The following is a 57,671-nucleotide window of genomic DNA, read 5'->3' as shown; positions in this document are numbered from 1 at the left end:
AGGAAATTATTGAACGAGCGTATGACGCAGTGAAATACGCCAAAAGCTTTGTAGAAGATGTGGAATTTTATGCTGAAGATGCTGGCCGAACAGACAACGCCTATCTTGCTAAAGTTTGTGAAACTGCTATAAAAGCAGGTGCAACTGTGTTGAATATTCCTGATACAACAGGGTATTGCCTACCTTCAGAGTACGGTGCTAAAATAAAGTACCTAAAAGAAAATGTAAAAGGTATAGATAAAGCTGTTATTTCTTGTCATTGCCACAATGACCTGGGTCTGGCAACTGCCAATTCTATTGAAGCCATAATCAATGGTGCCAGACAAGTAGAATGTACCATCAACGGTATCGGAGAACGTGCCGGAAATACCGCCTTGGAGGAGGTGGTGATGATTTTGAAACAACATCCTTATCTGAATTTTGACACCAATATCAACACAAAACATCTGTTTGCTATCAGTCAATTGATTTCTCAACACATGGGAATTTATCCTCAACCCAATAAGGCTATAGTAGGAGCTAACGCTTTTGCTCATAGTTCTGGCATACATCAGGACGGGGTCATCAAAAGACGAGATACCTACGAAATTATTGACCCAGCAGATGTTGGCGTAACTGAATCGGCTATTGTACTTACGGCCAGAAGCGGACGTGCCGCACTGGCCTATAAAGCCAAGAATGTGGGTTATAATTTAACTAAACTACAATTGGATGAAGTGTATCTTAACTTCTTAAATTTTGCAGATCAGCGCAAAGAAGTAAACGACAACGACATTCATCAAATCATTGAAACCAGCAGAGTTTATCGAGAAATAAAATCAGCTTAAGCCAAAACACGTTTTATGAGTAAAACCTTATTTGATAAAGTTTGGGACGCCCATGTGGTTCATACCATAGAAAATGGTCCGCAAATCTTATATATAGACAAGCACCTGATACACGAGGTGACCAGTCCGCAGGCCTTTAAAGAACTGGAACTAAGAGAGGTTCCTCTCTTTAGACCTGAGCAGGTGGTGGCTACAGCAGATCATAATACCCCTACGAAAAATCAGCATCTGCCTATTAAAGATGAATTATCTCGAAAGCAACTGACCCAGCTTTCAGAAAATTGTGAGAAGAATGGGATTCAATTGTATGAATTGGGTCATAAATACAATGGTATCGTGCACGTCATGGCTCCAGAGCTAGGCATCACCCAGCCTGGAATGTCTATTGTTTGTGGCGATTCTCACACCTCTACCCATGGTGCTTTTGGAACCATTGCTTTTGGAATAGGCACAAGTCAGGTCGCGCAGGTGTTTGCAAGTCAGTGTTTACTGCTTACAAAGCCTAAAAGCATGAGAATTAGCGTCAATGGAAAATTAAGAAAAGGGGTGTTACCTAAAGACGTGATCTTATATATCATTTCAAAAATTGGCACCAATGCTGGAACAGGTTACTTCTGCGAGTATGCCGGGGATGTGTTTGAAAACATGTCCATGGAAGGACGAATGACCGTTTGCAATATGAGTATTGAAATGGGAGCTCGTGGCGGAATGATCGCACCAGACCAGACTACTTTTGATTATGTAAAAGGAAGAAAGTTTGCTCCTAAAGGTGATGAATGGGAATCTAAACTTGAGTACTGGAAGAGTTTAACAACCGATGCAACTGCTGAATTTGATAAAGAATACGTTTTTGAAGCTGACGATATTGAACCGATGATCACCTTTGGCACCAATCCAGGTATGGGTATAAAAGTGAGTGAATACATTCCCAATCGGGATGATGCTTCCTTTGAAAAATCATTGAAGTATATGGATTTTGAAAAAGGAGAATCCCTGATTCACAAACCGATAAATTACGTGTTTATAGGAAGCTGCACCAATTCCAGAATTGAAGACTTTAGAGTAGCAGCTGAATTTGTTAAAGGCAAGAAAAAAGCTGAAAACGTTATAGCCTGGCTGGTTCCAGGAAGCAAGCAGGTTGAACAACAAATTGAAGCTGAAGGCTTGAAAGCCATCTTTACGGAGGCCGGATTTGAATTACGCCAGCCCGGATGCAGTGCCTGCCTGGCCATGAATGACGATAAAATTCCAGCCGGAGAATACTGCGTATCGACCTCCAACAGAAATTTTGAGGGAAGACAGGGACAGGGTTCCAGAACATTACTGGCCAGTCCGCTTTTGGCAGCGGCGACAGCAATAGAGGGAAAGATAGTAGACATAACAAAACATTTGAACTAAGATGGAGAAATTTATAAGCCTGAGCTCAACAGCTGTGCCACTGCCACAGGAAAATATAGACACAGACCAGATTATTCCTGCGCGTTTTTTAAAAGCTACCAGTCGTGAGGGTTTTGGAGAGAACCTCTTTAGAGACTGGAGGTACCATAAAGACGGTAGATTGAATGAAGATTTTGTTTTAAATGATAATCGCTACGCCGGAGAGGTTTTGATTGCTGGCCACAACTTCGGATGTGGATCCAGTCGTGAACACGCCGCCTGGGCACTAAGCGATTATGGTTTTAAAGTGATTGTCTCGAGTTTTTTTGCTGATATTTTTAAAGGAAATGCCCTCAACAATGGTGTGTTACCAGTGCAAGTCAGTCCAGCATTTCTAGACACTTTACTGAACACGGTTCAAAAACAGCCTGAAACTAAAATTGAAGTCAACCTGGAAGACCAGTATATTAAAGTTGAATCTTCAGGTGATAAAGCACATTTTGAAATAGATAGTTACAAAAAAACCTGTCTTATGAATGGATACGATGACATTGATTTCTTATTGAGTAAAAGGGCTGAAATTAAACTGTTCGAAAAACAACAAGAATTAGCACGCGTTAGCGATTGAACGGTTTGTTTGAGCTCTTTTTTCTTCTTTTTCTGAAGAAAAAAAGCGAGTAGTGAAAGCGCGACCCCTCCCCATCCCCAAAGCTTTGGGGGTGGGGAGGGGTAACGCTCAAATAATAATTTAGATTTAATACATCTTTACATATGAAATTAAACATTGCAGTATTGCCCGGAGACGGGATTGGACCGGAAGTCACAGAACAAGCTATGAAGGCACTGAACGCAATAGCTTTTGAATTTGATCATCAATTTTCTTTCAAGCAGGCAGATGTTGGAGCCATTGCCATAGACAAAACAGGGTCTCCCCTGCCCGACGAGACGTTGGAACTTTGTAAAAGCAGTGATGCGATATTATTTGGCGCTATTGGCGATCCCAAATACGATAATGCGGAAGGCGATGTACGTCCCGAACAGGGCTTGCTAAAGCTGAGAAAAGAATTGAGCCTGTTTGCTAACATTAGACCTATAAGGGCTTTTGAAGCTTTACTGGATTTTTCACCCTTGAAAAGACCTATCATTAAAGGCGTAGATATAAGCATTTACAGAGAGCTGACTGGTGGAATTTATTTCGGAAAAAAGGAAACTGCCGAGGATGGCAGTTATGCTTCTGACCTTTGTGAGTATTCAACACCTGAAATTGAGCGCATTGCTCATCTGGCTTTTAAAGCGGCGATAGGAAGACGAAAAAAAGTGACCTTGATCGATAAGGCCAATGTGTTGGATACGTCTCGTTTATGGCGTAAAACCGTTACTGAATTGGCTAAGTCTTATCCTGAAGTCACTTTGGATTTTCTATATGTGGATAATGCCGCGATGCAAATGATCTTAAACCCTAAGCAATTTGATGTGATCCTGACCGAAAATATGTTTGGTGATATTATAAGTGATGAAGCCAGTGTAATTGGTGGCTCCATTGGCCTTTTGCCTTCAGCTTCGGTTGGAGCGAAACACGCCTTATTTGAGCCAATACATGGATCGTATCCCCAGGCGACGGGCAAAGGGATTGCCAATCCAATTGCTGCTATTCTTTCTGCAGCTATGCTCATGGAACATTTTGGATTATATGATGAAGCGGAAATGATTAAGGAAGGTGTTGAAAAATCGCTAAAACTCGGTATTACCACGCCAGATCTTGGTGTCAAACATGAACGTATTACCACCTCTAAAGTTGGTGATTTCGTCGCTGATTTTATAAGTAATCCATCAGATTCCAATCATAATTTTTCTAATATTCATATCGGGCAATCGACCATTATTTAGAACTTGATTTACATTTATTAACACAAAACACCAGCTTGAAACCTTCAAGTCTGGTGTTTTATTTTGGGAATTTTTCTCTGATCTTATCCAGGCATAAATTCCCCATACTGCCTTCGTGCGAATGGTTTTTGACACTCCCAGCTTCGTAGGTACCTTCGTTAATTTGCTTTCCTATTTGCTGATAAGCTTCCCTAAAACTAATGCCCTGCTCAACAAGTGTGTTGATTTTATCGACAGAATACATGAACTTATATTTTGGATCACCTACATCAACAGATTTGACCTTGATTTGAGTGATGGAATAATCGAAAATCTCTAAAACAGAAGTCATTGTTTCAATCCCTGAAATCATATTTTCCTTAAGCAGCTGATAATCCCGGTGGTAACCACTGGGCAAGTTGTTGGTTATCAAAATCATTTCGGAGGGCAAGGCCTGAATTCTGTTGCATTTTCCTCGAATCAACTCAAATACATCAGGATTTTTTTTATGTGGCATAATGCTGCTTCCGGTGGTGAGCTGATCTGGAAAGCCAATAAAATCAAAATTCTGACTGGAATACAAGCAAATGTCCATAGCAAAGCGCGATAAGGTATTGCTCAGACTTCCCAAAGCCATGGCTACAGTTCGCTCGCTTTTGCCTCGACTCATCTGGGCAGCCACCACGTTATATTTTAAGGTGGAGAAGCCAAGTGCTTGGGTAGTGAATTCTCTATCGATAGGGAACGAACTTCCATAGCCGGCAGCAGACCCTAACGGATTTTGATCCACCACTTTTAATGCGGCATCCAGAAGATAAACATCATCTATCAATTGTTCTGCGTATGCTGAAAACCACAACCCAAAGGAAGAGGGCATGGCCACCTGCAGGTGTGTATAGCCAGGTAAAACTTTGTCTTTATGCGTTTCTGCTAAGGAAAGTAAGGTGTCAAAAAACTGCCCGACTTTTGACCGTATGTCCTGAAGTCGCTCTTTATAATACAAATGCAGAGCGACCAGAACCTGGTCGTTCCTTGATCTGGCCGTATGAATCTTTTTTCCTACCTCACCCAGATTTTGAATAAGTTCGAATTCTATTTTGGAGTGCACGTCTTCAAACTGCGCGTCGATTTTAAACGCATCGTTCTCCAGTTGCTTTGTCATGATATCAAATTGTTCTTGAAGAAGTTTCAATTCATCAGAAGTAATCAAGCCTACCTTTTCAAGCATTTTTGCATGCGCCTGTGAGGCCAATACATCGTATTGAGCAATATGCCTATCGATTTCCCGATCATTACCAACTGTAAATTGTTCTATTTTTTGGTCGATATCTATTCCTTTGTCCCAGAGTTTCATAGTTGTTGTTTTGTGAAGGCAGATTTACCTACTGTTTTTAGTTTACCATTTATTGACTTAGGCATATATATGATAAGTTCATATAGTAAAAATAATTTATTATCAGCATTTTGCATATATCTTCACGCTAAGACCGCTAAGCTTTCCGCAAAGGAACGCAAAATTATAAATTGATGATTATCAATAATTTGCGTGGCTTTGCGTTTTTTCTTTGCGAACTTCGCGTGAAATAAAACTTTGATTTTCAATGTTTAAAATAGACTAATTAGTTACATTCTTTTAATTCTAATCCTTTATTCTATAAAACTTTTCCCAAAAGTTTTATGTAAGTTTCAATTCCTTTTTCCACCTCTTCTACATAGATATATTCATCTGCAGAATGTGAACGGAGGCTATCCCCCGGACCAAGTTTCAGGGATGGACAGGATAAACACGCCTGATCGGAAAGCGTTGGTGAACCATAAGTGGCCATCCCCATCGCTAAGCCTGCTTTCACTAAGTCATGTTCTACCGGAATACTAGACGGATTTAGTCTTGTACTTCTTGGTATCAGGTTGTCGCAAGGCGATTTCTTTTGAAGAATTTTCACAACTTCATCGTTGCTGTAGCATTCATTAACCCGAACATCAACGACCAACTTCACTTCTGAAGGAACAGCATTATGCTGAATACCTGCGTTGATTTGCGTTACCGTGACTTTAACAGGTCCCAGTACATCTGATACTTTTTCAAATTGAAAATCTTCAAACCATTTTAATACTGAAGCCGTTTTATAAATAGGATTATCAGTGTTGGGATGCGCCGCATGACTTGCCGTTCCTTTGACTATACCATCAAAAACCAATAATCCTTTTTCAGCCACAGCCATCTGCATCTGAGTAGGCTCACCTACAATGGCAACATCAATTTTCGGAATAACCGATAACATGCTATTAAGTCCGTTTGGACCGCTGCTCTCCTCTTCTGCAGATGCGACTAACACCAGATTGTAATTCAGATTTTCCTTGGCATAAAAATAAGTGAAGGTCGCTATCAAAGACACCAGACACCCCCCGGCATCGTTACTCCCCAGGCCAAATAATTTGCTATCTTCAACACTAGCTCTCAACGGTTCCTTTGTATAGCCCCGGTTAGGCTGTACCGTGTCATGGTGTGAATTGAGCAAGAGTGTTGGCTTGTTGTCATCGAAATATTTATTGACAGCCCAGACATTGTTGTTCTGACGTTTAACAGGGATATGCTGTTGCTTCAACCAATTTTCAATGTGTTTCGCCGTCTGGTCTTCTTCTGAAGAAAACGACTGCGTTTCTATCAGTACTTTCAGTAATGAAATGGCCTCTTTTTGAAGTTGATGTATCATTTTAAAATTTTTGTATGTGGTAATAAAGAATTTTTAATCATTTCAGGTTTACCAATACATACTTTGGAAACCTTCTGATGTATAGCTCTAAAACAATTGTCCAATTTAGGAATCATGCCTTCCACCACTTTGCCTTCTTTCAAAAGTTCCTGATAAGAGTCGTAATCCAATTCGTCAACAACTGAATTTTCATCAGTGACGTCTGTCAAAACACCGCTCTTTTCAAAACAGATATTCAATTCGGTTTGGTAGGTTTCAGAAAAGGCTATGGCCAGTTCTGAAGCCAGGGTATCCGCATTGGTATTCAGCAATTGTCCCTGCGTATCGTGAGTAATGGCACAAAACACAGGAGTTAACTTTTCTTTCACCAGTACATCCAGAACCTTTGTATTGACCTGAACGATATCGCCTGCAAATCCAAAATCAATTGGAAAAGTGTCTCTTTTTTTGGAGGTGACTGTGTTGGCATCTGCACCCGTTAATCCAAGTGCATTGCAGCTAAAGCTTTGAAGTTGCGCGACGATTTTTGTATTGATCAATCCCGCATACGTCATCAGAATCACATCTAAGGTGTCTGCATCGGTAACACGTCGGCCATCGATTTTATTGACTTCAATCCCAAGCCGCCGAGAAAATTTTGTAGCTTCCTGTCCTCCGCCGTGAATAAGTAGTTTTGGCCCTTTGATATCTGAAAAATCCTTGAGAAAACCACTTAAAGCCGTTTCATCATCTATGACTTGTCCGCCAATTTTAAAAATTTTGAGTGTTTGCATTTATTTTGATGTTAAGCCGTATAAAACCTCTTGAAGAATCGCCTGGGCTGCAAAGGTTCTGTTATTGGCTTGTTGAATGATCAGGGAATTTTCATGGTCAATGACTTCATCGGTCGCCACTACATTTCGCCTTATAGGTAAGCAATGCATAAACTTAGCATTGCCTAGCTTGGCTTTGGTCATCATCCAGGTTTCATCCTTATTTAAAATCTTTCCATAAGGCTCGTAGCTACTCCAGTTTTTGACATACACAAAATCTGCATGTTCCAGAGCTTCATCCTGATTATAATTGATTTTCGTATTCTTTGTGATGTTTGGGTTGAGTTCATAACCTTTGGGATGGGTAATGCTAAAATCAGCCTCCATGAGCTGCATCATTTCCACAAAAGAGTTTGGAACTGACTGCGGGAGTGCTTTGGAATGCGGCGCCCAGGACAAAACTACTTTTGGCTTTTTAGTTGATTTGTGTTCAGTAATCGTTAGGGCATCAGCCAGGGCCTGGAGAGGATGGCCGGTAGCGCTTTCCATGTTTATAATTGGTACAGTTGCATACTTGACAAAACTCTTCAACACCTGTTCAGACTCATCCAGTTGTTTGTCTTTTAAGCTCGGAAAGGCTCTTACAGCAAGGATGTCTGCATATAAAGAAAGAATTCGGGCAGCTTCTTTGATGTGTTCTGAGGTGTTCATATTCATTTTCGTCCCCTCTTCAAATTCCAGTTGCCAGGCTTCATTAACATTCAAGATACTCACATGCATTCCCAATTGCCGGGCAGCTTTTTCTGTACTCAGTCTTGTCCTCAAACTCGAATTGAAAAACAACATGACCATGGTTTTATCTCTTCCCAATTCTAAATTCTGAAGCGGATTCTGCTTCAAACGCATTGCGGATTGAATCATCTCCTCAAGATTTGAAAGTACTGAAATGCTGGTATAATTTTTCATAATAATAAATTTAAATGCTATCGTGTTTTATGTTTTCCAACTCTGTTTTAAGCCCTTTAAAAAACACCTCCCAGTGTTTATCCTGAATCGTTAAAGGAGGTAAAATTCTTATTAGGTTAGGATTTTTAGAATTTCCTGTGAACACGTGTTGCTTGTACAGCATGTTTTTTCTTAAGTCAGCCACAGGAAAATCAAACTCTAAACCAAGCATAAGTCCGCGTCCTTTCACTCTTTTTAATTCTGGAATAGATTCAGCATGCTTTAAAAAATCCTTATATCGGGCGTTTACATTTTGCATAAGCTGCTCTTTTTCTAAAACTTCAAGTACGGCCAAAGTAGCAGAACAGGCTAAATGATTCCCACCAAAAGTGGTTCCCAGCAGACCGTAAGAAGCTTTGATGCTGGGATGAATTAAAATCCCTCCCACAGGAAATCCATTTCCCATGCCCTTGGCTATGGAAATCACATCTGGAGTGATGCCGTGTTTTTGAAAGGCAAAAAAGTCACCAGATCGACCAAAACCAGATTGCACCTCATCGGCAATCAAAACCACATGATAGGTTTTACAAAGTGTTTCCAAACCCTGATAAAATTCAGTACTGCTCTGATCTAAGCCTCCAACACCCTGAATGCATTCTATGATGACTGCACAGGTTTCATTTTTGGCTAACATCCTTTCAACTCCTTCCAGGTCGCCTAGCTCAACAAAATCAACTTGCTGCTGAGCGTTTAAAGCTGAACAGATTTTAGGACTGTCAGTGGCAGCCACTGCCGCTGAGGTTCTCCCGTGAAATGAATTTTGAAAAGCTAAAATTCTAGATTTTTGATTATGAAACGACGCCAATTTCAATGCATTTTCATTGGCTTCGGCACCAGAGCTGCACAAAAACAACTGGTAGTCTTCACAGGATGACAGTTGACCCAGCTTAACGGCTAGTTTGACCTGCAAGGGGTTTTGAATCGCATTGCTGTAAAATCCTAACTTTTCAATTTGACTGGAAATCGCTTTGACGTATGTAGGATGCGAATGCCCTATGGAGATGACCGCATGTCCGCCATATAGGTCTAAATAGGCCGTTTCATTTTCATCGTACACATACATGTCATTGGCGTGTACTGGTGTAATATCGAATAACGGATATACCTCAAATAAACTCATACCTGTTCTTTTTTGATATTTTTAATTTTATTGAATGATGCCACCATGCCTTGAATTAAAGATGAACTCAAACCTTTGTGTTCCATCTCATTTAGTCCTTCAATCGTGCAGCCTTTTGGTGTTGTTACACGATCTATTTCCTGCTCCGGATGCTTACCATTGGTAATCAGTAAACTGGCAGCACCCTCGCAGGTGTACATCGCGAGCTCCTGTGCTTCTTTTGCATCAAAACCCAGCTGGATAGCAGCTTGTGTTGTCGCTCTCACCAGTCTCATCCAAAAAGCGATCCCACTGGCACAAACCACTGTTGCTGCCTGCATCTGAAATTCTGGAATAAGCATAGAATGCCCTAAACTATTGAATATGGATTTCGCATTTTCAATACTCTTTTTCCCTTCAGCATTACAACACAAGCAGGTCATAGATTTGCCTACTGCTATCGCTGTATTCGGCATAGCCCGAATAATTTGATGATGCTCCCCAATACAGTTTTCAATTTTTTCGATATCAAATCCTGTTATAGTTGAAATGATGACGTGTTTTTCATTCAAAGCAGGCTTGATTTTAGCTAAAATTGCTTCTAAATGCGAAGGCTGGACTGCAAAAATCAATATATCCGAGTTTTTAGTGGCTTCAAGATTGTCTGAAGTTAGCTTCACATTTTCGATGCCTTCAAATTCTTGAATGCTATCCAAATTTCGTTTAGTCAAATACAAAGCATTCAAAGTCTTAGTGCTTAATAAGCCTCTGGCGATTGACTTGCCTAGATTTCCAGTTCCTATAATGGCTATATTCATGTTGAAACGTTTTTGTTGAGTTAATTAAAACTAGAAATAATTGGCCTTAAGTTTAAGTCCTTCACTTTCATCAAGTCCAAACATCAAATTCATGTTATGAACAGCCTGACCCGAAGCTCCTTTCAGAAGGTTATCCAGAACACAGGTAATTAAGAGCTTGTTGTTGAATTTTGATAAATGAAGAAAACAATGATTGGTATTCACCACCTGCTTCAGATGTAATTCCTCTTCTGAAAGCAGGGTAAACAAGGACTCTGAGTAATAGTTCTCATATAAACGTTTAGCCTCTTCAATACTTCCATCAAATAAAGTGTAGGTTGATGCAAAAATACCTCGAGAGAAATTTCCTCTGTTTGGAATAAAATTAATCTCTTTCTCAAAATCGGTTTGAAGGCCTCGAAGGCTTTGAATAATTTCCTCCAAATGCTGGTGAGAAAAGACTTTATAAGATGAAAAGTTATTGTCCCTCCAGGCAAAATGAGTTGTACCAGAAGGTGAAGTTCCTGCACCTGTAGCACCCGTAACCGCATTGACGTGCACGTCCTCTTTTAAAAGGTTTTCTTTCGCCAATGGTAAAAGCGACAACTGAATCGCCGTGGCAAAACATCCCGGATTGGCAATGTGCTGAGCTGATTTGATAGCTTCCTTATTCAATTCTGGAAGTCCATAAACAAAATACTTATCCTGAAAATCTCGATCAGCCTTTAATCTGAAATCATTGCTTAGGTCAATGATTTTGGTTTGTTTAGAAAAATGATGCTTTTCCAGAAAAGCGGTTGAATTTCCATGCCCCAAACACAGGAACACCACATCCACTTCAGGGTTGATTTCAGATGCAAATTTAAGCTCGGTAGACCCTAGTAAATCCTTATGGACCTCACTCACATTTGCTCCTGCTTGTGAAGTGCTATAGACAAAATCAATTTGTGCGTTTGGATGATTCAGCAAAAGTCGAATCAATTCCCCGGCTGTATACCCAGCGCCTCCTATAATGCCTACGTTTATCATGAGTCTGAATGTGTTTGTTGATAAATCTTTTGAGAATTGGCTAGGATTTTAATAAAGCCTTTAGCTTCCTCTGAGGTCCAGCCTGAATTGAATTCGCCATAACTGCCAAACTTAGAATTCATCAAATCATTTTTAGATTCAATTCCTTCTAGTTCAAACCGATAAGGTTTCAAAGTAATGAACACATCCCCAGAAACCTTCTTCTGACTGCTTTCAAAAAAAGCCTCCATATCTCTCATTACAGGGTCTAGATATTGACCTTCATGCAGATGCATGCCGTAATAACTAGAAAGAAAATCTTTATGCTGAAGCTGCCATTTGGTTAAAGTATGTTTCTCAAGCAGGTGATGCGCTTTGATAAGAATCAAAGCGGCACTGGCTTCAAAACCAACTCTTCCCTTTAAGCCTACAACAGTATCGCCTACATGAATATCTCGGCCTATTGCATAAGCGGAAGCTAATTCAGTAACTTGTTTGATAAGGGCAACTGCATCATTTTTTCGCCCATTGACAGCAACCAATTCACCCATCTTAAAACTCAATGTTAGTTTTTCTTCTTTAGTGTTTTGAAGTTGAGAAGGGTAAGCTTCTTCAGGTAAAGCCAGATGAGACGTCAGGGTTTCATCACCACCGACACTTGTTCCCCAAAGCCCTTTGTTAACCGAGTATTTTGCTTTATCCCAAGACAAATCAATGCCATTGGACTTCAGATAGTCAATTTCTTGCTTTCGAGTCAGTTTTTGATCTCGAATGGGAGTTATGATTTTGATTTTAGGAGCCATAATCTGAAAAATCATATCAAACCTCACTTGGTCGTTTCCAGCGCCAGTACTTCCATGTGCGATAAATTCTGCATCGATTTCCTTAGCGTACTTAATCAGTTCTATAGCCTGAACAATCCGCTCGGCGCTCACCGATAAAGGATAAGTATTGTTTTTTAAAACGTTACCAAAAATGAGGTATTTGATTACTTTTTGATAATAGTTTACAGTGGCTTTTATCGCATGAAAAGAAGTAACCCCCATTTGATAGGCATTTTTTTCAATTTTAATCAGTTCATCCTTAGAAAATCCGCCAGTATCCACACATACAGCATGAACTTCGTATCCGGACTTTGATAAACTTGTAGCGCAGTAGGACGTGTCCAAACCACCACTATAGGCGAGTACTAACTTTTTCATTTGTTATTTTTTTTGAAAAAAAGAGAATGTTTTAATTTTTTTAATCGCTCCCAGTTCTTTGGATTAAAGGCTTGTTTTTTACGCGTGTGTTTAGCGTGAGGATCGTAAATCATTCCGGTGCAAAAACACATTTTACGGTTTTTGCTTTGCAAGACATCATAATTCTTACAGGACTGGCAACCATTCCAAAACGATTCATCATCTGTCAATTCTGAAAAGGTCACTGGATGATATCCTAACTCACTGTTCATTTTCATCACTGCCAAACCTGTAGTAATACTGAAAATCTTAGCCTCAGGATATTTCTTTCTGGAGTGAGCAAATACCTTGGCTTTTATTTTTTTTGCCAATCCCATAGACCTGTAATCCGGATGCACAATTAAGCCGGAGTTAGCTACAAATTTCTCGTGACTCCAAACTTCGATATAACAAAAACCAGCAAATTTTTCACCATCAAGTGCTATCACAGCATTCCCATTTTCGAGTTTAGAAATGATATAATTAGGATCCCGTTTAGCAATGCCGGTCCCTCTTATTTGTGAAGCTTCTTCAATGGTATTACAAATGATATTTGCATAGCCAGCATGTGATGAATCAGCAATTACAATTTCCATTGTATTGTATTTTTAGTTTGAAAAGAATATAAATTTTAATCTGGAAGTAGAACCGAACACATCTAAGTTCTGTAGTATAGAAAGCCCCTAGGGGCGACGGAAGATTGCCCTAATGATATGGTTATCAATCTGAAGATTGATAAAGTTTAAATTCTTGTAAAGTGAGCTTTGAGTTTTCAAAATAAAATAAAATTGTAGTTAAACCTTAGACTTTTAAGGGTAAAGACTAGCGACGGCGGAGTAACCCTAAGCCGGGTATCCCTAAAACAATTTTATTTAGAAGTATATTCATAATTCAAATATAAATTAATTTATTTCACAACCTGTTAAATTTCAAGCATTTATTTAGATGATTAGCTTTTAAACTAAAAATTGAAATAAATCTGGCTTGTTGTTTAAGTAATCTCCGTAAAAATTATTGTCCTTCATACGTTGGACCAGGGGTTCAAAATCCTCTTTGGATTTCAATTCTAACCCAACCACAGCGGCACCGTTTTCTCTGTTGGTTTTTTTGGTATACTGGAAATACGTAATGTCATCTTTGGGTCCTAAAATTTCAGCCACAAATTGTCTTAGCGCACCTGCACGCTGCGGAAACTTCACGATGAAATAGTGCTTCAAATCCGCATAAAGCATGGCTCTTTCTTTGATCTCTGCGGTTCTAGTGATGTCGTTATTGCTCCCACTGATGATGCAAACCGCTGTTTTCCCTTTGATTTCTTCAGCATAATGCTCAAGCGCAGCAATACTTAAGGCTGCTGCAGGCTCAGCAACGATAGCTTCTTTGTTATAAAGATCTAAAATCGTCTGACATATATGTCCCTCATCCACCGTAATCATATGGTGTAAATTTGCCTTAGCTATTGAGAAGGTCAGGTCCCCTACCCGCTTCACGGCTGCGCCATCCACAAAATTTTCAATTTTTCCAAGCTCAATGTTTCTATCGTTTTTGATAGAGTTAGACATGGAAGGTGCGCCTTTAGGCTCTACCCCTATGATTTTGGTTTTTGGAGATAAGATTTTAAACATTTGAGACAATCCAGATGCCAGCCCCCCTCCTCCCACGGGAAGAAACACATAATCAATAGAGTCGTCTCCTATTTGATCTAGTATTTCCAAACCAACAGTAGCCTGACCTTCGATGACTTTCGGGTCGTTGAAGGGGTGAATAAACGTCTTGTTTTCCTCCAGACACTGTTTCATCGCTGCAGAATAGGCATCATCAAAGCTATCGCCAACCAAAACAATATCGATATACTCTTCACCAAACATTTTTACCTGTTCAATTTTCTGATTTGGCGTAGGCGAAGGCATAAAAATGCTTCCCTTAATCTTCAATATTTTACACGAAATCGCAACGCCCTGAGCATGGTTTCCTGCACTGGCACAAACAATTCCCTTATTCGCTTCTTCTTGAGTAAGCGAAGACATTTTGTTATAAGCTCCCCGAATTTTATAGGACCTTACCTGCTGTAAATCTTCTCTTTTGAAATACACTTTAGAGTCATATTGCTTAGAATATCTCAAATTCAGACTTAATGGAGTTACGATGGAGACCCCTTTAAGTTTATCAGCAGCAGTTTTTACATTTTCAAGTTCTGGAACGTATGTTGTTTCTACCTTCATATTAGAGTGTTACCTTTTCATTCTCCTTAGACTTCACAGCTTTCATGGCGATCATGGCTGTTCTCAAACGTTTACCCACCTGCTCGATGGGATGATTTCTAATCTGTGCATTCACTTCGATAAGCTCAACATTATCCACCTGATTTCCTTCTGAATAAGCTTTTCCTATAACGGATGTATCTACTGTTGCCATAAAATCCTTGAGTAAAGGTTTGGCGGCGTGGTCAAATAGGTAGCAACCATATTCTGCTGTGTCAGAAATCACCCGGTTCATTTCATACAATTTCTTCCTGGCAATGGTATTCGCAATTAAAGGAAGCTCATGCAAAGATTCGTAGTAAGCAGAATCTTCTATAATCCCAGCACTTATCATGGTTTCAAAAGCCAGTTCAACCCCAGACTTAACGAAAGCAACTAGAAGTACAGCATGATCAAAATACTCCTGTTCGCTAATGTCTTCTGAAGTTAATTCCGTTTTCTCAAAAGCGGTTTCTCCGGTCTGCTCACGCCATTTATGTAAATCGGCATCATCATTTGACCAGTCTTTCATCATGGTTTCAGAAAAATGACCGGAAATAATATCGTCCATATGCTTCTCGAACAAAGGACGCATAATGGATTTCAAGTCTTCAGAAAGCTGATGAGCTTTAATTTTTGACGGGTTTGACAATCTATCCATCATATTGGTAATACCACCGTGTTTCAAAGCTTCTGTAATGGTTTCCCAGCCGTACTGTATCAATTTTGCGGCATAAGCTGGCTCGATATCTTCGTCTACCATTTTATCAAAAGATAAAATGGCTCCTGTCTGTAACAAGCCACAAAGTATGGTTTGCTCGCCCATCAAATCACTTTTCACCTCAGCCACAAAGGAAGACTCCAGGACTCCTGCTCTGTGTCCGCCTGTTGCCACAGCATAGGCTTTGGCCTGCTCCAGACCTTTACCTTCCGGATCGTTTTCCGGATGAACCGCGATAAGTGTTGGCACACCGAAGCCCCTTTTATATTCCTCGCGCACTTCGGTACCTGGACATTTCGGAGCTACCATAATGACAGTGATATCTTCCCGAATTTTCATGCCTTCTTCCACAATATTAAAGCCATGAGAATAACTTAAGGTCGATCCTGTTTTCATATGTGGCATCACAGAATTGATTACGTTAGAATGTTGCTTATCGGGGGTTAAATTCAGAACTAAATCTGCCGTTGGAACTAATTCCTGATAGGTACCTACTTCGAAATGATTCCCTTTAGCGTTTTTATAAGACTCTCTTTTTTCATCAATTGCTGCCTGACGTAAAGCATAGGAAATATCCAAACCAGAATCTCTCATGTTTAAGCCCTGATTGAGTCCCTGAGCACCACAACCAATAATGACTATTTTTTTACCTTCTAAGGCTTTTACCCCCTCTTCAAATTCTGAAGAGTGCATAAATCTGCATTTACCCAATTGCTCTAATTGTTGTCTTAAGGAAAGTGTGTTAAAATAATTTGACATGATATAATTGTTTAATTTGAAAATGCTTCTAGCATTTTACTTATTTTCATTTCATCTTTAGAGACGGCGATACGACCCGATCTTGTAAATTGCATTATACCAAATGGTTTTAACTCTCTGTATAAGAGTGTTATTTCTTCGCTTCTCCCTGATTTCTCAAGGACAAAAAACTCTTTGTTGACCGTTACAATATTGGCATTGCTTTCTTTTATTATGTTCTGAATCTGACGCTCTTCAAAAAGCAATTCTGATTTAATTTTGAACAGACATGACTCCTGATAGATAATTTCATCTTCTTTGTGATAGTAAGCCTTAATAACTTCTACCTGCTTTTCAATCTGACCGATAATTTTCTTCATACGATCTTCCGTCAACTGAACCACAATGGTCCATTTTGAAATATTTTCAATTTCAGACACCGATGAATTTATGCTTTCAATATTGATGTGTCTGCGTTGAAAAATAGCCGAAATACGGTTGAGTAATCCGATATTGTTTTCAGTATAAATTGAAACTGTATAGGTTTTATTTTCTTCCATATTAATCTAATCTTATATCCGAAACACTGGCTCCCGACGGAATCATAGGAAATACATTGTCTTCTTTTTCCACACAAACTTCCAGGAAATAAGGTCCTTCAGTACTCATCATTTCTTGAACCGCTTCAGAAAGCTTTCCTCTTTCTGTTACCTTTTGAGCATCTATATAATACCCCTTGGCTATCGCCACAAAATCCGGATTGGTCATTTCTGTGGAGGCATAACGCTTGTCAAAAAACAACTGTTGCCATTGCCTTACCATTCCTAAAAACTCATTATTGAGAACTACGATTTTCAATGGAATTCTTTGCTGAAAAACTGTTCCAAGTTCCTGAATAGTCATTTGGTAACCGCCATCTCCAATGATAGCCACTACATCGCGATTCGGGGCTGCCATTTTGGCTCCAATGGCTGCTGGTAAAGCAAAGCCCATGGTTCCCAAACCGCCAGACGTAATATTGCTTTTGGTGATATTGAAATCCGCATAGCGGCAGGCAATCATTTGATGCTGACCCACATCGCTTACAATAGCGGCATTTCCTTTACTTTGCTTATTGATTTCTTTAAGCACCTCTCCCATCGTCAATCCTTCTTTGGTGGGATGAAGATCATTTTTTATGACTTTTTCATACTCAATTTTATATAAATCTTTAAAACGCTGATGCCATTCGGTATAATCTTTTTCTTTCAGGTAAGGCAACAACTGCGTTAAGCTTTCTTTTGCATCCCCCAGCACCGCAACATCTGCTTTCACATTTTTGTCTACCTCAGCAGGGTCTATTTCAAAATGTACCACCTTAGCCTGTTTGGCATAGAAGTTTAAATTCCCGGTCACACGATCGTCAAAACGCATTCCAATAGCAATCAGCACATCGCACTCATTGGTAAGCACATTGGGAGCGTAATTACCGTGCATTCCCACCATGCCCACATTAAGCGGATGTGAAGTTGGTAAAGCAGAAACTCCTAAAATAGTCCAGGCCGCTGGAATACCAGATTTTTCTACAACCCCTTTAAAAATTGATTCTGCTTCGCTTAAAATCACCCCCTGACCCCAAACGATAAGTGGCTTTTTAGCTGAATTGATAAGTGCCGCAGCTTCCTGAACTTTCTTTTCTTCTACCATGGGAACAGGCTTGTAGCTCCGTATGCCTATACATTTCTGATAAGAAAAATCAAATTCTTCAAATTGAGCGTCTTTGGTGATATCAATCAAAACAGGACCAGGTCTTCCGCTTTTGGCGATGTAAAAAGCTTTGGCCAAGACTTTAGGTATGTCTGTAGCTTTGGTAATCTGATGATTCCATTTGGTAACGGGAGTCGAAATCCCAACAATATCGGTTTCCTGAAAAGCATCACTACCCAACAACTGAGAGTTCACCTGACCGGTGATACACACCAAAGGTGTAGAATCTATCTGAGCATCTGCAATCCCGGTGATAAGATTAGTAGCGCCTGGACCAGAAGTGGCCATAACAACACCTACTTTACCTGAAATTCTGGCAAATCCCTGGGCAGCATGTACAGCTCCCTGCTCATGTCTGGCTAAAACATGATGAATTTTATCCTGGTACTGGTGCAGCTGATCATAAACTGGCATGATGGCACCACCCGGATAACCATATAAGGTTTTTACTCCTTCTGCAAGTAAACATTTGATGATAGCCTCGCTTCCCGACATTTTCTGGGCAGTTAAGATATCATTCTCTTTGTCTAATGTAAAATGCTCTTTCATGTGTTCTTGTATTACGTACTATTCACTCAACTTCACTATCTTTTTAAAACTCGTCAGTCACGCATCCTCGAGAAGCTGAACTCACGCTTCTTGCGTATTTATAAAGTACCCCGCGTTTGAACTTTAAAGCCGGTGTCTTCCAGTGTTGTCTTCTTTTTTCTAGTTCCACATCGTTTACTTCCAGGCTTATGGTATTGCTTTCAGCGTCTATGGTGATAAAATCACCATCGTTCACCAAAGCTATGGTTCCTCCTTCCTGAGCTTCCGGAGTAATATGGCCCACAACAAAACCATGGGTACCTCCAGAAAAACGACCATCTGTAATCAGTGCTACTTCTTTACCTAAACCTGCTCCCATGATGGCTGCCGTTGGTTTTAGCATTTCCGGCATACCTGGTCCGCCTTTGGGCCCTTCGTATCGGATGACAACAACGTCGCCCTTTTTAACTTGACCGTTTTTGATCCCATCATTGGCGGCATACTCCCCTTCAAATACTTTGGCTTTTCCTCTAAACTGAAGTCCTTCTTTACCGGTAATTTTAGCCACACTCCCCTCTTCAGCCAGGTTCCCGTAAAGCATTCTTAGGTGTCCTGATATTTTGATAGGGGTTTCCAAGGTATGAATCACGTCCTGACCTTCTTTTAGATCATCGACATCCTTTAAATTTTCGGCCAAAGTTTTCCCGGTGACCGTTAAACAGTCTCCATGCAACAGGCCTTTTTTAAGCAGGTATTTCAAAACTCCCGGAATTCCACCAACTTCGTGTAAATCTTCCATCAAATAGTTTCCGCTGGGTTTTAAATCGGCTAGAAATGGCGTATTATCGCTTATTTTTTGAAAATCATGTAAGCTAAAATCGATTTGAGCTGCTCTTGCTATGGCTAAAAAATGAAGCACGGCATTGGTAGAACCTCCCAGGATGGTGATTAATCGTATGGCGTTTTCAAGAGATTTTCTGGTGATGATATCTGAAGGCTTAATATCCTTTTCAATTAAAAGTCGTAAAGCTTCTCCGGCTTGTATACTTTCCTGTTTTTTAGCCTTGCTTAAAGCTGGGTTTGATGAATTATAAGGGAGTGCCATGCCTAAAGCTTCGATAGCAGATGCCATGGTATTGGCGGTATACATCCCTCCACAGGCTCCAGCACCCGGACAGGCTTTCTCAATAATACTTTGGTACTCACTTTCTTCTAGAGTTCCGGCAACCTTGCCTCCCCAGGCTTCAAAAGCAGAGACTACATCTAGTTTTTTTCCATTATGACAACCTGAATCTATGGTTCCTCCGTAGACCAATATACTGGGTCTGTTAAGCCGTATCATGGCCATTAAGGCGCCCGGCATATTTTTATCACAGCCAACGACAGTAACAAGGCCGTCATAACTCATGGCTTGTACCACCGTTTCCATAGAATCGGCTATGATGTCTCTGGACGGTAATGAATAACGCATGCCTGGAGTTCCCATGGAAATGCCATCACTTACGCCAATCGTGTTAAAAATCAATCCGACGACATCGACATTTTTGGTGCCTTCTTTCACAAGTTTGGCCAGGTCATTGAGATGCATATTACACGGATTACCTTCATATCCAGTGCTTGCAATACCAATGATGGGTTTATTGAAATCTTCTTTGGTTAAACCTATAGCATGAAGCATCGCCTGGGCTGCAGGTTGAGTAGGATCTTGAGTAACGGTTTTACTATACTTGTTCAATTCCATTCTACTGAATTAATTAAAGAACGAAATTATATTTTCGATAGAGTTTCGTCCCACTGACTTATAAGACTGCTGTTAAATCCAATAGTTGATATTACTTTATAAATAGCTTAATTACAGTAAGTTAACTACTAAAGATTGGAATACTCAATTCCTCAAAATAATTGACATTTTTAAGTTTGAGGTTTTTGTTTGTCTAAAAGCACAAGACTCCCTCCTCACCTTCAGTTGTATCTAAAGGTAAAGACGGCTGATAAAATGAACTTGTTATCTAAAGCTGGATGTCTAAAAACTCAGATTTCTGCAGTGGCAAAATCAAAATAAAAACCTCTATAAATCTCCGAGAAGAACAGCTTTAAGCTCCTCGTAAGTGGAAATTGAAATGGACTTTTTTTCCTGATTCATCACCGCTTTGATTTGTGCTGGAAGTTCGATTTGTTCAGGAATCACTTGTTCCACAACGTCCAGAAACTTGGTAGGGTGAGCGGTTTCCAAAAAAACACAGTGGGTATTGGGATGGTCTTTTTGGTAAGCTTCTGCTGCCAGAAAGCCAATGGCACCGTGAGGGTCTGCAGTGTAATTGTAAGACTCATAAAGCCTTTTCATACTCTCCAGAGTTTGCTGATCTGAAAAACTAAAGGAAGTCAGGTTCGATTTTAAAACCTGAAATTCATTTTTAAAGATTTCCTGAATCCTTACAAAATTGCTTGGGTTGCCTACGTCCATAGCATTACTGAGGGTCTGTATCGTCGGCTTTGGTGTGTAATCTTCTGATTCCAGATACTCGGTCACGACCTGATTGCTGTTGTTGGCGGCGATAAAATGATGAACTGGCAGACCGAGTTGCTGGGCCATAAAACCGGCACAGATATTTCCAAAGTTACCACTTGGCACAGAAAACACAATGTTTTTATGATGCTTATGAAGTTGCTGGTAGGCAAAAAAGAAATAAAACATCTGAGGCAACCAGCGCGCCACATTGATGGAATTGGCGGAGGTGATCTGAACTTTATCGGTGATGGACCTGTCTAAAAATGCCTGCTTAACCATGTCCTGGCAGTCGTCGAAAACACCGTCAACTTCCAGGGCGGTGATATTCTGACCCAGCGTAGTGAGTTGTTTTTCCTGAACCTCACTGACTTTACCGCTGGGATATAAAATCACCACATGGATACCCTCGACACCTAAAAACCCGTTGGCAACGGCACCACCGGTATCTCCTGAGGTGGCTACCAAAACAGTGGTTTCTTTCTTTTGATCCTGCCTTGAAGAATCACGCAGGCTGGCCTGATTGAAGTAACTTAAACATCGCGACATGAATCTGGCACCTACGTCCTTAAACGCCATGGTAGGACCATGAAATAACTCCAACGAGGATATGCTGTCGTTGATATTCACAACAGGAAAATCAAAGCACAAGGTCTCTTTAATGATCTTTTTAAGTTCGACTTCTGGTATTTCCGGACTCACAAACTGCTTAATCACTTCAAAAGCAATGGCATTGTGAGATAGATCTGAGATGGAAGCATAGAAAGAGGCCGGCAGCTTCTGGATAGAGGTCGGGAAATACAAACCTTTATCGGGTGCCAGACCTTTGATGACAGCTTCTTTAAAAGACGTATTAGGTGCGTTGTGATTGAGGGAGTAAAAATCCATGACTTAGACTTTATTAACTTATGGTTTGAATGCCTTCTTTATTGATTTTGGACGAATAAGTTTCAAATTGAAGGTTTGAACTTTTGTAGACCTTTCGCATAGCAGCCTCTACACTTCTGGCTGAATTTTCACCTTTTGTAACCGCGAACATAGACGGACCAGAGCCGGAAATCCCAAAACCTAAAGCACCCTGCTTTAAGGCCGCTGTTTTTACCTCATCAAAATGAGGAATGAGCTGACTTCTAAAGGGTTCTACCACTACATCCTGAAGTGAGCGCTGTAACAGCGAATAATCACTGGTATGAAGGGCATGAACAAGACTGCCAAGATTGGCCCATTGCGTGATTGCCTTTTGCATAGGAATCTCTTTTGGCAAAATAGCCCTTGCCTCTGCCGTTTTGATTTCGATTTGAGGATGGATAATGACCGCATAAAGCTCGTCTGGTGTTGGTAGATTCAAAATCTCTAATGGATTCAAACTCTTTACCAGGACAAAACCTCCAAAAATGGCCGGGGCCAGATTATCTGCATGCTCACTTTGGCTAGCCACAGCCTCACCTTTCATGGCAAATGCTGTGAGTTGGGTTTTGTTGTAAGGTCTGCCCAAAAGCTCATTGATAGCAAAAACACTTCCTGCGGCACTGGCAGCACTACTCCCAATACCACTCCCTGGCTTTATACGCTTGTAAATTTCAATTTCAAATCCAAAGTCTGGCTGGAAGTCGTCGATTAATGCCATCGCAGAAACCCCAGCCACATTTTTTTCTGTCTCGTAAGGCAAGTCGTAGCCTTCAATTTTGGTGATGGAAATTCCTTGCTGGGGAGTCGTTCTCACCAGCATTTCATCACCAATATGGTCCAGACAAAAGCCTAAGACATCGAAACCACAAGCGACATTGGACACCGTCCCCGGAGAAAAAATTCGAATTTCTTTATTCAAAATAGAAGTTGATTTTATTTATTGCTAACTCTGATGATATCTGCAAATAATCCGGAAGCCGTCACATCTGCCCCAGCACCAGCACCTTTTACAATGATGGGTTGTTCTGGGTATCTGTGAGAATAAAACATCACGATATTGTCTTTTCCTTCCAAATTATAAAACGGGTGTCCCTGAGGAATTTCTTTAAGACCTACTTTTGCTTTTCCGTCATTGAATTCGGCGACATATTTCAATTGAGAATTATTAGCTTCGGCAGAGCTGAATAACTTCTGAAAATGCGCTTCATCCTCGATTAAGGTTTCAAAAAAATCATCTACTGTATCGCTTTCCAAATTTGCTTTAGTTAAAAAGGAGTCGTTTTCGATATCTTCAAGATTCATGTCGTAGCCGCTTTCTCTGGCAAGAATAAGAATTTTTCTAGCCACATCTACTCCACTCAAGTCTATTCTTGGGTCTGGTTCTGTAAAGCCTTCTTTCTGAGCTTCTTTCACCACATCGTGAAATTTGGTAGAACCGTTGAAATTATTGAACACAAAATTTAAACTCCCAGAAAGCACCGCCTGTATGGAGGTTACCTTATCTCCAGAGGCCACGAGGTTACCTAAGGTATCGATTATCGGCAAACCTGCGCCCACATTGGTTTCAAACAAGAAAGAGGCATTGTATTTTTTGGATAAATTTTTGAGTGTTTTGTAATTCTGAAATTCACTGGAACAGGCTATTTTATTGCAGGCAACCACTGAAATACTTCTTTTTAAATAGTCCGCATACATTTGAGATACAGCTTCACTTGCCGTAATGTCTACAAAAATGCTGTTCCGCTTGTTGAGTTGAGTGGCTTTCTCCAAAAATCCATCCAAAGAAGACGTCTCTCCCCGTTCTAAATGGTCTTTCCAGTTTCCTAAGTCTATGCCTTCTTCATCGAAATACATGTTCTTGGAATTTGAAATTCCCATCACTCTCAGATTGATTCTCAGTTCATTTTTGAGGAATTTGCGCTGCTGTTCAATTTGAGAAATTAAGCGATGTCCGACATTTCCTACTCCAGTTATAAAAACATTGAGTTGCTTGGTTTTAACTTCAAAAAAGGTTTCATGCAATGCGTTTAAGGCTTTTTTTACATCGTTTTGCAAGATGACTGCTGAAATATTTTTTTCTGAAGCCCCCTGAGCAATAGCCCTTACATTGACATTATTTTTCCCTAAAGCACTAAACATTTTACCGCTGATGCCCTGGTGATTTTTCATACGATCCCCCACTAAAGCGACAATTGACAAGTTTTTTTCGACATCTACTGGTCGAATTCTATGCGTTGAAATTTCATATTCGAAACATTGGTTGACAGAAGTCACGGCCAAATCGGCATCCGATTCAGATATTCCAAAACAAATCGAATGTTCCGATGAAGCTTGCGTTATAAAAATGACATTGATTTTTTCTAAAGCTAAAACCTCGAATAATCGTTTCGAAAAACCAGGAATACCCACCATTCCGTTGCCTTGTAAAGTGAGTAACGCGATGTTGTCTACACTTGTAATTCCACTTACACTTCCTGAGGTTGAAGTGGAATGTGTTTTAATTAAAGTCCCTTTATCTTCAGGCTTTAATGTGTTTTTAATCAGAATTGGAATTTCTGAGTCCAAGGCTGGCTGAACGGTTGGAGGAAATAATACCTTAGCTCCAAAATGCGAAAGCTCCATAGCTTCCTGATAAGATAAAACTTCGATAGGAGTAGCCTGTTTTACCAGTTTTGGGTTGGCAGTGTACATGCCACTCACGTCTGTCCAGATTTCAAGTCGTTTTACTTTAAGTGCAGCTGCTAAGATGGACGCCGTAAAATCAGAACCACCACGACCTAGGGTAGTGATTTCTCCAAGATTGGATTTAGCGACAAAACCTGGTAAAACGGTAAGTTGGTGAGCGGTTTTAAAATAGTCTTTAATATTTTTATTAGTGATCAGGTAGTTGACTTCAGCTTTGGTGAAACTGGAATTTGTCACAATAAGCTCCTGACTGTTCTTGCGAACAGCATCAATGCCTCTATGTTTAGCTACTTCAGTAATGATAAAAGATGACATCAATTCACCAAAACTCGTAAGTTTGTCTGATGTTTTTGGGGTTAACTCATTAATGAGATAGATTCCATCTAATAGGTTTTTTAAATAGCTCAGTTCCTCTTCCAGGTACTCCAAAACGTAATCATTATCCTTTGGAATTAACTCTGAAACCAGTGATAAATGTATCTTTTTAATGTCGTCAAATTCAGCAGCAAAAGACTCATTTTTTTCTAAGGCCAGCTGGCCAGCTTTAAGAAGTTTATCCGTAATTCCGCCAACTGCTGAGACTACACAAACCACTTTTCCATGTTTTGAATACCGATCAAGTATATCTACAACTTGATGTATTCGCTTTGAACTTCCTACAGAAGAACCTCCAAACTTTAGTACCTCCATCACTTTTAATTTTAAAATTCCTTTTTGAGGATATTTAGTTAAAAACAGTTAAAACAATTTACAAATGACGGCATATTTATTCTTAAACAAAAGACTCTTTATACATTTTATCGAAGATTGAATTAAAATGAATTTAGATCTGATTTCGTTAATGGATCCATATTTTTATAGGTTTTGACTGAACATCTTTTAATGCTCATATCGACCTAAAGACTTAATACGTAGAGGAAAGATTATTGATTTAATTCACTTTCCTGGTCTTTTTATTGCTAATCATCTTAACCATGTTTTCTTAGATGCTGTTGAGCATTATTCTTTCTTGTTATGATGATTTGAATTAAGATAATGTTCTCTAATCATATCTCGTCCAAAGTCTCCGTCAAAATCTCGCCAGACTGTATGAATGTGATTGGCATTGTTCTGGGTGTTGTCAAACTCTATCAGAAAGGATTTTCCCTGAATTCTGTAATAATGTCCTTTTCCTTTTATTAAAGAGCCTGCCCAACCAAATCTGATTTCATCAAATTCTTCATCATTGATCTTTTTCTCCCGTTTTAAAGCAAGAGGCTGAGGAATCGAACTTAAATATTCGCTTATCAGTTGTTTTAATATGTTTTTTTGTTCAGCGTTTAATTTAGTTGCTTTAATGCCTACAGGTCTCAAGGGACCCACTTCGATCGCATTTGTTGTGACGATATCCTCAAAAGAAGCATTTTGAAAAATTGCGACCTTCTTTTGCTGGTTAGAAAGTGAGTTTAACAATTCGAAGGCCCCGTCTTCTTCTCTTTGCAGTACCCTTTCGCCTTTTCTGCTACCCTCCGTGATAGTGGCCGGATTGGCTCCAAAGAATCTTGGTGTCGTTGATATTTTCCCGTTTGAAATTGTAAAGTTCAATGATACATGGTGTCCTTCAAAGGACCAAGCCCAAAGGCTATCTGTCCTGGGGTCGCCATAGACAGCAATATAGTAAGCCCCATCATCTCTGAATTCAGGATCGCCTCCCAATTCTATCAAGACATTTTCTAAATCAATAATTTCCCGAGTCTTGTCATACCCTGACTCACTCAAAAATGACTGTAGCATTTGAGAAAATTTCTCTTTCTGACTGCCATTTAATTCATCGATTATTAACCCAGTTCTCGGTAACATTTTCGCCGGCAAATAGTGCCAGAAATTTCTTGACGTATCATCCAGAGGCATCATAAGCATGCTTAATTGCTCATTGTTCAAGGATTCCAAAAAACTTATCGTTGGATCATTTTTATTTAAACCTATCAGACCAAATGATAAGGCTATTGCTAAAGCTAAGAGTGTGATTTTTTTCATTTGTGTTTAGATTTTTTATTTTAAAATAATGACTAACAGCTATTCTAATGGAAATGCTTAAAGTTTTCATGCATTACCTTAACTATTTGATATGATGAAATATACAGCTTTCTAAGCGAACCAAAGCCATAATTAACTAGATGATTAAAATTGTACTACAACATCTGGAATTTATCACTATAACCATCAAAAACATAATCCACAAAATCACATAAAATCAATCCTCCCGGAAATAATCCTTCAAAAATCCATATGGATCCTTTCTTCATAAATTCTTGTTATTGCAGGGATTTAGCAGATTTCAACAATAAATTTCTGGTGGCCTTGATCCCCTCTTTTTCAGGTAAACGATCGCCTTCATATTCAACTCCAATATAGCCTTTATAACCAGAATCCTTGATCAATTTTACGATACGCGGATAATCTAAAGTAGTCTCGTTCCCATTTTCATCAAAATCATAAGATTTGGCACTTACTGCTTTGGCTTTGGTTAACATCGTTTCAATACCTTCATATTTATTTGGATATTCTTCAATACATTGCCCCCATCTTTCTCCATTTTCACGTTGAATACACCAATTACCAAAATCTGGCAATGTCCCGCAATTTTCCATATCAACCTGTTTAACAGCTTCCATTAAAACAGGTACATCAGATGATAACCAACCATGATTCTCACACAATATATTGATGTTTTTAGTAGATGCATAGTCAGATAGTTTTTTTAATCCATCTACAACGGCAGGAATCCAAAGTTCTGGATCATTTGTACCAAAAGTATTTACTCGTATAGAATGACAGCCTAATTCCTGAGCAGCATCTACCCACTTTTTATGATTTTCTACTGCTAAATTCCTGGCTTCTTCATCAGGATCTGCGAGATCACCCTCGCCATCTACCATAATTAAAACGTTTTGCATTTCAGCATTTTCACTTACAACTTTTAAGCTATCAATCACCGCATCAAAACCCAATTTTTCAATTTCATCAGAATAGATTTGATTTACATATTCTAAACCTTCAAAGCCATTTTCTTTAGCAATTTCAGCAAATTTAAATGGATTCACACCCTGCTCATTAAACGTTCTGTGTAATGACCATTGTGCTAAAGACAATTTAAAAAAAGGATCTTCTTTTTTAATTTCTTTGGATTGTGCTTGTGCCTCTTTTTCCTGATTTTTCTTGCAAGAATAGCTTGAAATTAAAAACAACACTGTTAAAAAGTAGCTTATTGACTTAGGTACTTTAATTTTCATCTTCTATAAATTTTATGGGTTAGTTGAGTTTGAAAAAAATCAAACATTTTCAAAACGCAAATTAATCAATTTAGCAAATAAAGTGTATTTTCACGTTCTTTTTTAAAGAATCCCCATGCTTAATTTGATTTAAATGTAATGAATGAAAATGACATATATTCTATAGAAGGTCAATATGACTCAATCGTTGTAGGAACTGGGATTTCTGGTGGATGGGCTGCAAAAGAACTTTGCGAAAATGGCTTAAAAACTCTAGTCCTTGAGAGGGGACGAATGGTTAAGCATATTGAAGATTATCCAACTGCCTTTAAAGATCCATGGGATTTTCCAAATGGTAATGTCCCTACACGAGATATCATAGAACGCAAACCAAAACAACATCGAACGGGTTATGTTACAAAACCTGCCATAGAGCATTTTTTTGTTGATGATGTAAAACACCCGTACAATGAAAAAAGAAGATTTGACTGGATAAGAGGCTACCATGTTGGAGGACGATCTATTACATGGGGAAGACAGAGTTACAGGCTAAGCGATATCGATTTTGAAGCCAATAAAAAAGAGGGCATTGGAGTTGATTGGCCAGTGAGGTATAATGACATTGAACCCTGGTATGATAAGGTAGAAAAATTTATTGGTATTTCTGGAGAAAATTTAGGTCTGAAACAATTACCAGATCAAAAACTCCTTAAGCCTATGAATTTAAATTGTGTTGAGGAAGAGTTAAAATCAAAAATGGCTCAGAATTTTGATGATGGAAGGTTGCTTACCATTGGCAGAGTAGCTCATATTACGGAAGGCACAAAACCTGGCATGGGTAGAGCTGCATGTCAATATAGAGACAGATGCGCTAGGGGTTGCCCTTATGGTGCATACTTCAGTAGTAATTCTTCCACTCTTCCAACAGCTGAAGCTACTGGTAACATGACTTTAAGGCCAAACTCCATTGTCCACGAAGTCCTTTATGATGAAATTACAAAGAAAGCAATAGGGGTAAAAGTCATAGATGCTGAAACCAAAAAAAAATATATTTATAAAGCAAAAGTCATTTTTTTGTGTGCCTCTGCAATGGCTACTGCCTCTATATTGTTGCAATCTAAATCTAAGCGTTTTCCCAATGGTTTGGGTAACGATAGTGGCGAATTAGGACATAATATCATGGATCATCATTTTCATGTTGGTGCTAGGGCTAAAGCAGATGGATTTGAAGATAAAATCAATAAAGGCAGAAGAGCAAATGGTCTGTATATACCAAGGTTTAGAAATCTTGGTGGAAAAACAGATATGAAGGAATTTAAAAGAGGCTATGGCTATCAGGGTGGCGCATCAAGGTCTAGCATTTCAGAAATGGTAGCCGAATTGAAATATGGTCCAGAACTAAAAGAAGCTATTTTGAAGCCCGGAGAGTGGAACGTTAATTTACTGGCTTTTGGTGAGACCTTACCAAATCACGACAATAAAATGTACCTTGATTATAAAAGATTAGATGATTGGGGTTTGCCGACAATAACCTTCGATGCAGCCCTTGGAGAAAATGAACTTGCCATGCGGAAGGATATGCAGAATCAAGCTGTAAAAATGTTAGAATCGGCTGGGTTTAAAGATGTTGAAGGTTACGATATCAAACCTAAGAAGGCCTTGGGCTTGGGAATACATGAAATGGGTACAGCCAGGATGGGTAAAGATCCTAAGACTTCTGTCCTTAACAAACATAATCAAATTCATGATTGTACAAACGTTTATGTAACTGATGGGGCATTTATGACCTCCTCTGGTTGCCAAAACCCATCTTTAACTTATATGGCTTTTACTGCAAGGGCAGCCAACCACGCTGCTACACAACTTAAAACTAATAACACACCATAATTGTAAACATGAAAAGACGAGAGGCCCTCAAAAACATCGGTTTTGCAACAGGCTTTCTAGTTGTTACACCAACAATTATTAGCATTCTACAAAGCTGTGACAGTGATATTAAAAATTGGAAGCCCATTTTCTTCACAGTAGAACAGGGTGTTGTCTTAACTAGATTAGCAGATGTCATTTTACCTAAAACCACAAAGCTACCTTCCGCTACAGATTTAAATGTACCACAATTTATAGATAGATACGCGAATGAGGTTCTAGATAACGAAAGCCAAAACAACATGAAAATTGCTTTTGATAAAATCATTTACATATTAAAAGCAAATGAAGAAATTTCTATTAACGATATTACTGACAATGAGTATAAGGCATTACTGGATAAGCATTTAGTATTAAGTGATGGAATTAATCCTGAAAAAGATGAAAATCCATCCCTAACAACCTCATCAAAATCTGAGTTTTTAAATTATATCAAATGGATGTGCATAACTGCTTACTTAACAACGGAAGAAATTGGTGAGAATGTTTTAGTCTATGACCCAATACCCACAAAATATTATACCGGTGATTTACAGGAATTAACAGGAGGTATCTCATATTCCTTATAAAATAACTGGATTCAAGTACTTAGTGTATTGTATTTTAGAATAGTTGGTCTGGATTTACAAGATCATTTAAATTTTCTCTTAAATCTTTATCTAATAAACTTAACCCATATTGATAAGACGCATTCATCCACCCAAAACCAGATGGGGTGATGTAATCAAATTCTGTCCCTACATTTCCATATTCTGCATAAACTTTATGAGTTCGATTTACAACATCATATTTCTCGGGAATAGTTCCATTATATTCAGTCGCATTTTTGGTAATCATCCATAACCATCGGTAAATAAATTCTTGAGCCACTTCATCATAGCCGTAATTCATAAGGCCTTTCCAGATCAACATCTGGTGAGGGGCCCAGCCGTTTGGATAATCCCACTGACGCGCTACATCGCTAGTGGCAAATCTTTCAACTGATGCTTTTGAAGACGATAATACACCTCCTTTAGCTTTTAAAGTTTCAAGAAGTCGATTTTTAAGGTGTTCTGCCTGTTCTTCTGAAGCTAATTCTGCCCAAAGAGGGTAATAATTTGTAGCCGATTCATAAACTAAAGGTTCTTGAGTTTGAATATTATAATCGTAAAAGGAATTATTAGCTTCATTCCAAAGGAATTTATTTACCAATTCTTTTCTTCTATCAGCTTTATCAAGCCAATACACAGAATTAAAGCTTTGGTTGTTATATTCAAATGAATTGTCAAAATAAGTTCTGATAAGATAAGCAAAGTCATTTTCATATTTATATAAAAGACTGTTCAGCGCAACCGTATTAAGATCAGCACAAACACCATCTAAGCGCCATGTAGTATCATGACCGCTCTCTCTAAGACTTCTATCGTGAAGAAAGTACTCGTCTAATTCTTTGCTGTTTATATTTTGATTTTGATAGGCTTTAATAAACTCATCTAAAGGCATATCATATGTATCTGCAAAAGGCTGAAGCTGTTCATCAAAATGACCAGGCTCAGTTTCGGGCGGAATCCCAATGCCTTCAGCATAATATCTATTTAAACCGTTTTCTGTCAATTTTTCATCTTTTACCATCCAGACCTCGAAATATTCTTTCATGGCAGCTTTGATCATTTTTCTTAACCAGGCCTTATTATTTTGATTTAAACTTTCATAAGTCTCAGTTATGAAAGAAGTTAGGAAAGGTGGTTGACTTCTCGTAAGATAATAACTCCGATTTGCATTTAAGATTTTTCCATAATGTTCTATTTGATAAGCAAAGTTTTCTACCATGGCTTTAGATAAGTCTTCTCTTCCATCGATATTAAGCCCAACTCCCTCAAAATAAGAATCCCAACCGTACATTTCGTTAAATCGACCACCAGGTACTACAAATGGAAGACCTTTGCCATCTTCAATTTTAAGACTCAAAATACCTGGTTTGTCGTTAATCGATTTGACATATTCTGGTGAAATATTTTCAGGTAAAATGACGACTTTAAAATTCTCAAAATCAGTTTCCAAATTTTTAAAATAAGCAATCCCAACAGAATCGGTAGAAGGAACGTATAATCTTCTCATTAAACTGTCTGAAGCTTTTGTGTCTGTCAATATATTTTCCAACCCTTCTCGGTCAACTCTTCGTGTAAGATTATCCCAATATTTTGTTTTAATCAAACGGGATAGACGGTCTGCTGGTTGTTCCTTAACGCGTTGAATATCAATCTGAATTTTAGACAAACCTTTGTTCTTAGCTATGGCTAATTCTTGAAGCAAATTTGACAAGTAATAAGTGCTCTCTATTAGGACTTCTTCACCATCTGTTGTTTGCACAACAAACGACTTATCACCAGTATCTTCTATTGTGATTTTTTTATCATTATCGGTATCTTCATCGTTTTCCAAAGCCGATAAGGTTTGCTCAACATTGACGTTTAAAACTTCATGATCATTGTTATTCTGGCAACTAACTAAGACCAGGATAAAGATTATATAATTAAGGTTTATTTTTTTCATGGCACAAAAATTAATTGAGTTCTTTTAACGGCATATACACTTCTGTTTTCCATAACCTGTCATCTCCCCCCTGCATAGGGTTATTATAAAAAACTTCTACAGGTGTTTTATCTACTTCTATAGAGTTTTCTTTAGCGTATTTCAGCAAGGCATACCACGCCCTATCAGAAGAAATATAGTTTCCGTGATAAGTAGCTTTGATTGATTTTTGACCATCAAGATTTTTAAATTTAACAGAAGGATGTTCCGGCAATGAATCTTGCTTCACTATTGGGAAGCAGAAATTATAGTGAATACTGTCTGTTTCAATGTCCCAATCAACTATTTCAATTATAGGGCTGCCATTCAGTTTTATTCCACTTTCAAGAAGAACTGAACTCAATAAACCATAGTTTGACATCATGCCTTTCGCCTTTTGGAATTGTTTTGCTTTTACAGGAATATAAGCACAATAGGTAGATGGTGACTTGCTCTCACCATCAATTTTTATATCATGAGCTTTTAAATGATCTTCTAAAACTTTAATGAAACTCTGAATCTTTAGTTTTGATTTTTTGCTAACGTCTGTGGTTTGAAATAAATCTAAAAATCTTGATTTAAAATTACTTTTAGTATCGAGAATTCCAATACTTACTTCTGTTATCGAATCATTTACGGGTGAAAACTTCCAATTATAGATATGAGATGTGTTCTCAAAATCAATGCGCTGTTTAATTGAATTTATGGATTTACTCTCTATAATCTCAGAATCTTTAAGGCTAATTGACCAAGCTTTTACAGTTTGATTAATTGTACCTGGGAGTGTTTTATAATCAAAAGTTACTGTATCCTCATAAGGCTTAAAAAAATACCAGGAAGCACTTAAAATAAAAACGGCTGCCACACCATATAAAATTAGTTTTGAAAACTTATTATTCATTAGACATATTCAATTTATCAATCATAAAATCACCTAAATCATTTCCTTGTTTTGCTCCCACTTCTATGGCAGAACGAAAATGAATACCACCATACAATCTACTTATGGTGGCTTCTTGTGCTGCTGCCTCAAAAGATTTAAAACTTCTTACTGGAAGTCCAAATTCAACCTCTGTATTATCATCAAACTGAAAGTCTTTGCCGAAAATTGAAGTTAATACCGTTGAAGCTGCATTTGAAACAACCGAGTGTCCACTTGTATATTCAGGAAAAGGAGGTGTCTGAAGGATAGGTTTCCAATTATCATTAAAATGCTTATTGATAAGCGTTTCTGGACGTACCAATTTACTTCTATATTTTTCATCCCAGCAGCTTATGAAGGCGTCAAAAATAGCTATGGAAGTTTTCGTGTAAGCAAAAATGGTTTCTGATACGTTAAAATCACTTTTTTTACTGGCAATTTTAGTGATTCCAATCCAGTGCGCACCTGGTGTGATTTTTTTTGTTGCAAACATTAAATGGCCTCTTGTAACCGAAACGTAGGGATTGCAATCCCAAAACTGAGCTATAGCTATTTCTTCAGAAGTATCACCTTTTTCCGTAATCGCATTACTCACATCATAAACTTCTTTCAATTCTTTATAAAACTTACTATCCTTTTTCATAGAAAAATTTGGTGGTGGAATAGGTTTAAACTGACTTGCAGAATCGAGGAGGAAAGGTCTAATTTTATTCCAATGGGGCTCTATACCATTCATATAGGCTGGAGGCGTAGGTTGCCACTTAGACATGTCTTCTGTGTTTATGGTATATTTAGACATGGTCCGGGTTTGCTTGTAGTTATCTTTACTCATCCACTCGCTAAAATGCTCCGAGACTTCTAAAGCATAAGCTTTGGAAGCATCAAAAACAACAGGATTTTTATTTTCCCAAACCTGGTAAAGACTGTCTCTATAGGAGATCATCTTGTCTTCAGAAAAAATCAACTTTCTGCTTAAATCTATATGAGTGATAAGCGCCGCTAAGTCGTAGTTTAAGTTTTTATCAGATTTCGGTCTGGGTATTTCCTTTAGTTGGCTAACCTGGCCACTTAAAGAGTTGTATTTACCATCCCTTAAAGCAATAATTTCATAAGCTGCAATATTAGGATAAGCAAAAACCCGGCTTGCTACAGGTGGAGAAAAAATATCATGAATCATGATACCAACAACTTTATCTACTGAATTGTGAAAATGGTCTGGTGTTATAACAATAGGCTCATCATTTTTACACGAACTAAGCAATGCAAAAACAGCTATATATATACATCTTTTCATCATTTTAGTAGTTTTCATCATTAATTTGAATTTCGTAAACCTCATTTCTGGCGTTATGTATAGTAACTAGTAAAAAAGGTTGATTTTTTAAGTAAATTATGCTTAAATCTCTAATCTCTTTTTTAGCAAAATCTATACCTAAGCCAGATCCCAATTTTATAGTTTTTTCGTCAATGATTAATGCTCCAGAAAAAGCATCTAATCTTCCATGAAAAGGAGTTAATCCAAAATAATTACCTCCGGCCAGTATGGCCTCTCTATCGTTATTTTCAAACTTGAAATTTAAAAACGTTGTAATGGGTGCAACTTGTAAATCAGTTTTGAAAGGGATAAATTTAAAATTTCCATCTGTGTTTTCTAAATAACCAGATTTTAATTGATTTACTTCCAAAACTTTTGCCTTATCCAGCATTTCCTTATCTAAAACATTTTCTATTGGCTGTCCTGCAAAAGATTTGTAAGATGTGAATTTTTTCCTCAAAAACACCAATTGACTTGCCAAATTATCTAGACCCAAAACAGGATAATAAGATTTGTCTTTCTCTATACATACTATTGTTTCTGTAGTACCATTATCATCAAAATCTGAATAATACAGTTTCATAGGGTATTTTTCTGCGGCCTTAAATTTTGTATTTATTCCCCAATTTCCAAGTAAATAATCTGTATCCCCATCATTATCTATATCAAAAGGGTGTATAGCTTGCCATAAACCATTTAAGTTTTCGACTAAATCAACTTCATCAAAATGATCTCCGCTATTTTTAAAGAACTTTGGAGACATCCATTCACCAACGAGGATTAAGTCAGTTAAACCATCGTCGTCAAAATCGCTCCAAATAGCATCTGTTATCATTCCTGCATTCTCAAAAGGATTTGGTTCTAATAATGAAAACTCACCCTTGGTATTTATCAATACATAAGATGCCGGTATATTTCCAAAATCATTGCTGATCGTGGAGTTACCTACAAAGATGTCCAAATCACCGTCATTATCAAAATCAAATGGCTTTATGACTGAGGCATTTTGAAAATAGTCAGGCAAATCTTTAGACTTAAATGTTCCTTCTTTTTGCACATAATAACTGTCTGCCAGCTGACTTGAAGTGCCGGAAAAATCTGCACCTCCAGTACCTACAAACAGGTCGTTTTTGCCATTACCAGTAAAATCTGCTATGGCAGCAGAAACGTCTTCTTTGATGGAATCTTTAGAAATTGATAAAAAACTGTAAGGCTCGTAAGTGGAATCTTTTTGGAGGAAAACTTTAGAAGTTCTGTATTTGGAACCACCAAAAAAAACATCGCTTTTTCCATCGCCATCTAAATCTCCTATTGCAACAGCAGGTCCTTTATTAGAAACCTGATACGGTATTAATTTTTGCCTCATAAAATCGATATAATTATCTTCTTCATGAGTAAAGTCTATGCCTAAGTTATCCTCAACTTTTTTAAACAGCTTTTGTTTTGATTTTTTATAAATTATAGGTTGAGTGTCAGTAGGTTTTACGACTATAGTTTGGTTAGTAGAAACATTTTTCTGGATTTGAAAGCTTTGGTCTGGCCAAACAATTTTTAAAGAATCAATAGTTTTAAGAGTATCAAATCCAAAGTGTATGATAGGTTCTGATGAAGATTGGAAGCCTCTTGAAGTATAGTTTTCCTTAAATTGGAGTTGATTGTTGTAATAAGCATATACTTTTGCTCCAATAGCAAATGAATTAGGGTTTAAATATTCAAGTTTGATTTTTAGATAATTTGATTTCGAATTTGTTTGGTTCTCTAAAACTGTAACTTCTTCATTTAAATTACTCACTACAAGATCTAAATCGCCATCATTATCCAAATCTCCCATAGCTGAAGCTGTAGAAGCAGTTAATTTATTTTCTGAAATCCAGGACTCCGAAGTATTCTCAAACTTTAAATTTCCCTTACCCTTAAACATATAATTAGATGCTTTGCCAGATGGCATTTTAGAAAGGGCTTCATTGTCTACCAAATTTGTTTTACTTATTTTTTCTTTAATTTGTTCGTTTGATACAAAATTTATATAATCCAAATCATTTGGACGTCTTAAAATTCCATTGGTTATAAAAAGGTCTTGTTCTCCATCTTGATTAAAATCAGCAAATAAAGCACTCCAGCTCCAGTCTGTAGAAGCCACTCCACTTAACAGTCCAACTTCTTTAAAATTATTATCAGCTTGATTGATTTGCAGCATATTTCTAGAATATTGATAGTAATATCCAAAATTTTTGATGCGTATTTTTTCAACCTGATAATCCTCGTCATCCAAAGATGATTTCACAATTTCTTCCTCTTCTGCGAGCATATCCAGAGTAAACAAGTCTGATAAGCCGTCATGATTGATGTCAGCTGCATCAATACCCATTGTAAAACGAGAAGTGTGACCGAAGTAGGAGGTCAATTCATTAGAAAATGTACCATCCCCATTATTTATATAGTAGTAATCATCTTCATGAAAATCATTCCCCACATAAATATCCGGATATCCATCCTGATTAAAGTCTGCAACCGAAATTCCTAATCCGTAACCATTGGCTCCCCCATAAATTCCAGCTTCTTCACTAACATCTATAAACTTACCATTATCATTCCTCATAAGTTTATCCCCGGTCTGATCATTGCGCTTGTTTCTCAAATTTGAATTGCCAAATGATTCTGAAGTATGAACAGCATGATTGAGCAGGTACATATCCAAGTCTCCGTCTAAATCATAATCAAAAAAAACAGCAGTAGAACTAAAAGAATCAAAATCCAAACCAAATTCTGACGCTGACTCCGTAAAAGTACCATCTCCATTGTTAATGAACAATTCGTTATGCCCTCTAAAGCCATTGATTCCGACCACTGCACAAACGTAAATATCGAGAAAGCCATCACCATTGACATCTGCCATTACAACACCAGTATTCCAAGAGCTATTCCCTTCAATATTTGCAGTTTTGGAAATATCTTCGAATTTTAAATTTCCTTGATTGAGGTATAATTTGTTTTTTACCTGGTTTCCAGAAAAGAAAATATCAGGCAACCCGTCATTATTAATATCACCAATAGCCACACCTCCTCCATTATAGAAGTACATATAGTCAAGAATATTGACGTCCTGAGTTTCAGTAATTTGATTTACAAAAGAAATGTTTGTTCTCTCAGAAGAGGCATTTTTAAAAACAAAATCCTCTTTTTGCTGACAAGAAAAGAGAAAAAACAAAGCCAATACCAGACCGAAATTATTTTTTGAGCTCAAATATTTTAGGTTTTTCATTATTAATTACAACTATAATATACGTTTCACCATCTTTCCCTTTAATTTTTTGAATGTGTTTTATTTCATTTTTTACAAAAAAACCAGAGGTTGAATAATCTTGCCATTCAAAATTATTCTCTTTTTTATTTAAAAACAAAGACCCATAGTTAGCATCCAGCCTGGAAAATTGAGGTTTAAATTCAAAATCATTACCTCCCATTAGAATGTCTTCAAAACCATCTTTATTGACGTCTAACGTAATGATACTATTTACAGAAGAAAACTGAGCTCTTGGCGGCATTTCTTTAATGTCAAAATTACCGTCTCCATTATTTATAGCTACTGCAGATTCTGAAATATTTACTTTTTTAACCAATGTATTTTTTATGGTTTCTTCTGAAAAAAGCTCTTGGATAGTTTTTTGTGCATATTCTGAGGCTTTTATGTTTTGCTTTTTTAAAGACACTATCTGCCCGGTCAGTTCTTTTTTCATGTGAAGTGGATAATCTCCACCATTAATATGTCTTGTAAGAATTTGTTCTATAGTGCCATTATTATCAAAATCATTTACCCACATTTTCATGGGTTGGTCTTCATTAGCTTTATAGAGTGTATTGCTGCCCTGGTTACCTAAAATCAAATCTATATCACCGTCATTGTCAATATCTGTAGCTGTAACAGTATTCCACCAGCCTTGATAATCATCCAAATCTGTAGTTAATTTAGTTAAGCCCCGACCTGAGTTTTTATAAATATTCACCCCTCCCCAGTCTGAAACTGTTATTAAGTCTTTCTTTTGATCACCATCCATATCTTCCCAGATGGCATGAGTAATCATACCAGCATCTTTTACATCGAAAGCATAACGCTCTGTTACATCTTCGAATTTCCCGTCGCCTGTGTTTTCAAGAAATAAATGATTTGGATTGATGCCATAAGTACCTACTACACTTCTTGAACCTATAAAAACGTCCATATCCCCATCACCATCAAAATCGTATGGAGCTATAGTTGAAATATTGTCATTGGTAAAAGGTAAATCCATACTCGATTTTGTAAAACGACCCTTGCCGTCATTTAGATATAATCTTACCTTATAATCTTCCTGCTTACCGACTTCATTACCACTATTACCGACCATCAAATCTAAATCTCCATCATTATCTACATCAAAAAAAGCCGCGGCGGTATCCTCTAATTCTGCATCTTTTAAAAATAAATCTGAATTCGATTTTACCAATTCTCCCTTGCCTTTATTTAAATATAAGACAGCTCTTTGATTTTTACCTCCACCTATAAAAACATCCTCATAACCATTGTTATTAACATCTGCAGTGGCTAGGGCTGGTCCTTCCTGAGATATTTTTTTAGTAATAAGTCCTTCATAATCAAAATCTGAATAATTGTTTTCTATATGTGAAGTTAAATTACTTGGAACCTCTTCAAAAAAAGTTGACTTGGCTGTTGTCGTGTTTATTTTGTAATCCCGAACGGCATCTGCCTGTTTTAAACTGAGCTCTTGGTTGGTTTCTACATTGGTCAAAAGTTGCGTTTTATCATTTGGCCAAATCACCCGAAGTGAATCAATGCTTTTGAGTTCTCCCAAACCAATAGTCATTATATAATCCATAGAAGATTGAAAACCTCTGGATGGCATCTGGTCTTGTGTATATATCAAATCCTTTGCATAAATTTTGACAGAAGCCCCTATGGCAAAAGTGTTTTTTTCTCCGCCCTGAAGTTTGATGCGCAAATGATGATTTGTAGTGAGAGAATCTGTTCTGTTTTCATAAATAAAAGAAGGCATGTTTACATTATTCACCACCAAATCTAAATCACCATCGTTATCTAAATCAGCGTAAGCTGCACCATTTGAAAAACTTGGTTTGCCAAGCCCCCACTTATCAGCTTGATTGCTAAAGGTGAGATCTTTATTATTCTGATAGGCAAAATTGGGTTGTGGACGCTGTGGCATTTTGTCAATAATAGAATCTATCGCCTGTTTTTTTCCTGTTAATGCCATTTTCTGAATAATTTCATTGGCGAAAAAGTCTACAAAATCTAAATCGGTTAAGTCGTGATTAATTCCGTTGGTAACGAAAATATCCTTATAACCATCGTTATCCATATCAAACATCAATCCAGCCCAGCTCCAGTCAGTTTTGGAAACTCCACTATAATTGGCAATTTCTGAAAATGTATTGTTGCCATTATTAAGTTGCAAAGTATTTTGAATGTATTGCTGATAGAAGTCTTTACTCTGTTTCAGTTTAAAGACATTATAGCCTTCAAATTCCATGACAGATTTAATGCGTTGGTCTTCTTCCGGCAGCATGTCTGTAATGAAAATGTCTGAATATCCGTCATTATTTATATCTGCAATATCTATACCCATAGCAGATAAGGAAAGATGAGACATCCAGTTTTTTATGTCTTCAGTAAAGGTTCCATCCTGATTATTAATATACAAGTAGTCTCGCTCATAAAAATCGTTGGATATATAAATGTCCGGATATAAATCATTATTTATATCAGTAACCATCACTCCCAATCCAAATCCTATCAGACTACCGTAAATCCCGGCTTCTTCACTTACATCTACAAATTTACCATTATCATTTCTTAACAGCATATCTCCTACTCCCCTAAAAATATGAGGTACGTTTTCCCAATCCTGTGCTCTTTTATCTCTTTGGTGAGCATATCCAAGACTACTAACAGGTATATTACTATTATTTAATATGTACGCATCCAAATCTCCATCCTTATCATAATCAAAAAATGTTGCATGTGTAGAAAATCCAGTTTTGGCTAGATTATATTTATCGGCTTGTTCTGTAAAAGTGAGATCTCCATTGTTGATATACAAGTCGTTATCATGATTATTTCCTTGCATATTACCTGCATTACTCACATATATATCAAGTAAACCATCGTTATTAATATCAACCATTGTAACTCCCGTGGACCATGGCTTGTTGCCTTCAATACCAGCAGATGAAGAAATATCCTCAAACTTTAAATTCCCTTTATTTAAGTACAGTTTGTTAACCCCCATATTGGCGGTAAAATAAATATCTGGTAAACCATCATTATTAATATCTCCAATGGCTACTCCCCCTCCATTATAAAAATTACGGTATTTAAAAATATTGAAGTCTTTTTGATTGACTACCTTATTGAAAAAATCTACTCCTGTACTATCTGGATTTAAGAGTTTAAAGAGCGTATTTTCATCAACTTCCCCTGGCAGTTTAGAGTTATCTTTTGTGTCACAAGACATCAAAAAACCAATAGCCAGGAAAGTAAAAAACCTCAAAATCATATGATATTTCTTTATAATAATTATACCAATCAATATATGTAAATTTATTCTACAACAAGCGAATAACTAATTTTATCAATACAAAAAGGGGAGTATAGATATACACCCCTTTTCTATAAATAGCATCAGTATATTACAAGTTACTAATAGCCTGGATTTTGCACTAAATTAGGATTCAAAATAACTTGGGTTGCAGGTATTGGAAATAATTCACGATCCGGATTACCAATTGCACCGGGATCTTTAAACTCCCAATCTCTTGTATATTCTCCAAAACGAATCAAGTCATTCCTTCTCCAGAATTCAGTATATAACTCTCTACCTCTTTCTTCTAATAACTCTTTCTCCGTAACATTAGCAAGCGGTGAAGCATCTCGAAGAGTTCTTAAATTATTTATCATTCCAGTTATATCCTGACCAGATCTTAACATAGCTTCTGCTTTCATAAGGTAAGCGTCAGAATATCTGAAAAATATATGATGCTCTTTAAAAGCTCCATATCTAGGATTATACTTTATAAGCCTAATTCCCGAAACCTCACTGTTATCGGTTAAACTAGGAGCGTTGGTTGCAGAATTTGTAAAATCTCTTGTAAAAGCTAAAGGTGCACCACCTCTATCTTCAAGAGGAGTCCCATCTGTAGCATACTGTTGTCCTATAAGGAAGCCGTTACCTACATTTGAACCATCCACATAGCCATCACCATTATCGTCACCATTGAGCAACGGATCTGAAGCTTCACCAACAGGAATACCCATTGGAGGAACACCCCCTCTTCTTTCTTCTTGCCCGTCTATTGGGTTTCCATCGGCATCTAATCTGTTTTGTGTGGGATCACCTTCATATAAATCATAATACTCTGCTAAGGTAGAAAATCCGTTCCATCCACCTCCACCTAACTCGGTTGAATTATAATGAAGTGTGCTGAAGATTTTTGGTCCAACACTAGCTGGAATGTACCAAATAGTTTCAGAATCTGCACTAGAATTGAAAATGTCAAAATAACCATCCTGCAATTCGTAACCACTTGCAGAAATTTGATCGACTAAGTCAATCACTTTACCCATATCTGCATTATCAACAGATGTATTAGTGAAAATATGCTTATTGAGCAACACTTTAGCTAACAGAAACCTGGCAGCTGTTTTTGAAGCAGTACTATTATCGTTCCCTGCTGGAGAATCTTCCAGATTGGAAATTGCCACATTTAGATCCTCAACGATAAAATTCACAGCATCCATTTCCGTAAGAACTACTGGATCTACCGAAGGCAGAGCTTCAGTATCTCTATAAGGAACCTGACCATAATTATCTAATATGATATACATAGAAAGAGCCCTTAAGAAATGAGCTTGTGCCTTTACTTGGGGAGAAGATGATGAACGTTCATCTATAACCTCACTAGCTGAAAGTTGTAGCTGATTCCACTGATTCCACGTGTTAGTTACAAATCGATGATCTGGTGTCCATGAGTGCTGATGCAACTGTCTCCAAAGACCGTTATCACCCCAGTCAGACCCTCTGGTTGGTATTAACAACGCATCAGAAGTCACTTCAGTTAATGAATATAAATTTTCTTGTGTGCTTATAGCACCGACTAAGCTATTATACATATCATTTAAAGAACTACTTGCTTCTTCTGCAGATAGGCCGTCAAAACCAGACGTAAGAATTGAGTCGGTCTCTTCTATTTCCAAATCTGTACATGAAAATAGCACAGCAAACATCATTAAAAAGATTGCTGAGAATTTAATTTTTTTCTTCATATAATTCATAATTTTTCTGTTTTTAAAATTTTGCATTTAAACCAAAAGTCACAGTTCTAGGTCTTGGGAACGAAGTATAATCTATTCCTGCACTTGGAATACCGCTTCCTAAACTCCCTGTACTAGAGGATACTTCCGGGTCTAAACCACTATACCCTGTTATCAAAAATACATTCTGGCCATTCAAAGAAAATCTTAAAGATTTTAAAATACTATCTTCACTCATAGGGACATTATAACCAAGAGATAAATTTTGCAGCCTTACAAAATCTCCTTTTTCTAAATAGAGTGTTGATACTCCCGAAGAAACATTCTCTAAGCCCTCAGGTGTAACATTTCTAGAAGTTTCAAATGCCGTTCTATTTAAAAATGCATTTGCGGTGTTATTATATACATAAAAACCAAATTGACCAGCAAAGAACGCAGAAGCATCAAAATTACCAAAAGAATAATTTAATGAAAGACCTGTAGTTATGTCTGGTAAAGCATCTTTATCGACGAACCCTTTATCATCTAATGAAAAATTAGGAACTCCATTAGCGTCTTCTGAATATTCTGCCATGTAATAAGAGAATAAAGAACGTCCTTCTCCTAATCGCTGTACAAATGCATTTGTTAAGCCTGGACCGTTTACGGCACCAAAATCAGCAACAGTACCATTCAAGCCTTCTACAGTGTTATCGTTGTATGCGATATTGAAGTCTATAGAAAACTTAGATTTTTCAGTATAAATAAAGTCATATCCTAAACTTAATTCAACCCCTTTATTAATTACTTTACCATCATCTAAATTTTTAAACACAAAAGGATCAAATGCCGGAGCAGCAGCTGCTTGTCTAAACAAAAGATCACTGGTTTCTTTTTTGTATAAATCTAAAGAACCTCTTAGCCTATCAAAATCATAACCGAAATCTAAACCTATATTAAAATCTAGTGTTGATTCCCATTTTAATTCTTCATTCTGAACTGCTACAGTCGCTAAACCTGGTCTATTGATATTTCCTGAATCCTGAATGCCTGGTCCTCTAAAACGTGATCTTTTCAAATAATTAGCATAACCCAATCCTGCCTGATTTCCTGTAATACCAGCACTGGTTCTTAATTTTAAAGTTGAAATATTTTCTCCGATAAAATCTTCTTCAGAAATTTTCCATGCAAAAGCAGCAGAAGGGAAAATACCATATCTGTTATCACTACCAAAACGAGATGATCCATCTGCTCTTACAGTTGCCGTAAATAAATATTTATTATTCAACGAATAATTAGCTCTTCCAAAAAACGACTGTAATTCATCTGTATTATCGAAAGTATCTACCCATAACGAACCAAAAGGCTCTGAATAAGATGGAAGTTCATCTGTATCATTAAGTGGAAATAATCTATTGACAAAACTTCCATCTGGATCATACCCAAATTGCTGGTAGGACCCAGTAATCGAAGACTGAAGATTTCTTACACTCTCACTTAAGTTTGAATTATTGCCTAATTGCCATCCCTGGGAATTTAAACCTTGACGTCTAAAATCCTGAAAAGAATAACCAACAATCAAATCAATACTGGAATTATCAAATTGCTTTTTATAATTAAGTGTACTTTCTAAAAGCTTACTGGTAGCCTCTAATGTATTGAATGATGCTTGGCCATTTCCAGTAAGTCTACCGTTATTCTGATAGTCAGCTGTTACAACAGAATTAGCTTCTGAATCAGATTTATCATAACCTAAGTTTACCTTAGCGGATAAATTACTAGTAATTTTATACTCAAAAGAACCATTAAGAAGCGCTCTATCTGTATTTGTAGTAGCATTATAATTTGCTAACATATTTGCAGGGTTTAATCTATTCCCGTCTACAAAAAATTCAGAATCATTTGGCCAGGTAGGAGGAGCTGAATATGCAGCACCTATAATATTACCACTAGCACCAGCTTCACTACTTATAAGTGGTACTTCGTCATTTACTCTTGAAAGGGAAGACTGAACTCTAACTGTAAGTTTATCATCAAAAAAGCGTTGTGTTAGGTTAATTCTTCCTACAATACGCTCTTGCCCTGATTGTTCTAAAACACCTTCTTGATTGGCGTGAGAAAAACTCGCTCTCAAATTCCCACTGCTATAGGCTCTAGAATAAGTTAAGTTGTTATTAGTGGAGACCGAAGTTCTAGTAATAACATCTTGCCAATCTGTATCAGCTCCAGTATCATCAAAACCTGGAACTGGATTTCCAGTTACTTCATTAAAATTAGTCTTATATTCATTAGCATTAAACAAGTCATATTCACTTGCTGGACTCGAAATACTTACATCAGATGAAAATCCAAAAACTCCTCCTTTACCTGATTTACCGGTTTTTGTAGTCACAATCACTACACCATTAGCTCCTCTGGAACCGTATATAGCAGTTGCAGATGCATCTTTCAAAACAGATATGCTTTCAATGTCATTAGGATTAATAAAGCTTAACGGATTCCTTGCAGAATCACCGCCGTCTACAATACCTCCAGCAGAAGGGGTTGTAGATTCATCTGATAGCGGTATACCATCAACTACAAACAAGGGATTGTTATTGGATCTAATAGAATTTGACCCTCTAATTCTTATAGCAGCACCAGCTCCAGGTTCACCACTGGACAATGAAATCTGTACACCAGCAGTTTTACCTTGTATTAATTGTTCTGGTGATGAAATAACACCGCTGTTAAATTCATCAGAAGTTACAGACGATACCGAGCCTGTGGCATCCTTTACGGTAGTGGTACCATACCCAATAACAACAACTTCTTCAAGCTTAGCTGTATCTTCTTCTAAAGTTACATTGATGGTTGTTTGTCCGTCAACAACTACCTCTTTGGTTTGGAACCCAACATATTTAAAAATTAATGTAGCGCCCTCAGGGACTTGGATAGTATAGTCACCGTTAAAACCTGTAACAGTTCCATTTGATGTGCCTTTTTCTATGATATTGACTCCAGGTACAGGGCCAAGATCATCAGACACCACACCGGAAACAGTGACTTGAGAAAAACCCGTAAAACTCAACATCATAGCGAGTATTAAAACGGGATAGTTAAATAACATTTTTTTCATAGTGTTAAAATTTAAGGTTGTTTATTGTTAATAAGATTAAAATTAGCTTTGGGTTTAAAATTTCATTGAGCGATGTTTACGAACCTTCTAAATAATAATGTATCAAAACCTGTTAGTATAAATTATTATTAAACCCAAAATCTAAAACGATATCGTAATTATAAAACTTAATTAAATCCAAATATATTTATTTCATTATGATAATTTCTTAAAACATCTATTTTTTTTTTTTTTTAGATTTTACACAACTAAAAATTCAATTTCACCTTTTTTGTTAAAAAATTTTTTAAAAAAATAAGAATATAAGTTTCTTCTTCTGTTTTTTATTTTAAGACTTGTAAATATATAATTTAAATTCATGTGAAACCAAGTTTTTATTTTGTAAATAATTGATTTTCAATATTATACATATTATAAGTTATTTTTTTGTAATCTATGATTTCATTATTTAACATTTAAAGCACCAGGTCGATTCTGATTTTTATGGTTACTAAACGATTGAAATAACTATTAAAATCAAGCTCCTTTCTACCTTTACTTGCATGAAGGTTTGGATTAACTGGGTTAACATCAAGCCCGTTTCCAATAGAAAACACTTCAAAAACCTCATTATTTCTTCATTTATCTTAAGGAAATAGCATCAATCCAAGATTTATTTGCATAATATTTACAAATGATTTCTCCGAAAACTATATCGTTTTAGCTTAAATTTTTTGATGACAATTTGACCACATGCATATATAAAGGATATACTCCTTTCCATATCATGAATCTCATAATGTCTTATGTTGATTCTATAATTTAAGGTTTTAGCGATTGAGATTTGACTGGTATTAAGTTAAGTAGGTGTTTAGAAAACCTACCTGTGTATTCATCGAACACACAGGCTGAACCCAGAAAGAGATATCAAATTATTTCGAAGGTTTTTTATCTGCCTTAAAATTTCAGATACACTTGATGAATATCACCTTTTAGGAAAGTTCGTATTAAATTCAACAAACCTATAAAAGAGCAAGGTAAACGCCTATGTTTACTTTAAGAGAAAAGATTTAAATCAAAGCTCGCATTTTCTTGGTTAGAGTTAGGTTAAATCAGTAAGGGGTTAATTTGTTCAAATAGAAAACTCCCCATTATTTTCTAATGGGGAGTTGAAATTATACGGTCTGTATATTTATTATTATGGTTTTAAAACCACTCTAAACCTTGATTTATTAGTGATCATTCTGTCGTAGGCTTCTTTTACATCATCCAGGCTGTATTCTTCAATCATAGGCCTGGTATCAAATAAAGCACTAAAATTTAAGGTGTCTTCAGAATCTGTTGGAGTTCCACTTGGCCAGCCAGCCACAGATTTTCTTCCCATCAGCATTTCCATAGGGTTTACTTCCACAGGTTCTGGTGTTGCTCCTACCATCAACAATTTACCGTCTATACCCAGGCCACCCACGACCGATGTCATCGCTTTGCCACTTGGCGCAGTTCCCAATATCAATTTGGCTCCGCCCAATTCTTGAAGTTTCTTTGCGGCATCTTCAGATTTCGCATTGATGAAATGATGTGCGCCAAGTTTTATTGCTAAGTCTTTTTTATCGTCACTTGTGGAAATGGCAACCGTTTTCATACCCATTTTGTGAGCATATTGGATCGCTAAATGTCCAAGCCCGCCAATACCCTGAACAGCAACCAGGTCACCTGCTGTAATACCAGAGTTTCTCATCGCATTAAACACAGTAATACCTGCACATAAAAGCGGTGCAGCCTCTTCAGATTTTAAGTCATCAGGGACAGCTACCAAAGCTTCCTGAGGGGCACACATATATTCTGCGTAACCACCATCGTAAGATATACCACTTACTTTGGCATTCTCACAAGCAATAAAATCACCTCTTCGACAAGGCTCACATTCAAAACAATGTCCACCATGCCAGCCAACACCTACTCGCTGATCTTTACTCCACATGTTTACATTTTCTCCAAGAGCCTCAACAGTACCTATAACTTCATGTCCGGGAACCCTTGGATATTCCAAACCTGGAAAAGTACCATCTTTAACAAATGCATCTGAATGACAAATACCACAAGCCTGTACTTTGATTAAAACTTCACTGGCTTTTGGAGTGGGTATATCTAAATCTACAATATGAAACTCTCCTTCTGCTTCTTTAATTTGTGCTGCTTTCATGTTTGTTTGATATTATAATTAGTATTAAATGTTCTTAAATGTTTAAACGGAATGTCTGAGACGTCTTAAGCCGGAACAATTATTCTTCAGAAAGACCAGCTACTTCTTTTAAAGTAACCTGTTTGTTGTCGATGTCTTCGTTTCCAAAACTATTCAGGATATAATTCATCACATCGGCCACTTCTCTGTCTGTTAACCCCATCGAAGTCATGTTGTTATTGTAAGTTATTCCATTGACTTCAATTTCTCCATTTAAGCCATATTTTACGGCTTTTATACTTTCAGTTCTCTTATCTGAAAGCCAGTCGGATCCTTCCAATGGCGGGTAAATTCCTTCAACTCCTTCACCCTGGGGTAAATGGCAACGCATACAAAAATCAGAATAAATTGCCTTCCCATCTTTTATGCTTTGCTGAAGTTCTTTATCCTGTGAAATTGGTTCATATACAAAAGAGGTCTCGTTTTGTTTGTTTTCCAGGATAAAACTCAGGAAAAAAATAACTGGAATAAAAAAAAGTTTCATAGTTAAGATTTTGGAAGCATTTTCACTACACCAACTCCTTCTACACCCACGTAAATAAATCCATCAGGACTTTGTTCAACACTTCTTATTCTCCCGATTTTATCCAATAATTTTTCTCTCTTTTGAACACCATTTTCGTCTATGGCTAAATGCTCTAGATATTGAAATTTCAAAGATCCGGCTAAAATGTTTCCTTTTAACTCTGGATATTTATCTGAAGTAACAAACGTCATTCCGCTTGGAGCGATGGAAGGCACCCAATAGTAAAAGGGCTGTTCCATTCCCGCCATAGAAGTTTCATCTGTAAATTCTGTTCCGTCGTAATTAATACCATAACTTATAATAGGCCATCCGTAATTGGCTCCTTTTTTTATAATATTGATTTCATCGCCACCTCTAGGGCCGTGTTCGTGGACCCAAATTTCACCAGTTTTCGGATGTATTTCCATTCCCTGTGGATTTCTATGACCGTAAGAATACATGGCTTTTTTTGAATTTTCAAGCATATAAAATGGATTGTCTTCTGGTATAGACCCATCATCATGAAATCTATAAATCTTACCACCATCCCGGGTTATATCTTGAGGATTAACTTCTCTAGCACCTCTTTCTCCAATAGACATGTATAGATAACCATCTCTATCAAATTCTAATCGACTACCAAAATGAACGCCTTTGGTTGTATTGGGAGAAGCTTTGTAAAGTGTTTCCAAATCGGTCATTTGTCCATTTATAAATTTCGCTCTCACTAAAGCCGTATGGCCACCTTCTTCTTCACCTTCTGTTGAGGCGTGCGTCATATAAACCCAAGGTTTTTTAGGATAATCTGGATGAATTTTCACATCCAGCAAACCTCCCTGACCTCTGTTATACACATTAGGAATATCTGCTACTTTGGTAGTGGTGCCATTTTTATGATAAAACACTTGACCTTCTTTGGAGGTTGCTAGAAAGCTTCCGTCCTTAAAGAAATCCATTCCCCAGGCTATATCGATGTCATCAATGACGACTTCGTGCTCGTAATCGTTTTCTAAAGTTTGGATAGTTGTATCTTCCTGTGCACAGGCCAGGAAACCAATACAAAATAGGCTTAAGGTAATTGCTTTAGTATTCATTTCGTTATAATTTTCTACTAATTTCTAAAATTGGTTTATAACGAAGCCTATATTATGAAAATTTTATTTTTTGGACTCTAATAATTCGATTTTATCTTGAAGTTCTCTGATGGTTTGTTCCTGATCATCTATGATTTTTTTACTATTGAAGTAAAGAAAGACTGCTAATAAAGCACTTAGAACGAATAGGTATAGGTATAAATTTTTGGCCATTAAACTTCTATTTGGAGGTTATCATAAGCTAAATATATTCCTTTAGGAAGTTCTTCTTGGACGTCTTCATGAAATCCCATATGATGGCTTATGTGGGTGAAATATGCTTTCTCAGGCTTTAAATAGTTAACGACATCAATGGCCTGGTCAAGGTTGAGATGCGATCTGTGCTCTTCTTTTCTAAGAGCATTAAGCACCAGAGTTTTCACCCCTTTAAGTTTATCGAGCTCTTTATCAGGAATCACTTTCGCGTCGGTCACATAGGCGAAATCACCAAATCTAAATCCATAAACCTGTAACTCTGGATGGTAAACGTTGACGGGAACAACTTCTTTATTTCCTATTATGAATGGTGAGTCATCAATGATATTTGTATCTAAAGTCGGTGCACCGGGATATTTGTTTTTAGTTTCAAACACATATTGAAACCTGTGTTTTAAACTCTCCAGGACTCTTTTATGGCTATATGTTGAAATATTTCCCTGTCTAAAATAAAAGGGACGAATATCGTCCAAACCTACCACATGGTCGTTGTGCTCATGAGTATATAAGATACCATCAATTTTTTTCACATGATTAGCTAGCATTTGCTGTCTAAAGTCAGGACCACAATCGATGACATACGTGTAATCTTCCCATTCTAACAGGACCGATACCCGCAGTCTTTTATCTTTTGGGTCTTTACTTAAACAAACAGGATGGTCGCTCCCTATGATTGGCACCCCTTGTGATGTTCCTGTTCCTAAAAATGTTACCTTCAAAACGTTATTTTTGATACAAAACTATTGTTTTTTTTCTTTAAGCTATGACTATTAGTTACATTTGTTTAGAGTTTAATCACTGTTTAAGATTTCACAAAAATATAGCTTATGTCGATAACAATAATGGGTGACAAAGATTTTGAAAGCGCACCTTCCATCAAAGACAAATCCCTAAGAATCAACCTCAACGAAAATATATATGGCACCTTTGCAGAAATAGGTGCCGGGCAGGAAACAGTAAGAAATTTCTTTAGAGCTGGCGGATCCTCTGGAACCATCGCTAAAACCATGAGTGCTTACGATAAAGACTTCAGTGATGCCATTTATGGCATTGAAGAGGACAGGCGTTATGTCACTGAAAGCAGACTTCAAAAAATGCTGAATCATGAGACAAAACTCATAGAAGAGAGAATTTCAAGAAACAAGCATCCTAATAAGTTGTTCTTTACTTACGCAAATACTGTAGCAACAATTGATTTTGCGAAGCGTTACAAAGGCCATGGCTGGGTAGGAATAAAATACCAGCTAAAGCCAAAATCTGAGTATAATAAAATCTCCCTACATATTCGCTTTAAAGAGAATGACGCAAGGCTACAGCAAAATACATTAGGAATATTAGGTACCAACCTGATTTATGCTGCTTACTATGCTCATAACAATCCTAAACAAATACTCAACGAACTCTACGATCACCTGCATAAAGATCAGATTGAAATTGATACTATCAATTTTTCCGGTCCTATATTTAAAGACGTTGATAACCGATTGATGAGTTTACAATTGGTTAAAAACGGCATGACAGAAGCAGTTATGTTTGCTCCAGATGGCAATAACATCCTACCTGCAAAAGCGCTTTACAAGAAAAACATTCTTGCTTTGAGAGGAAGTTTTAGACCAGTAACTAAAGTAAATATGGATATCTACGATACTGCTTTAGAATTGTTTGAAAAAGAGAAAAAGGTTAAAAAAGAAAATATTCAACCTGTGTTTGAAATCACACTATCCAATTTGAGATCTGAAGGGGAAATCAATGAAGAGGATTTTATGGACAGAGCCAAACTGCTTTGCGCTTTGGGTCATACAGTCATGATTTCAAATTTTCAGGAATATTATAAACTTGTTGAATATTTTTCAAACTATACCAAGGAAAGAATGGGCCTTGCCATGGGGGTAAATAACCTTATTGATGTATTTGACGAAAAATACTACAGACATCTCAGCGGTGGCATTCTTGAAGCCTTTGGTAAATTATTCTTTAAAGATTTGAGAGTTTACCTCTATCCTTATAAAGATCCTAAAACAGGAAAAGTGACGACTAGCGATAACTTGAAAGTTCATCCTAGAATGAAGGAATTATATAAATTCTTTAAATATAACGGCCGAGTAGTCGACATTGAAGACTATAACGAAGACATATTAGGTTATTTCTCCAGAGAGATTTTACAGAAAATTTCCAATGGTGAAGATGGCTGGCAAGAAGCACTACCAGAGAAAACAGCCAGAATGATAGAAGAACAAAATCTTTTCCAAAGAGAATACAAAAGAGAATCTGAAGAAATAGGATATTAAAGGTTCCATAGTAATTTAATGAAACTGTCTCAAAACCTATCTTATTGTCAGTCTGTCCTGAGGTCTCGGAATGCTTCAGCATCTTAAATAATTGACAATCAAATTACATTTAGACTTTGCAACAAGTTCAATTTGACAATTCAAATGTTTTGAGACAGCTTCTTTTTATGTGTTTTTCCAGAAATAAGGTGTGAAAAGTATAAGGACGGTGAAGAGTTCTAGCCTGCCAATCAGCATAAGGAAGGAACTCCAAAATTTACCAAAAACGGTTAGCGAAGCATAATTTTCAACAGGCCCGAAATCCCCAAATGAAGGCCCTACATTCCCTAAAGAACCAGCTGAAGCTCCAATCGCAGATTCAAAATCTAAGCCTGTTCCTGCAAATACTACAGCTCCTAAAATAAATGATAAGGAATACAAAATAAAAAAGCCCAGGATGTTGTAAACGATTTTTTGATCTACAGATGCACCTTTATACCGAACTGGCAAAATAGCATTGGGATGTAATATTCTTCTGAATTCCTGAAACCCGTTTTTTATCATGATTAAATGCCTGACCACTTTAACCCCACCAGAAGTGGACCCTGCTGAACCCCCAAGGAAAAAGAGACCAAAAAATAACATAGTAATCAATGGTGTCCACAAGGTATAATCTGCTGTCACAAATCCTGTAGTCGTAATTATGGATAAAACCTGAAATAACCCATGTCTGAAAGCACTTTCTACCTCACCCAGAACCATCGGGTAGTCTATACTTGCTATGCCTGGGTCTGATAAAAAGTAGACAGAAAGCGACGTAATAAATGTAAATATTGCAATGAAGAAGAAGTACCACTTAAATTCTTCATTGTTCAAAACATTATTTATTTTTCCTTTAAAAGCAAAATAGCTTACTACAAAATTAGTTCCGGCCAGGAACATAAATAAAATGATTATGTATTGTATAACTGGTGAATCATTCCAATAAGCTAGACTAGCATTTTTAGTTGAAAATCCGCCAGAAGCTATTGTACTTAAAGAATGATTAATTGAATCAAACCAGTTCATTCCTGCAACTTTTAGTAAAATAGCTTCAGAAACTGTATAACCCAAATATATTAACCACAAACGTTTTGCTGTATCTGCTATTTTTGGCTTGACTTTATCGGCACTAGGTCCTGGAGATTCTGCAGAAAATAACTGCATACCTCCTATTCCTAAAAAGGGCAAAATAGCAACTGCTAGAACAATAATTCCCATACCACCTATCCAATGTGTAAAACTTCTCCAAAGCAAAATACCTTCAGGCAAAGACTCTATATCATTTAAAATTGTAGCGCCAGTAGTAGTGAAACCCGACATGGTTTCAAAAAAACTGTTTTCTACACCGATGATTTCACCAGAAATTACATAAGGAAGCATACCGCTTAATACCATAAATAACCAACCCAGACTCACGATAAGATAGCCTTCTTTTTGGGTAATATCTTTGTCGTGATTTCTTGTCAAGAACATAGCAGAAAGTCCCACAGATATTGAAATTAAAGCAGAAACAGCTATATCCAGGGCGACTGATTCTCCAATGACCCAGCTGTACATGGAAGGAATGAGCATAAATCCTCCATTGAAGAGAAGAAGGATACCCATGACATGAGCTATTATTTTTAAATTTAAATTTGACACTAGCAAAACAAATTTTCTACACTCTTTATTGATTTTGGGAGCGTACAAACAACAATCCTATCCCCTTCTCTAATTTTAAAATCTCCAAGAGCGATAATACCTTTTCCGTCTCTTATAACGCCACCAACTACTGCCGTTCTGGGAAAATCAATATCTACAATTCTACTGTTGGTAGCTTTCGAACCTGCTTTTACAACAAACTCAAGCAATTCTGCATTCATATTATTGAGCTTTGTCATCGCAACTACTTCTCCTTTTCTTAAATACCTAAAGATACTATTGGCTGCCAATAATTTTTTATTGACTAAAGAATGAATCCCGATGGTATGACTCAAATGAAAATAATCCATATTTTCAACCAAAGCTATAGTTTTACGCACACCTTTTGAATTGGCTACCAGACAACTGATGATGTTCGTTTCAGAATCCTCGGTAACAGACACAAAAGCATCCATTTTACTGATGTTCTCTTCTTTTAGAATTTCAACATCTCTACCGTCAGCATTTATAACCAGGGCGTTGGGCAGAATATTGGCTAAATCAACTGCTTTTTTATGGTTTTTCTCAATTAGTTTAACTGAATAATTTTGTTTACTAAGATCTTTTGCTAGGGTCCTGCCTATATTACTACCTCCAAGAATCATCACTTTTTTGATGGCACGTTTTACTGCACCTGTCAATTTATACAATTCTTCAACACCTTCAGAATCTGTGATAAAATAGACTCTATCTCCTCTTATAAATTTAGTATCCCCTCTTGGTATAATCGTCAATTGAGTACCATAACGCTGAAGAGCAATGGGAACAAAATGCAAACCCGGAAAAATATCTGCCGCCTCCTGAACGGTGTTACCCACAAACGGTGCTTTAGATCTTAACGTGAGCCCAATCATGGTTAAAGCCCCCTCGTCAAACTTAAATGTATCTGTAAATGCAGATTGATTCAAAAGCATTTTCACTTCATTGGCAGCTAGTGCTTCAGGTGATATCATCTCATCAATACCCAGCGACTTCATATCTATTTCATCTTCTGTATCTAACAGTTCCTGATCAGAAACCCTAGCAACAGTCCTGCCTGCTCCCATCTGCTTGGCGAATACACACACAGAAATATTGATAGACTGACTGGAGGTTACAGCAATAAGCATGTCTGCATTTGCTACATTCGCTTCTTTTAATGTGCTTGGTAAAGTGGCATCCCCTAATAATATTTTAATATCCAAGTGTTTATTGGCGTATTCAAGCCTTTCTTCATCCAGATCTAGTAAGGTAATAGCGTGAGATTCGTAGGAGAAAAGTTTGGCTAAGTGAAAACCAACTTCTCCTGAACCTGCAATGATTATTTTCATAAGGACAAAATTAAAGTAAAATTTTAAAAAAAGACTATTAAGAGGTTTTATATTAATAAAGTCAGTTCTTAATAAGATGTATCTTTGCAAAAAAAAATTACATGAGCAAAAATGTAAAGCCATACAAAGATTCTGAGTTAGAAAAGAAAAAGCAAGTCGAACAAATGTTTGATAATATTTCATCAAATTATGATGGGCTTAACCGGGTTATTTCTTTTGGAATCGATCAAAAGTGGAGAAGAAAACTCATCGACATGGTGAAAAAAACTCAGCCCAAATATATATTAGATGTTGCTACAGGAACCGGAGATCTCGCTATAGCTCTGGCAGATTCTGATGCTGAAAAAATTATAGGCTTAGATATTTCTGCTGGAATGCTTCAGGTGGGAAAAAATAAAATTCATGCAAAAAATTTAGACCAGCGCATAGAGATGGTTCAAGCAGACTCAGAAAACCTGCCCTACGAAGACCATACTTTTGATGCAATTACTGTAGCTTTTGGCGTTCGAAATTTTGAGAATCTAGAAAAAGGACTTTCAGAGATTTATCGCGTACTCTCCCCGGGAGGAATTTTCGTAATTCTGGAGACCTCTGTTCCTACCAAATTCCCTTTCAAACAGGGTTATAAGGCTTATTCCAATTATGTACTCCCAACTATTGGCAAGCTTTTTTCAAAAGATAAAAGCGCCTATCAATATTTAAGTGAAAGTGCTTCTGTTTTTCCATACGGCGAACAGTTCAACAATATTTTAAGAAAAATCGGGTTTACAGATGTAGAAAATCACCCACAAACTTTTGGTGTTTCCTCAATATATTCTGCATCTAAAACATAATTATGAGGCTGTTTTTTATACTGATTTTTCTTTTTGGATTCAACACCGCTAGCGCTCAGCTTTTCAGTAAGGACAAAGTCCTAAATAAAGAAAATTTCGATAAAGCTACCTGGTCCTGGGGGTATTTTCTCGGTGTCAATATGTATGATTTTCAAATAAAATATAAAGACCTAAATCAAAAAATCGACGTACAAAAAAGTCCGAGTTTTAATGTAGGTTTAATCGGTAATTTAAGAATTAATGATTATTTGGATTTAAGGCTTGAACCTGGCGTTATCTTTTCGAACAGAAACCTAACTTTCCAAAATTTCACTAATGATAGTGACCGTATAAGAGAGGTAAATTCAACTTATATTCATATTCCTTTAGTGTTGAAATTTTCTTCCAAACGCATCAATAACTTCAAACCATTTATAGTTGGTGGTGCCTCGATTTCTCAAAACTTGTCCAGTAATGAAGATAACCCGCAGGACAATTCTGCTGGTCAGTTTCGGCTTAAAACCCAAAATTACTATTATGAAGTTGGTTTCGGAATCGATTTTTATTTCGATTATTTCAAGTTCACCCCTTCTATTAGAGGTGTCTTTGGCATGGGCGATGAATTGGTTAGAGATGAAGATCTCAACAGCCTATGGACTTCCAATATAGAATCCTTAAAAACCAGAGGGATTTTTATCAATTTCACCTTTCAATAGCTTATCGCCTTTTAAACTCACTTAGGAGAATTGCACCAGCCATTGCAACATTGAGGCTTTCCGCACCTTGAGTTTTCCCGTAACTTGGAATTGAGATTCGCTCATCAATATGAGATTGGATAGAAGAACTTATTCCATTAGCTTCATTTCCTAAAACTATAATCGCATTTTTGGTTTCTAAAGTAGCTGTGTAAACATCCGTTCCTGTCATGTATGCACCATATATATGAGATGAAGAATCAGATAAGTAAGTATTTAAATCAGTATAACGCATCCTCACCCTTGTAAGCGATCCCATAGTGGCTTGCACTACTTTAGGATTGAAGCAATCCACTGTATCCTGAGAACAAACAAGCTGTTCAACACCAAACCAGTCACACATGCGAATAATAGTCCCCAGGTTTCCCGGGTCTCTTATTCCATCAAGCACCAGGGTGATCCCGTTTTCTCCGGTAGACTGATGGGATTTAGGAATCTCAAAAACGGCCAAAGCAGTCTGTGGAGTTTTCAAATTGGATATTTTTTGTAACTCCTTCTCAGATATAATATGACTTTCCCCTTCTTCAATATGAAAAATATCTGCCACAGAATACAAAGCTCTTAAGGTGAATGAACTTTTTAAAAATTCTTTGATTACTTTTACACCT

General features: G+C 37.3%; 43 protein-coding genes (2 of these 43 cut by a window edge). 9 read left to right on the top strand and 34 right to left on the bottom strand.

All coding sequences use genetic code 11. The features are described from left to right. From LB450_RS00700 to leuB, 4 genes are all read left to right on the top strand, one after another. Window positions 1–827 carry the 3' portion of a 2-isopropylmalate synthase gene (locus LB450_RS00700; protein ID WP_224485904.1) on the top strand. The gene continues 349 nt to the left of window position 1, outside the view, so 827 of the gene's 1,176 nt are visible here — the last part of the coding sequence; its start codon lies off the left edge, out of view; it ends in the stop codon at window positions 825–827. A gap of 15 nt (window positions 828–842) precedes the next feature. Beyond that, window positions 843–2,225 (top strand): 3-isopropylmalate dehydratase large subunit, encoded by a 1,383-nt coding sequence (leuC, locus tag LB450_RS00695; protein WP_224485903.1) that lies wholly within the window; start codon window positions 843–845, stop codon window positions 2,223–2,225. Window position 2,226: 1 nt separating this feature from the next. After that, window positions 2,227–2,832, top strand: a complete 606-nt coding sequence (gene leuD / locus LB450_RS00690) for a 3-isopropylmalate dehydratase small subunit (RefSeq protein ID WP_224485902.1) — start codon at window positions 2,227–2,229, stop codon at window positions 2,830–2,832. 143 nt (window positions 2,833–2,975) lie between these two features. Continuing rightward, window positions 2,976–4,091 (top strand): 3-isopropylmalate dehydrogenase, encoded by a 1,116-nt coding sequence (gene leuB / locus LB450_RS00685; RefSeq protein WP_224485901.1) that lies wholly within the window; start codon window positions 2,976–2,978, stop codon window positions 4,089–4,091. Window positions 4,092–4,149: 58 nt separating this feature from the next. Here the strand turns inward: leuB and argH are convergent, their stop codons facing one another. The 19 genes from argH to LB450_RS00590 all read right to left on the bottom strand — a co-directional run bounded on the left by argH (window position 4,150) and on the right by LB450_RS00590 (window position 28,010). Continuing rightward, a complete protein-coding gene (gene argH / locus LB450_RS00680; protein ID WP_224485900.1) occupies window positions 4,150–5,424 on the bottom strand; it encodes an argininosuccinate lyase in 1,275 nt (424 codons plus the stop codon). Between the two features lie 298 nt (window positions 5,425–5,722). Further along, complete coding sequence (locus LB450_RS00675) at window positions 5,723–6,784, bottom strand: M20 family metallo-hydrolase (RefSeq protein ID WP_224485899.1); 1,062 nt, start codon at window positions 6,782–6,784, stop codon at window positions 5,723–5,725. Then, window positions 6,781–7,557, bottom strand: a complete 777-nt coding sequence (argB, locus tag LB450_RS00670) for an acetylglutamate kinase (protein ID WP_224485898.1) — start codon at window positions 7,555–7,557, stop codon at window positions 6,781–6,783. Before argB ends, LB450_RS00675 begins: the two co-directional genes overlap by 4 nt. Continuing rightward, on the bottom strand, window positions 7,558–8,502 hold the full coding sequence (locus LB450_RS00665; RefSeq protein ID WP_224485897.1) for a Rossmann-fold NAD(P)-binding domain-containing protein: 945 nt from the start codon (window positions 8,500–8,502) through the stop codon (window positions 7,558–7,560). A 10-nt stretch (window positions 8,503–8,512) separates the two neighbouring features. Then, window positions 8,513–9,661: an aspartate aminotransferase family protein gene (locus tag LB450_RS00660; RefSeq protein ID WP_224485896.1), complete on the bottom strand. Its 1,149-nt coding sequence runs from the start codon at window positions 9,659–9,661 to the stop codon at window positions 8,513–8,515. After that, the gene (gene proC / locus LB450_RS00655; RefSeq protein ID WP_224485895.1) at window positions 9,658–10,458 is read right to left on the bottom strand and encodes a pyrroline-5-carboxylate reductase; all 801 of its coding nucleotides are present in this window, start codon (window positions 10,456–10,458) and stop codon (window positions 9,658–9,660) included. The genes LB450_RS00660 and proC overlap by 4 nt, the downstream gene beginning before the upstream one ends. Window positions 10,459–10,488: 30 nt before the next feature. Then, window positions 10,489–11,466, bottom strand: a complete 978-nt coding sequence (argC, locus tag LB450_RS00650) for an N-acetyl-gamma-glutamyl-phosphate reductase (RefSeq protein WP_224485894.1) — start codon at window positions 11,464–11,466, stop codon at window positions 10,489–10,491. After that, the gene (gene argG, locus LB450_RS00645; RefSeq protein ID WP_224485893.1) at window positions 11,463–12,647 is read right to left on the bottom strand and encodes an argininosuccinate synthase; all 1,185 of its coding nucleotides are present in this window, start codon (window positions 12,645–12,647) and stop codon (window positions 11,463–11,465) included. The genes argC and argG overlap by 4 nt, the downstream gene beginning before the upstream one ends. Next, entirely contained in the window at window positions 12,644–13,261 is a 618-nt protein-coding gene (locus LB450_RS00640; protein ID WP_224485892.1) for a GNAT family N-acetyltransferase, read from the bottom strand. The genes argG and LB450_RS00640 overlap by 4 nt, the downstream gene beginning before the upstream one ends. A 360-nt stretch (window positions 13,262–13,621) precedes the next feature. Continuing rightward, window positions 13,622–14,887, bottom strand: coding sequence for a threonine ammonia-lyase (ilvA, locus tag LB450_RS00635; RefSeq protein WP_224485890.1), 1,266 nt, complete (start codon window positions 14,885–14,887; stop codon window positions 13,622–13,624). Window position 14,888: 1 nt separating this feature from the next. Beyond that, the gene (ilvC, locus tag LB450_RS00630; RefSeq protein WP_224485889.1) at window positions 14,889–16,385 is read right to left on the bottom strand and encodes a ketol-acid reductoisomerase; all 1,497 of its coding nucleotides are present in this window, start codon (window positions 16,383–16,385) and stop codon (window positions 14,889–14,891) included. A gap of 11 nt (window positions 16,386–16,396) precedes the next feature. Further along, entirely contained in the window at window positions 16,397–16,924 is a 528-nt protein-coding gene (ilvN, locus tag LB450_RS00625) for an acetolactate synthase small subunit (protein WP_224485887.1), read from the bottom strand. A gap of 1 nt (window position 16,925) precedes the next feature. Further along, entirely contained in the window at window positions 16,926–18,659 is a 1,734-nt protein-coding gene (gene ilvB, locus LB450_RS00620; RefSeq protein WP_224485886.1) for a biosynthetic-type acetolactate synthase large subunit, read from the bottom strand. Between the two features lie 43 nt (window positions 18,660–18,702). Next, window positions 18,703–20,379 (bottom strand): dihydroxy-acid dehydratase, encoded by a 1,677-nt coding sequence (gene ilvD / locus LB450_RS00615; RefSeq protein ID WP_224485885.1) that lies wholly within the window; start codon window positions 20,377–20,379, stop codon window positions 18,703–18,705. 327 nt (window positions 20,380–20,706) lie between these two features. After that, entirely contained in the window at window positions 20,707–22,032 is a 1,326-nt protein-coding gene (thrC, locus tag LB450_RS00610; RefSeq protein ID WP_224485883.1) for a threonine synthase, read from the bottom strand. Between the two features lie 13 nt (window positions 22,033–22,045). Further along, window positions 22,046–22,972 (bottom strand): homoserine kinase, encoded by a 927-nt coding sequence (locus LB450_RS00605; protein ID WP_224485882.1) that lies wholly within the window; start codon window positions 22,970–22,972, stop codon window positions 22,046–22,048. Window positions 22,973–22,986: 14 nt separating this feature from the next. After that, entirely contained in the window at window positions 22,987–25,428 is a 2,442-nt protein-coding gene (gene thrA, locus LB450_RS00600) for a bifunctional aspartate kinase/homoserine dehydrogenase I (RefSeq protein ID WP_224485880.1), read from the bottom strand. Between the two features lie 309 nt (window positions 25,429–25,737). After that, the gene (locus LB450_RS00595; RefSeq protein WP_224485879.1) at window positions 25,738–26,754 is read right to left on the bottom strand and encodes a DUF3500 domain-containing protein; all 1,017 of its coding nucleotides are present in this window, start codon (window positions 26,752–26,754) and stop codon (window positions 25,738–25,740) included. A 278-nt stretch (window positions 26,755–27,032) separates the two neighbouring features. Further along, complete coding sequence (locus LB450_RS00590; RefSeq protein WP_224485878.1) at window positions 27,033–28,010, bottom strand: sugar phosphate isomerase/epimerase family protein; 978 nt, start codon at window positions 28,008–28,010, stop codon at window positions 27,033–27,035. Window positions 28,011–28,148: 138 nt separating this feature from the next. On the opposite strand from LB450_RS00590, the gene LB450_RS00585 reads away from it, so the two are divergent. Next, on the top strand, window positions 28,149–29,876 hold the full coding sequence (locus LB450_RS00585; protein ID WP_224485876.1) for a GMC oxidoreductase: 1,728 nt from the start codon (window positions 28,149–28,151) through the stop codon (window positions 29,874–29,876). An 8-nt stretch (window positions 29,877–29,884) separates the two neighbouring features. Beyond that, the gene (locus LB450_RS00580) at window positions 29,885–30,484 is read left to right on the top strand and encodes a gluconate 2-dehydrogenase subunit 3 family protein (protein WP_224485875.1); all 600 of its coding nucleotides are present in this window, start codon (window positions 29,885–29,887) and stop codon (window positions 30,482–30,484) included. A gap of 34 nt (window positions 30,485–30,518) precedes the next feature. On the opposite strand, the gene LB450_RS00575 is transcribed toward LB450_RS00580, so the two are convergent. The 12 genes from LB450_RS00575 to LB450_RS00520 form a co-directional block, all read right to left on the bottom strand. Then, window positions 30,519–32,447, bottom strand: coding sequence for a trehalase family glycosidase (locus tag LB450_RS00575; protein ID WP_224485874.1), 1,929 nt, complete (start codon window positions 32,445–32,447; stop codon window positions 30,519–30,521). 10 nt (window positions 32,448–32,457) lie between these two features. After that, window positions 32,458–33,366: a GyrI-like domain-containing protein gene (locus LB450_RS00570; RefSeq protein WP_224485873.1), complete on the bottom strand. Its 909-nt coding sequence runs from the start codon at window positions 33,364–33,366 to the stop codon at window positions 32,458–32,460. Continuing rightward, on the bottom strand, window positions 33,359–34,684 hold the full coding sequence (locus LB450_RS00565) for a vanadium-dependent haloperoxidase (protein ID WP_407692569.1): 1,326 nt from the start codon (window positions 34,682–34,684) through the stop codon (window positions 33,359–33,361). The genes LB450_RS00570 and LB450_RS00565 overlap by 8 nt, the downstream gene beginning before the upstream one ends. A gap of 1 nt (window position 34,685) precedes the next feature. Beyond that, a complete protein-coding gene (locus tag LB450_RS00560) occupies window positions 34,686–37,964 on the bottom strand; it encodes a VCBS repeat-containing protein (RefSeq protein ID WP_224485871.1) in 3,279 nt (1,092 codons plus the stop codon). After that, window positions 37,930–41,271, bottom strand: a complete 3,342-nt coding sequence (locus LB450_RS00555) for a VCBS repeat-containing protein (RefSeq protein ID WP_224485870.1) — start codon at window positions 41,269–41,271, stop codon at window positions 37,930–37,932. Before LB450_RS00555 ends, LB450_RS00560 begins: the two co-directional genes overlap by 35 nt. Before the next feature lie 143 nt (window positions 41,272–41,414). Then, window positions 41,415–43,037, bottom strand: a complete 1,623-nt coding sequence (locus LB450_RS00550) for a RagB/SusD family nutrient uptake outer membrane protein (protein WP_224485869.1) — start codon at window positions 43,035–43,037, stop codon at window positions 41,415–41,417. A 22-nt stretch (window positions 43,038–43,059) separates the two neighbouring features. Beyond that, window positions 43,060–46,122 carry a SusC/RagA family TonB-linked outer membrane protein gene (locus LB450_RS00545; RefSeq protein ID WP_224485868.1) on the bottom strand — a complete coding sequence of 1,021 codons (3,063 nt, stop codon included), beginning with the start codon at window positions 46,120–46,122 and terminating at the stop codon, window positions 43,060–43,062. A gap of 1,177 nt (window positions 46,123–47,299) precedes the next feature. After that, a complete protein-coding gene (locus tag LB450_RS00540; protein ID WP_224485867.1) occupies window positions 47,300–48,304 on the bottom strand; it encodes an alcohol dehydrogenase in 1,005 nt (334 codons plus the stop codon). 79 nt (window positions 48,305–48,383) lie between these two features. Continuing rightward, window positions 48,384–48,827, bottom strand: coding sequence for a c-type cytochrome (locus tag LB450_RS00535; protein WP_224485865.1), 444 nt, complete (start codon window positions 48,825–48,827; stop codon window positions 48,384–48,386). 2 nt (window positions 48,828–48,829) lie between these two features. Beyond that, window positions 48,830–49,942, bottom strand: coding sequence for a PQQ-dependent sugar dehydrogenase (locus LB450_RS00530; protein ID WP_224485864.1), 1,113 nt, complete (start codon window positions 49,940–49,942; stop codon window positions 48,830–48,832). Window positions 49,943–50,005: 63 nt separating this feature from the next. Next, the gene (locus LB450_RS00525) at window positions 50,006–50,155 is read right to left on the bottom strand and encodes a hypothetical protein (RefSeq protein WP_224485862.1); all 150 of its coding nucleotides are present in this window, start codon (window positions 50,153–50,155) and stop codon (window positions 50,006–50,008) included. Continuing rightward, a complete protein-coding gene (locus LB450_RS00520; protein ID WP_224485860.1) occupies window positions 50,155–50,916 on the bottom strand; it encodes an MBL fold metallo-hydrolase in 762 nt (253 codons plus the stop codon). The genes LB450_RS00525 and LB450_RS00520 overlap by 1 nt, the downstream gene beginning before the upstream one ends. A 108-nt stretch (window positions 50,917–51,024) precedes the next feature. Between LB450_RS00520 and LB450_RS00515 the strand changes: the two genes are divergently transcribed. Then, a complete protein-coding gene (locus tag LB450_RS00515) occupies window positions 51,025–52,485 on the top strand; it encodes a TonB-dependent receptor (protein WP_224485859.1) in 1,461 nt (486 codons plus the stop codon). Window positions 52,486–52,650: 165 nt separating this feature from the next. Here LB450_RS00515 and LB450_RS00510 read toward each other — a convergent pair whose 3' ends face one another. After that, entirely contained in the window at window positions 52,651–54,111 is a 1,461-nt protein-coding gene (locus tag LB450_RS00510) for a TrkH family potassium uptake protein (protein WP_224486218.1), read from the bottom strand. A 35-nt stretch (window positions 54,112–54,146) separates the two neighbouring features. After that, window positions 54,147–55,496, bottom strand: a complete 1,350-nt coding sequence (trkA, locus tag LB450_RS00505; protein ID WP_224485857.1) for a Trk system potassium transporter TrkA — start codon at window positions 55,494–55,496, stop codon at window positions 54,147–54,149. Window positions 55,497–55,597: 101 nt separating this feature from the next. Here trkA and ubiE point away from each other — a divergent pair, with 101 nt between their 5' ends. Beyond that, a complete protein-coding gene (gene ubiE, locus LB450_RS00500) occupies window positions 55,598–56,329 on the top strand; it encodes a bifunctional demethylmenaquinone methyltransferase/2-methoxy-6-polyprenyl-1,4-benzoquinol methylase UbiE (RefSeq protein WP_224485856.1) in 732 nt (243 codons plus the stop codon). Window positions 56,330–56,331: 2 nt separating this feature from the next. Continuing rightward, on the top strand, window positions 56,332–57,024 hold the full coding sequence (gene porT / locus LB450_RS00495; protein ID WP_224485855.1) for a type IX secretion/gliding motility protein PorT/SprT: 693 nt from the start codon (window positions 56,332–56,334) through the stop codon (window positions 57,022–57,024). A 1-nt stretch (window position 57,025) separates the two neighbouring features. Here porT and LB450_RS00490 read toward each other — a convergent pair whose 3' ends face one another. Then, window positions 57,026–57,671, bottom strand: the 3' portion of a protein-coding gene (locus LB450_RS00490; protein ID WP_224485854.1) for a TrmH family RNA methyltransferase. It continues 83 nt past the right edge of the window; 646 of the gene's 729 nt are visible here — the last part of the coding sequence; its start codon lies off the right edge, out of view — the gene reads right to left on this strand; its stop codon occupies window positions 57,026–57,028.

This window comes from Psychroflexus curvus, assembly GCF_020164585.1.
In the GTDB taxonomy this organism is placed as follows: domain Bacteria; phylum Bacteroidota; class Bacteroidia; order Flavobacteriales; family Flavobacteriaceae; genus Psychroflexus; species Psychroflexus curvus.
This window is presented reverse-complemented; position numbering and strand designations above follow the sequence as displayed.

Excerpts from the sequence above, each read along its gene's own strand:
- LB450_RS00550 (WP_224485869.1), bottom strand. The coding sequence starts at position 43,037 with ATGAAGAAAAAAATTAAATTCTCAGCAATCTTTTTAATGATGTTTGCT.
- ilvD (WP_224485885.1), bottom strand. The coding sequence starts at position 20,379 with ATGGAATTGAACAAGTATAGTAAAACCGTTACTCAAGATCCTACTCAA.
- LB450_RS00545 (WP_224485868.1), bottom strand. The coding sequence starts at position 46,122 with ATGAAAAAAATGTTATTTAACTATCCCGTTTTAATACTCGCTATGATG.
- trkA (WP_224485857.1), bottom strand. The coding sequence starts at position 55,496 with ATGAAAATAATCATTGCAGGTTCAGGAGAAGTTGGTTTTCACTTAGCC.
- ilvA (WP_224485890.1), bottom strand. The coding sequence starts at position 14,887 with ATGAAGGTAGAAACAACATACGTTCCAGAACTTGAAAATGTAAAAACT.
- LB450_RS00560 (WP_224485871.1), bottom strand. The coding sequence starts at position 37,964 with ATGAAAAACCTAAAATATTTGAGCTCAAAAAATAATTTCGGTCTGGTA.
- LB450_RS00590 (WP_224485878.1), bottom strand. The coding sequence starts at position 28,010 with ATGAAAATTAAAGTACCTAAGTCAATAAGCTACTTTTTAACAGTGTTG.
- ilvN (WP_224485887.1), bottom strand. The coding sequence starts at position 16,924 with ATGGAAGAAAATAAAACCTATACAGTTTCAATTTATACTGAAAACAAT.
- leuC (WP_224485903.1), top strand. The coding sequence starts at position 843 with ATGAGTAAAACCTTATTTGATAAAGTTTGGGACGCCCATGTGGTTCAT.
- LB450_RS00580 (WP_224485875.1), top strand. The coding sequence starts at position 29,885 with ATGAAAAGACGAGAGGCCCTCAAAAACATCGGTTTTGCAACAGGCTTT.
- thrA (WP_224485880.1), bottom strand. The coding sequence starts at position 25,428 with ATGGAGGTACTAAAGTTTGGAGGTTCTTCTGTAGGAAGTTCAAAGCGA.
- LB450_RS00660 (WP_224485896.1), bottom strand. The coding sequence starts at position 9,661 with ATGAGTTTATTTGAGGTATATCCGTTATTCGATATTACACCAGTACAC.
- thrC (WP_224485883.1), bottom strand. The coding sequence starts at position 22,032 with ATGGATTTTTACTCCCTCAATCACAACGCACCTAATACGTCTTTTAAA.
- LB450_RS00565 (WP_407692569.1), bottom strand. The coding sequence starts at position 34,684 with ATGATGAAAAGATGTATATATATAGCTGTTTTTGCATTGCTTAGTTCG.
- LB450_RS00640 (WP_224485892.1), bottom strand. The coding sequence starts at position 13,261 with ATGGAAATTGTAATTGCTGATTCATCACATGCTGGCTATGCAAATATC.
- LB450_RS00570 (WP_224485873.1), bottom strand. The coding sequence starts at position 33,366 with ATGAATAATAAGTTTTCAAAACTAATTTTATATGGTGTGGCAGCCGTT.
- ubiE (WP_224485856.1), top strand. The coding sequence starts at position 55,598 with ATGAGCAAAAATGTAAAGCCATACAAAGATTCTGAGTTAGAAAAGAAA.
- LB450_RS00525 (WP_224485862.1), bottom strand. The coding sequence starts at position 50,155 with ATGGCCAAAAATTTATACCTATACCTATTCGTTCTAAGTGCTTTATTA.
- argG (WP_224485893.1), bottom strand. The coding sequence starts at position 12,647 with ATGAAAAAGTTAGTACTCGCCTATAGTGGTGGTTTGGACACGTCCTAC.
- LB450_RS00585 (WP_224485876.1), top strand. The coding sequence starts at position 28,149 with ATGAATGAAAATGACATATATTCTATAGAAGGTCAATATGACTCAATC.
- argC (WP_224485894.1), bottom strand. The coding sequence starts at position 11,466 with ATGATAAACGTAGGCATTATAGGAGGCGCTGGGTATACAGCCGGGGAA.
- LB450_RS00515 (WP_224485859.1), top strand. The coding sequence starts at position 51,025 with ATGTCGATAACAATAATGGGTGACAAAGATTTTGAAAGCGCACCTTCC.
- ilvC (WP_224485889.1), bottom strand. The coding sequence starts at position 16,385 with ATGTCAAATTATTTTAACACACTTTCCTTAAGACAACAATTAGAGCAA.
- LB450_RS00555 (WP_224485870.1), bottom strand. The coding sequence starts at position 41,271 with ATGATTTTGAGGTTTTTTACTTTCCTGGCTATTGGTTTTTTGATGTCT.
- leuB (WP_224485901.1), top strand. The coding sequence starts at position 2,976 with ATGAAATTAAACATTGCAGTATTGCCCGGAGACGGGATTGGACCGGAA.
- LB450_RS00575 (WP_224485874.1), bottom strand. The coding sequence starts at position 32,447 with ATGAAAAAAATAAACCTTAATTATATAATCTTTATCCTGGTCTTAGTT.
- proC (WP_224485895.1), bottom strand. The coding sequence starts at position 10,458 with ATGAATATAGCCATTATAGGAACTGGAAATCTAGGCAAGTCAATCGCC.
- LB450_RS00665 (WP_224485897.1), bottom strand. The coding sequence starts at position 8,502 with ATGAAAAATTATACCAGCATTTCAGTACTTTCAAATCTTGAGGAGATG.
- leuD (WP_224485902.1), top strand. The coding sequence starts at position 2,227 with ATGGAGAAATTTATAAGCCTGAGCTCAACAGCTGTGCCACTGCCACAG.
- argB (WP_224485898.1), bottom strand. The coding sequence starts at position 7,557 with ATGCAAACACTCAAAATTTTTAAAATTGGCGGACAAGTCATAGATGAT.
- argH (WP_224485900.1), bottom strand. The coding sequence starts at position 5,424 with ATGAAACTCTGGGACAAAGGAATAGATATCGACCAAAAAATAGAACAA.
- LB450_RS00510 (WP_224486218.1), bottom strand. The coding sequence starts at position 54,111 with ATGGGTATCCTTCTTCTCTTCAATGGAGGATTTATGCTCATTCCTTCC.
- ilvB (WP_224485886.1), bottom strand. The coding sequence starts at position 18,659 with ATGAAAGAGCATTTTACATTAGACAAAGAGAATGATATCTTAACTGCC.
- LB450_RS00535 (WP_224485865.1), bottom strand. The coding sequence starts at position 48,827 with ATGAAACTTTTTTTTATTCCAGTTATTTTTTTCCTGAGTTTTATCCTG.
- LB450_RS00530 (WP_224485864.1), bottom strand. The coding sequence starts at position 49,942 with ATGAATACTAAAGCAATTACCTTAAGCCTATTTTGTATTGGTTTCCTG.
- LB450_RS00595 (WP_224485879.1), bottom strand. The coding sequence starts at position 26,754 with ATGAAAAAAATCACACTCTTAGCTTTAGCAATAGCCTTATCATTTGGT.
- porT (WP_224485855.1), top strand. The coding sequence starts at position 56,332 with ATGAGGCTGTTTTTTATACTGATTTTTCTTTTTGGATTCAACACCGCT.
- LB450_RS00540 (WP_224485867.1), bottom strand. The coding sequence starts at position 48,304 with ATGAAAGCAGCACAAATTAAAGAAGCAGAAGGAGAGTTTCATATTGTA.
- LB450_RS00675 (WP_224485899.1), bottom strand. The coding sequence starts at position 6,784 with ATGATACATCAACTTCAAAAAGAGGCCATTTCATTACTGAAAGTACTG.